General features: G+C 32.5%; 52 protein-coding genes and 1 tRNA gene (1 of these 53 running past the window's edge). 27 read left to right on the forward strand and 26 right to left on the reverse strand.

Annotated features, from left to right (window positions below; genetic code table 11):
• Positions 1-5: 5 nt before the first annotated feature.
• Both IRZ78_RS19660 and IRZ78_RS26255 read left to right on the forward strand, forming a co-directional pair.
• Positions 6-91: transfer RNA gene (locus IRZ78_RS19660), tRNA-Leu, on the forward strand.
• Positions 92-603: 512 nt separating this feature from the next.
• Positions 604-873 carry a hypothetical protein gene (locus IRZ78_RS26255; RefSeq protein ID WP_228520543.1) on the forward strand — a complete coding sequence of 90 codons (270 nt, stop codon included), beginning with the start codon at positions 604-606 and terminating at the stop codon, positions 871-873.
• A 56-nt stretch (positions 874-929) separates the two neighbouring features.
• On the opposite strand, the gene IRZ78_RS19670 is transcribed toward IRZ78_RS26255, so the two are convergent.
• Together IRZ78_RS19670 and IRZ78_RS19675 are read right to left on the reverse strand one after the other, a co-directional pair.
• A complete protein-coding gene (locus IRZ78_RS19670; RefSeq protein ID WP_194618142.1) occupies positions 930-1574 on the reverse strand; it encodes an endonuclease III in 645 nt (214 codons plus the stop codon).
• Between the two features lie 39 nt (positions 1575-1613).
• Positions 1614-2480: an alpha/beta hydrolase gene (locus IRZ78_RS19675; protein ID WP_194618143.1), complete on the reverse strand. Its 867-nt coding sequence runs from the start codon at positions 2478-2480 to the stop codon at positions 1614-1616.
• A gap of 124 nt (positions 2481-2604) precedes the next feature.
• Here IRZ78_RS19675 and IRZ78_RS19680 point away from each other — a divergent pair, with 124 nt between their 5' ends.
• The 6 genes from IRZ78_RS19680 (at position 2605) to IRZ78_RS19705 (ending at position 12278) form a co-directional block, all read left to right on the forward strand.
• On the forward strand, positions 2605-4032 hold the full coding sequence (locus tag IRZ78_RS19680; RefSeq protein ID WP_194618144.1) for a glycogen synthase: 1428 nt from the start codon (positions 2605-2607) through the stop codon (positions 4030-4032).
• Complete coding sequence (locus IRZ78_RS19685; protein WP_194618145.1) at positions 4022-5302, forward strand: glucose-1-phosphate adenylyltransferase; 1281 nt, start codon at positions 4022-4024, stop codon at positions 5300-5302. Before IRZ78_RS19680 ends, IRZ78_RS19685 begins: the two co-directional genes overlap by 11 nt.
• Positions 5303-5382: 80 nt before the next feature.
• Positions 5383-7287 carry a 1,4-alpha-glucan branching protein GlgB gene (gene glgB, locus IRZ78_RS19690; protein ID WP_194618146.1) on the forward strand — a complete coding sequence of 635 codons (1905 nt, stop codon included), beginning with the start codon at positions 5383-5385 and terminating at the stop codon, positions 7285-7287.
• Between the two features lie 202 nt (positions 7288-7489).
• Positions 7490-9889 carry a glycoside hydrolase family 31 protein gene (locus IRZ78_RS19695; RefSeq protein WP_194618147.1) on the forward strand — a complete coding sequence of 800 codons (2400 nt, stop codon included), beginning with the start codon at positions 7490-7492 and terminating at the stop codon, positions 9887-9889.
• Positions 9890-9975: 86 nt separating this feature from the next.
• Entirely contained in the window at positions 9976-10788 is an 813-nt protein-coding gene (locus tag IRZ78_RS19700) for a M48 family metallopeptidase (protein WP_194618148.1), read from the forward strand.
• Positions 10789-10955: 167 nt separating this feature from the next.
• Positions 10956-12278, forward strand: a complete 1323-nt coding sequence (locus tag IRZ78_RS19705; RefSeq protein WP_194618149.1) for an MFS transporter — start codon at positions 10956-10958, stop codon at positions 12276-12278.
• An 86-nt stretch (positions 12279-12364) separates the two neighbouring features.
• Here the strand turns inward: IRZ78_RS19705 and IRZ78_RS19710 are convergent, their stop codons facing one another.
• From IRZ78_RS19710 to IRZ78_RS19725, 4 genes are all read right to left on the reverse strand, one after another.
• Positions 12365-13099, reverse strand: a complete 735-nt coding sequence (locus IRZ78_RS19710) for a head GIN domain-containing protein (RefSeq protein WP_194618150.1) — start codon at positions 13097-13099, stop codon at positions 12365-12367.
• Positions 13100-13144: 45 nt separating this feature from the next.
• A complete protein-coding gene (locus IRZ78_RS19715; RefSeq protein ID WP_194618151.1) occupies positions 13145-14206 on the reverse strand; it encodes a hypothetical protein in 1062 nt (353 codons plus the stop codon).
• The gene (locus IRZ78_RS19720; protein WP_194618152.1) at positions 14190-14726 is read right to left on the reverse strand and encodes an anti-sigma factor; all 537 of its coding nucleotides are present in this window, start codon (positions 14724-14726) and stop codon (positions 14190-14192) included. Before IRZ78_RS19720 ends, IRZ78_RS19715 begins: the two co-directional genes overlap by 17 nt.
• 84 nt (positions 14727-14810) lie before the next feature.
• Entirely contained in the window at positions 14811-15365 is a 555-nt protein-coding gene (locus tag IRZ78_RS19725; RefSeq protein WP_194618153.1) for an RNA polymerase sigma factor, read from the reverse strand.
• Between the two features lie 196 nt (positions 15366-15561).
• On the opposite strand from IRZ78_RS19725, the gene IRZ78_RS19730 reads away from it, so the two are divergent.
• The 7 genes from IRZ78_RS19730 to IRZ78_RS19760 all read left to right on the forward strand — a co-directional run bounded on the left by IRZ78_RS19730 (position 15562) and on the right by IRZ78_RS19760 (position 24407).
• Positions 15562-16575, forward strand: a complete 1014-nt coding sequence (locus IRZ78_RS19730; protein WP_194618154.1) for a DUF6252 family protein — start codon at positions 15562-15564, stop codon at positions 16573-16575.
• A 248-nt stretch (positions 16576-16823) separates the two neighbouring features.
• Entirely contained in the window at positions 16824-19277 is a 2454-nt protein-coding gene (gene lon, locus IRZ78_RS19735; RefSeq protein WP_194618155.1) for an endopeptidase La, read from the forward strand.
• A gap of 270 nt (positions 19278-19547) precedes the next feature.
• Positions 19548-20567 carry a type IX secretion system protein PorQ gene (gene porQ, locus IRZ78_RS19740; protein WP_194618156.1) on the forward strand — a complete coding sequence of 340 codons (1020 nt, stop codon included), beginning with the start codon at positions 19548-19550 and terminating at the stop codon, positions 20565-20567.
• A 4-nt stretch (positions 20568-20571) separates the two neighbouring features.
• Positions 20572-21171, forward strand: a complete 600-nt coding sequence (locus tag IRZ78_RS19745; RefSeq protein ID WP_194618157.1) for a murein L,D-transpeptidase catalytic domain-containing protein — start codon at positions 20572-20574, stop codon at positions 21169-21171.
• Between the two features lie 272 nt (positions 21172-21443).
• Positions 21444-22136, forward strand: a complete 693-nt coding sequence (gene cmk, locus IRZ78_RS19750; protein WP_194618158.1) for a (d)CMP kinase — start codon at positions 21444-21446, stop codon at positions 22134-22136.
• A 70-nt stretch (positions 22137-22206) separates the two neighbouring features.
• Positions 22207-23583 carry a nucleoside permease gene (locus IRZ78_RS19755; RefSeq protein ID WP_194618247.1) on the forward strand — a complete coding sequence of 459 codons (1377 nt, stop codon included), beginning with the start codon at positions 22207-22209 and terminating at the stop codon, positions 23581-23583.
• Between the two features lie 257 nt (positions 23584-23840).
• Positions 23841-24407 carry a hypothetical protein gene (locus IRZ78_RS19760; RefSeq protein WP_194618159.1) on the forward strand — a complete coding sequence of 189 codons (567 nt, stop codon included), beginning with the start codon at positions 23841-23843 and terminating at the stop codon, positions 24405-24407.
• A gap of 9 nt (positions 24408-24416) precedes the next feature.
• On the opposite strand, the gene IRZ78_RS19765 is transcribed toward IRZ78_RS19760, so the two are convergent.
• Positions 24417-24932, reverse strand: a complete 516-nt coding sequence (locus IRZ78_RS19765) for a hypothetical protein (protein WP_194618160.1) — start codon at positions 24930-24932, stop codon at positions 24417-24419.
• A gap of 103 nt (positions 24933-25035) precedes the next feature.
• Between IRZ78_RS19765 and IRZ78_RS19770 the strand changes: the two genes are divergently transcribed.
• From IRZ78_RS19770 to IRZ78_RS19785, 4 genes are all read left to right on the forward strand, one after another.
• Complete coding sequence (locus IRZ78_RS19770; RefSeq protein ID WP_194618161.1) at positions 25036-25569, forward strand: hypothetical protein; 534 nt, start codon at positions 25036-25038, stop codon at positions 25567-25569.
• A 378-nt stretch (positions 25570-25947) separates the two neighbouring features.
• Positions 25948-27726 carry a 30S ribosomal protein S1 gene (rpsA, locus tag IRZ78_RS19775; protein ID WP_056253708.1) on the forward strand — a complete coding sequence of 593 codons (1779 nt, stop codon included), beginning with the start codon at positions 25948-25950 and terminating at the stop codon, positions 27724-27726.
• Positions 27727-27866: 140 nt separating this feature from the next.
• Entirely contained in the window at positions 27867-30497 is a 2631-nt protein-coding gene (locus IRZ78_RS19780) for a leucine-rich repeat domain-containing protein (RefSeq protein ID WP_194618162.1), read from the forward strand.
• Between the two features lie 130 nt (positions 30498-30627).
• Complete coding sequence (locus IRZ78_RS19785; protein WP_194618163.1) at positions 30628-34824, forward strand: T9SS type A sorting domain-containing protein; 4197 nt, start codon at positions 30628-30630, stop codon at positions 34822-34824.
• Positions 34825-35179: 355 nt separating this feature from the next.
• Here IRZ78_RS19785 and IRZ78_RS19790 read toward each other — a convergent pair whose 3' ends face one another.
• Complete coding sequence (locus IRZ78_RS19790; protein ID WP_194618164.1) at positions 35180-35710, reverse strand: biopolymer transporter ExbD; 531 nt, start codon at positions 35708-35710, stop codon at positions 35180-35182.
• A 22-nt stretch (positions 35711-35732) separates the two neighbouring features.
• Positions 35733-36266: a biopolymer transporter ExbD gene (locus tag IRZ78_RS19795; protein WP_194618165.1), complete on the reverse strand. Its 534-nt coding sequence runs from the start codon at positions 36264-36266 to the stop codon at positions 35733-35735.
• A gap of 211 nt (positions 36267-36477) precedes the next feature.
• Here IRZ78_RS19795 and IRZ78_RS19800 point away from each other — a divergent pair, with 211 nt between their 5' ends.
• Positions 36478-37032, forward strand: a complete 555-nt coding sequence (locus IRZ78_RS19800) for a fasciclin domain-containing protein (RefSeq protein ID WP_194618166.1) — start codon at positions 36478-36480, stop codon at positions 37030-37032.
• Between the two features lie 94 nt (positions 37033-37126).
• Here the strand turns inward: IRZ78_RS19800 and IRZ78_RS19805 are convergent, their stop codons facing one another.
• The 8 genes from IRZ78_RS19805 to IRZ78_RS19840 form a co-directional block, all read right to left on the reverse strand.
• Positions 37127-37972 (reverse strand): DMT family transporter, encoded by an 846-nt coding sequence (locus IRZ78_RS19805; RefSeq protein WP_194618167.1) that lies wholly within the window; start codon positions 37970-37972, stop codon positions 37127-37129.
• A gap of 111 nt (positions 37973-38083) precedes the next feature.
• Complete coding sequence (locus tag IRZ78_RS19810; protein WP_194618168.1) at positions 38084-38224, reverse strand: SsrA-binding protein; 141 nt, start codon at positions 38222-38224, stop codon at positions 38084-38086.
• 100 nt (positions 38225-38324) lie between these two features.
• Entirely contained in the window at positions 38325-39773 is a 1449-nt protein-coding gene (locus IRZ78_RS19815; protein ID WP_194618169.1) for a serine hydrolase domain-containing protein, read from the reverse strand.
• A 24-nt stretch (positions 39774-39797) separates the two neighbouring features.
• Complete coding sequence (locus IRZ78_RS19820; RefSeq protein ID WP_194618170.1) at positions 39798-41585, reverse strand: M56 family metallopeptidase; 1788 nt, start codon at positions 41583-41585, stop codon at positions 39798-39800.
• Positions 41586-41590: 5 nt separating this feature from the next.
• Positions 41591-41959 (reverse strand): BlaI/MecI/CopY family transcriptional regulator, encoded by a 369-nt coding sequence (locus IRZ78_RS19825; RefSeq protein ID WP_194618171.1) that lies wholly within the window; start codon positions 41957-41959, stop codon positions 41591-41593.
• Between the two features lie 26 nt (positions 41960-41985).
• On the reverse strand, positions 41986-43581 hold the full coding sequence (locus IRZ78_RS19830) for a M56 family metallopeptidase (RefSeq protein ID WP_194618172.1): 1596 nt from the start codon (positions 43579-43581) through the stop codon (positions 41986-41988).
• 5 nt (positions 43582-43586) lie between these two features.
• Entirely contained in the window at positions 43587-43955 is a 369-nt protein-coding gene (locus tag IRZ78_RS19835) for a BlaI/MecI/CopY family transcriptional regulator (RefSeq protein WP_194618173.1), read from the reverse strand.
• A gap of 147 nt (positions 43956-44102) precedes the next feature.
• Complete coding sequence (locus tag IRZ78_RS19840) at positions 44103-45320, reverse strand: MFS transporter (RefSeq protein WP_194618174.1); 1218 nt, start codon at positions 45318-45320, stop codon at positions 44103-44105.
• 97 nt (positions 45321-45417) lie between these two features.
• Here IRZ78_RS19840 and IRZ78_RS19845 point away from each other — a divergent pair, with 97 nt between their 5' ends.
• The 7 genes from IRZ78_RS19845 (at position 45418) to IRZ78_RS19875 (ending at position 50517) form a co-directional block, all read left to right on the forward strand.
• Positions 45418-46017: a DUF1684 domain-containing protein gene (locus tag IRZ78_RS19845; RefSeq protein WP_194618175.1), complete on the forward strand. Its 600-nt coding sequence runs from the start codon at positions 45418-45420 to the stop codon at positions 46015-46017.
• On the forward strand, positions 46017-46673 hold the full coding sequence (locus IRZ78_RS19850; protein WP_194618176.1) for a TatD family hydrolase: 657 nt from the start codon (positions 46017-46019) through the stop codon (positions 46671-46673). The genes IRZ78_RS19845 and IRZ78_RS19850 overlap by 1 nt, the downstream gene beginning before the upstream one ends.
• Positions 46674-46815: 142 nt before the next feature.
• Complete coding sequence (locus IRZ78_RS19855) at positions 46816-47532, forward strand: tRNA threonylcarbamoyladenosine dehydratase (RefSeq protein WP_194618177.1); 717 nt, start codon at positions 46816-46818, stop codon at positions 47530-47532.
• 159 nt (positions 47533-47691) lie between these two features.
• Positions 47692-48354, forward strand: coding sequence for an HAD family hydrolase (locus IRZ78_RS19860; protein WP_194618178.1), 663 nt, complete (start codon positions 47692-47694; stop codon positions 48352-48354).
• A 71-nt stretch (positions 48355-48425) separates the two neighbouring features.
• On the forward strand, positions 48426-49268 hold the full coding sequence (locus IRZ78_RS19865; RefSeq protein WP_194618179.1) for a DUF2911 domain-containing protein: 843 nt from the start codon (positions 48426-48428) through the stop codon (positions 49266-49268).
• Between the two features lie 308 nt (positions 49269-49576).
• Positions 49577-50101 carry a TetR/AcrR family transcriptional regulator gene (locus tag IRZ78_RS19870; RefSeq protein ID WP_194618180.1) on the forward strand — a complete coding sequence of 175 codons (525 nt, stop codon included), beginning with the start codon at positions 49577-49579 and terminating at the stop codon, positions 50099-50101.
• Positions 50102-50103: 2 nt separating this feature from the next.
• Positions 50104-50517, forward strand: a complete 414-nt coding sequence (locus tag IRZ78_RS19875; RefSeq protein WP_194618181.1) for a nuclear transport factor 2 family protein — start codon at positions 50104-50106, stop codon at positions 50515-50517.
• Between the two features lie 6 nt (positions 50518-50523).
• Here the strand turns inward: IRZ78_RS19875 and IRZ78_RS19880 are convergent, their stop codons facing one another.
• The 9 genes from IRZ78_RS19880 to IRZ78_RS19920 all read right to left on the reverse strand — a co-directional run.
• Positions 50524-51153 (reverse strand): MCP four helix bundle domain-containing protein, encoded by a 630-nt coding sequence (locus IRZ78_RS19880; protein WP_194618182.1) that lies wholly within the window; start codon positions 51151-51153, stop codon positions 50524-50526.
• Positions 51154-51228: 75 nt separating this feature from the next.
• Entirely contained in the window at positions 51229-51837 is a 609-nt protein-coding gene (locus tag IRZ78_RS19885; protein ID WP_194618183.1) for a hypothetical protein, read from the reverse strand.
• An 81-nt stretch (positions 51838-51918) separates the two neighbouring features.
• Complete coding sequence (locus IRZ78_RS19890) at positions 51919-52206, reverse strand: hypothetical protein (protein ID WP_194618184.1); 288 nt, start codon at positions 52204-52206, stop codon at positions 51919-51921.
• Positions 52196-52402, reverse strand: coding sequence for a hypothetical protein (locus tag IRZ78_RS19895; RefSeq protein ID WP_194618185.1), 207 nt, complete (start codon positions 52400-52402; stop codon positions 52196-52198). Before IRZ78_RS19895 ends, IRZ78_RS19890 begins: the two co-directional genes overlap by 11 nt.
• A 57-nt stretch (positions 52403-52459) precedes the next feature.
• Complete coding sequence (locus IRZ78_RS19900) at positions 52460-52777, reverse strand: hypothetical protein (protein WP_194618186.1); 318 nt, start codon at positions 52775-52777, stop codon at positions 52460-52462.
• The gene (locus IRZ78_RS19905) at positions 52762-53262 is read right to left on the reverse strand and encodes a hypothetical protein (protein ID WP_194618187.1); all 501 of its coding nucleotides are present in this window, start codon (positions 53260-53262) and stop codon (positions 52762-52764) included. Before IRZ78_RS19905 ends, IRZ78_RS19900 begins: the two co-directional genes overlap by 16 nt.
• A 70-nt stretch (positions 53263-53332) precedes the next feature.
• Positions 53333-53872, reverse strand: a complete 540-nt coding sequence (locus tag IRZ78_RS19910; RefSeq protein WP_194618188.1) for a hypothetical protein — start codon at positions 53870-53872, stop codon at positions 53333-53335.
• 10 nt (positions 53873-53882) lie between these two features.
• Positions 53883-55619, reverse strand: a complete 1737-nt coding sequence (locus IRZ78_RS19915; RefSeq protein WP_194618189.1) for a sodium:solute symporter — start codon at positions 55617-55619, stop codon at positions 53883-53885.
• A 122-nt stretch (positions 55620-55741) separates the two neighbouring features.
• On the reverse strand, positions 55742-57671 hold the 3' portion of the coding sequence (locus tag IRZ78_RS19920; RefSeq protein ID WP_194618190.1) for a PIG-L family deacetylase. 602 nt of this gene lie beyond the right edge of the window; 1930 of the gene's 2532 nt are visible here — the last part of the coding sequence; the start codon falls outside the window, past its right edge; it ends in the stop codon at positions 55742-55744.

The following is a 57671-nucleotide window of genomic DNA, read 5'->3' on the forward strand; positions in this document are numbered from 1 at the left end:
ATCATGCTCGGATGGTGAAATTGGTAGACACGCTGGACTTAAAATCCAGTGAACAGCAATGTTCGTGCGGGTTCAAGTCCCGCTCTGAGTACTAAAAACTTCAATTGGCTAATGCTAATTGAAGTTTTTTTTTGGGGGTAAAGTGAAAGATTTTTTGTTTAGGTATCTAAAGTGATCAAGGATCAAACGGATCAAACGCAAAGTTTAGGGATTAGGCAAAAAGATGGATAATCTGAATAAGAAGAAATCTACTTTACGCCCACCTGTAAATATCTTATCTAGCGTAAATTGCGTTAGGGAAGGGAGCGATATCCTTTTGCGAGAAATCTGAATTACTCTGGTTAATGACATAAATATCTCTCGCAAAAGATTTAGCGGACAGCCCGGTCCGCCGTGGCGGAAAAGCCCATAAAACTCATATTTGGAAAAAAAATATTTTAATTTTGAAATAAAGGCTTATTTTTAAATCTCAAAATATTTTAATCATGAAAAAGGTAATGCTATTTGTTTTTTTTATTTTCTGTATCGCTTTGTAATGCACAGAAACAAGATGTTCAGAGAGCTATAGAGATTTTTTTTGAAGGATTTCATCAAAAGGATACTGTGAAAATGCAATCTGTTTGTTCTTCTAAAATTATTTTACAATCAATTAGCGAGAGTGCAGTTAAGGGAAATAAATTATTTGATGAAACTGCCCAAGAATTGTATAAATCAATTGCCTCAATTCCGTCAACTATGAAGCTTCATGAAAAAATACCAAGTTACAATATTCAGATTGATGGAACAATGGCTCACGTATGGGCTCCATATGAGTTTTTTGTCAATGATAAATTGAGTCATACGGGCGGGCGTGAATACGTTTACTTTGTTTAAAGAAAAGGATATTTGGAAGATTATTTACTTAGCAGATACCAGAAGAAAATAATTTCTTAGATTACTTCTGTGAGATAATAATGGCAAATATCGGCTAATAAACATTCTTCGCATTTTGGTTTTGGTCTGCAAATTTCTCTTCCTAAAAAAGAAATTGCCATTCCGATCTCTGACCAAATAGATTTTGGTAAGGCTTGCATAAGGTCTTTTTCGACTTTATTACCATCTTTACTTTCTTTTATGATGCCAATTCGCGGGGCTACTCGTATTACGTGTAAATCTGCAATAATGCCTTCTGCAGGTTTGCCTGTTTCTCTTAAAATAACATTGGCTGATTTTCTGCCAATTCCTTTTAATGCTGTTAATCCTTGCATTGTAGTCGGAATGTCTTCGTCATTTTTAATGGTTTGAGCAATTTCTAACAGCCAGCCTGCTTTTGTGGGATAGTTTCGAACTTTATTGATGTAAGGTATAAAAGTTTCAGTATCAGTTTTTGATAAACTTTTAAGTGTTGGAAATTTTTCAAATAAAGCAGGGGCAATTTTATTGATATTAGCATCAGAATCCTGGGCAGATAAAACTACCATAACTAATAATTGGTAGGTGTTTTGATATTCGAGCGGATGTCTTTTTCCTTTATATTTTTTTAAAATGGGTTTTAGTTTAGTTTCCCAATTTGATGTTTCTCCAAATAAATCCATTTTCGTTTTCTTTTAAATTAAAATATAACTATCACAAAATTAACTAGTTTTGATGAAATCTATGATTTTTTTTACAACATTTTGATTTCCTAGTATTTTTCTGTGACCTAAACCTTCGGTAAGAAATAAACTGCCATTTTGTAAATGTTTATGAATATGAATTCCTGCTTTTGCCGGAACTTCAGGATCATCCTTATCATGAATTACCAAAACGGGAATTTGAATTTTTTGTGCTGCTTTGTAAGCTGAAAAATCATCCATCTTTACCTGATACTGCTCTTCAAAATGATCACGTAATCTATTACTAATTTCGGTTTTTAAACCTAATTTAGAAACAAATTCTTCCAGAATATTATGTACAATATCTCCACTACCAATAACAACAGCTTTTTTTACCTGTAAACCATCTTTAATTGCGTTTAAGACTGACATTCCACCTAATGAATGCCCGATTGCAATTTCGAAAGGACCGTATTGTTTTTCTATTTCCAGAATCGAAGCGATAAATTCAGACATTATCGTTCTTTTTCCTTCGGATTTTCCATGTGCCGGTGCATCGAAACTTATGGTTGAATAACCATTTTGCAAAAGTTCGTCGGCTATTTTAAATAGTTGCGTCCCACGACCGGACCAGCCATGAACTAATAATATTTTGCGTTCACTTTTTCCATATTCGTAAGTGGTTATATTTTTATGAATTGCAGGAACAAAAAAAGTGTTCTTAGTGCTTTTTTGATCCATTTCGAGCTCACGTTTTGGAACCTTATGTTTTATTGGTGTTGTAAAAAGCTTTGCTGCAAATGTGGTTACCAATTTAGGCGATATAAAAGCGAGTAATTTGCTGGATAGTATGATAACCTGTGGAATTTTTAAAGATTGAGTAGGATTTGTCGCCTTTTTTGCCATTTCAATAATTTTTTTCGGAAGCCTTAATTTTACTTATTTTTTCCTAAATTTAGGAAACATAAAAGTAGCATTTTAATAGATGCTTATTCAAAAAAATAATTCACAAATAGTTTAAAATTTCTATATGGAAATATTTCATATCAGTGCTGAGTGTTATCCTATGGCAAAAGTTGGTGGTTTGGCTGATGTTGTTGGTGCACTGCCGAAATATCAAACGAATGCCGGTCATGAGGTTCGTGTTGTTGTTCCTTGTTACGATACGAAGTTCAAAAATGAAAATAATTTTGAATGTGTTCATTGGGGAACTGTAAAATTAGGGAGTTTCGATTTTTCATTTAGCGTTTTAAAAGAAACAACAGATAAACTTGGTTACGAATTATATCTCATAGAAATTAAGGAATTATTTGACCGGCTAAATATTTACGGGTATGAGGATGATACAGAACGTTTTTTTTCTTTTCAGATGGCAACTCTTGATTGGATTGCTGCACGTAAAACTGTTCCTGATGTTATTAATTGCCATGATCATCATACAGGATTAATTCCATTTTTGGTGAAGTATGCCTATAAATATGAGAAGTTAAGGACTCTAAAAACAGTAATTACGATTCATAACGGTTTATACCAAGGCTGGTTTGGTTTTGATCAATTGCATTATTTACCTGAGTTTGATTTAATTCATGTTGGATTTTTAGAATGGAATAATTCTCTTAATTCTTTGGCGGTAGGAGTAAAGTGTGCTCATGCCGTTACGACTGTTTCGCCCAGTTATTTGAATGAGATTAATGTTTCTGCGAATGGTCTGGAATCTTTGTTTAACTCAGTTAGGGATAAATCAAAAGGTATTTTGAACGGGATTGATTTTGAAGTTTGGAATCCGGAAAAAGACCAAATGATTGCTGAAAATTATTCGATTGAAACTTTGGAAATAGGTAAGCAAAAAAATAAAGAAAAGTTATGTGAGCAATTTGATCTTGATTCTACGAAACCTTTATTTAGCTTTATTGGTCGTTTATTCGAAGAAAAAGGAGGGGATTTATTGCCTCATGCTTCAGCTTTGGCTTTGTCTGAAAATTTTGAAAATATCAATATCCTGATTTTAGGATCCGGAAATGCACAAATAGAAGAACAATTACTTCAGTTAAGAAATGATTACAATGGTAATTACAATGTATTTATTGGTTATAATGAAGAATTAGCACATTTAATATATGCAGGGTCAGATTATATTTTAATGCCGTCAAGAGTTGAACCTTGCGGATTAAATCAGATGTATTCTTTACGTTATGGAACTGTGCCAATTGTGAGAAGAACAGGCGGACTGCAAGATACTGTGATCGATTTTGGAGACAACGGAAATGGGATTTGTCACGATCAGGCTTCGGTTGGAGATATTTGTTATTCTATAAATCGTGCTGTGAAACTGTACGATGATAGAGTCAATTTTAATAAAATAAGAAAAAAAGGAATGGCTATTGACCATTCATGGGAAAGAGTTTGCCAAGAATATATTGAGATATACAACCTAATAATTGAGAAAAATGAAGTTTAAAAAGAAAAATGTAGTTGCTATTATTTTAGGAGGAGGACAAGGATCACGTTTGTTTCCGTTAACAGAAACCAGATCAAAACCAGCAGTTCCAATTGGTGGAAAATACAGATTAGTCGATATTCCTATTTCAAATTGTATTAATTCGGATATTTTTAAAATATTTGTTTTGACCCAGTTTAACTCAGCATCTCTAAATGCGCATATCAAAAACACTTTCAATTTTAGTATTTTCAGTCAGTCATTTGTAGATATTTTAGCGGCAGAGCAAACTCCTGATAATCCAACCTGGTTTCAGGGAACTGCAGATGCTGTTCGCCAATGTATGTCACATTTTTTAAAACACGATTTTGATCATGCTTTAATTTTGTCCGGTGATCAGTTGTATCAAATGGATTTTAATGAAATGCTGGAAGCTCATATTGCGGCAGACGCAGAAATTTCTATTGCCACTTTACCCGTAAATGCTAAAGATGCTCCTGAATTTGGAATCTTAAAAACATGTCATGAAAGTTATGTAGAGGCTTTTATTGAGAAGCCTGATGCATCACTTTTACCTGAATGGGAATCTGAAGTAAGTGACCACATGAAGGAAAAAGGCAAGAAGTATCTGGCCTCGATGGGAATTTATATTTTTAACCGTCAGTTATTAGAGGATTTAATGGCTGATCCGGAAACGAAAGATTTCGGAAAAGAAATTATCCCTCAAGCTGTTGGTAAACATAAGATTTTGAGTTACCAATATGAAGGGTATTGGACAGATATCGGAAATATTGAATCTTTTTTTGAAGCTAATATTGGCTTAACGGCAGATATTCCTGAGTTTAATTTATTTGATAACGATAATAAAATTTTTACCAGACCAAGATTATTGCCGCCATCAAAATTTAGAAATTCAGTGATCAATCAATCGTTGATTTCTGAAGGTTGTATTATTAACGCCAAAGAAATTAAAAGTTCTGTAATTGGAATTCGTTCCAGAATTGGGGTTGGTACTGTACTTGAGAATTGTTACGTAATGGGGAACGATTTTTATCAGGATCTTGACGAGATGAATCACGAAAGCAGTATCAATAAAATTCACGTAGGGATAGGAGAAAATTGTTTTATAAAGAATGCTCTTGTAGATAAAAACGTTCGTATAGGAAACAATGTTCATATTAACGGAGGTAAACATTTAGACAATTTTACCAATGAATTGTACAGTATAAAAGATGGTATTGTAGTGATTAAAAAAGGAGTTGTACTGTCGGATAATTTTAGAATTGAATAAGGTTTTAAAGAAGATAAAATTCAATACAAAAGTTCCAAATTCCAATAAAAAAATCCGCATTCCAATTATAAAAAACAAATATGAATAAAGTTATCACGTATTCTCTGTTTACTGATTTTGATATTGATTTATTCAAAGCAGGGAAACACTTCAAATTATATGAAAAATTAGGAGCGCATTTAGTTGAAGTTAACGGAGTAAAGGGCGTTTACTTTGCAGTTTGGGCACCAACGGCTCAATCTGTTTCGGTTGTTGGTGATTTTAATTACTGGACACAAGGAGAGCATTTATTACAAGTGCGTTGGGATTCTTCTGGAATTTGGGAAGGTTTTATTCCGGGTATCGAGAAAGGAACGCTTTACAAATATAAAATTCAATCCAATATAAATGGAGTTGTAACTGAAAAAGCAGATCCTTTTTCTTTGTACTGCGAAAAGCCGCCTCACACAGCTTCGGTTGTCTGGGATTTAGATTACAATTGGAAGGATGAAAAATGGATGCAATCCCGTAAGGAAAAGAACGGATTAGACAAACCTTATTCGGTTTACGAAGTTCATTTAGGTTCGTGGAAACGAGGCGAAAATAATCGGTTTTTGACTTATTTAGAACTTGCTGATGATTTGGTCAATTATGTAAAGGAAACAGGTTTTACTCACGTAGAATTTATGCCGATAATGGAATATCCTTATGATCCATCGTGGGGATATCAATTGACAGGGTATTTTGCACCAACTTCCCGTTTTGGAAAACCACAGGATTTTATGGTTCTGGTTGATAAATTGCATCAGGCTGGTATTGGAGTAATTTTAGACTGGGTTCCGTCGCATTTTCCTGATGATGCGCATGGTTTGGGCTTTTTTGATGGTTCGCATTTATACGAACATCCGGATCGCAGAAAAGGCTATCATCCGGATTGGAAAAGTTTGGTTTTTAATTACGGTCGCAATGAAGTCCGCGCTTTTTTAATTAGTAATGCCGTTTTTTGGCTGCAGCATTATCATGCTGATGCTTTACGCGTTGATGCTGTTGCTTCGATGTTGTATCTTGATTATTCAAGAAATGAAGGTGAGTGGGAACCTAATATTTATGGTGGAAGGGAAAATCTGGACACGATTAGTTTTCTTAAAGAGTTTAATGAGGTAATCTATGCTAATTTTGATGGAGTTCAAACTATTGCAGAAGAAAGTACTTCTTTCCCAATGGTATCACGACCAACTTTTTCAGGAGGTCTAGGATTTGGTATGAAGTGGATGATGGGATGGATGCATGATACTTTAAAATACTTTCAGAAAGAAACGGTTTATAGAAAATACCATCAAAATGATTTAACTTTTTCGATGACTTATGCTTTTACAGAAAATTTTATGCTTCCGTTTTCGCACGATGAAGTAGTGTACGGAAAAAAATCTATTGCCAATAAAATGCCTGGTGATGAATGGCAGAAATTTGCCAATTTACGATTGCTATACGGCTATATGTTTACGCATCCCGGAACCAAATTACTTTTTATGGGTTCGGAGTTTGGGCAAAGTGATGAATGGAATTTTGAAAAAAGCCTCGATTGGCATTTACTACTATACGATTATCATTCTGGTATTAAAAAAGTGATTACAGATTTGAATAATTTATATAAATCGCATCCGGCTTTATATGAAAAGCAATTTACAGGAGAAGGTTTTGAATGGATTAATTATTCTGATCATCAAAATGCGGTGTTATCTTATATTAGAAAGGGAAATAATCCTGATGAAAATCTAATTGTGGTTTGTAATTTCACGCAAGTGGTTCGGGAGAAGTACAGAATCGGAATTCCGAAAAAAGGTAAATTAGAAGCCGTTTTTAATAGCGACGATGTTACTTATGGAGGAAGCGGAGTAACTAATTCCAGTGTTTTAAAAATTGAACCTTTAGCATATGATGGCAGAGAGTTTTCTGTAGAATTACTTTTACCTCCTTTAAGTGTAACAGTATATTCTTTTGTATAAAAAAGAGCAATTATTTTTATCAATATTAATTTATCAATTTAACGTTTTAAAATTATTGAATTACTTGTTTTCGCAGCTATAATTTAGCACTCATTCAGAAAAAACGTTTTCGTGAATAAACCTTATATTGATAGCCGTTTATATGCTTTTTTTGTATGTTTGAAAGAGCCATTTAGCATTTTATAATTAACTCACTAGCATTATGATTACAAATACATCATTAGAATATAAAGGCGATTTATATCCATCAAAAATCGTTTCGTTTGAACATGAAGGTGATTCGATTTTTTTTAATACCGATAATAAAGTAATCTTAAAAGTCACTATTCTTAGAGATAGTTTAATTCGGTTTCGCTTTACAACAAAAGGCTATTTTAGTAATGATTTCTCTTATGCAATTGATAAAACCCAGCTGCACGGTTATAATTTTTTAGAACTTACAGAAGAGGAGACTTATTTCCAGATTAGAACCAGTAAGGTAAAATGTAAAATTCAGAAAGCAGATCTTCGTTTATCTATTTATGATTTAAACGATCTTTTGATTCTTGAAGATGAACTTGGTTTTCACTGGGAAGAAAGTTATGAATACGGTGGCAATATCGTGAAAATGAGTAAATCATCGAAAGATGGAGAATGTTTTTACGGACTAGGGGACAAAGCGACTCAAATGAATTTAAAAGGCAAAAGATTAGAAAATTTTGCTACCGATCAATATGCTTACCAGAAAGATCAGGAACCATTATATAAAGTAGTTCCGTTTTACATAGGTTTGCACAACAAACAATCTTACGGTATTTTTTTCGATAATACTTTTAGAACTTTCTTTGATTTTTGTCAGGAAAGAAGAAACGTTTCGAGCTTTTGGGCAGAAGGCGGTGAAATGAATTATTACTTCATTTATGGCCCGCAAATGCAGGATGTGGTAACAACATATACTGATTTAACAGGTAAGCCGGAATTACCGCCACTTTGGGTTTTAGGATATCATCAATGTAAATGGAGTTATTATCCTGAGAGTAAAGTAAAAGAAATCACATCAAAATTCAGAGAACTCAAAATTCCTTGCGATGCTATTTATCTGGACATTGATTATATGGAAGGATTTCGATGTTTTACCTGGAATAAAAATTACTTTCCAGATCCAAAGCGTATGGTTGCAGAACTGGCAGAAGATGGTTTTAAAACAATTGTAATTATTGATCCAGGAATTAAAATAGATAAGGATTACTGGGTTTATCAGGAAGCTTTAGAAAAAGATTATTTCTGTAAAAGAGCCGATGGACCTTATATGAAAGGGAAAGTCTGGCCAGGAGAATGTAATTTTCCAGATTACACAAATCCCGTAGTTAGAGAATGGTGGGCCGGATTATTTAAAGAATTAATTTCAGATATAGGTGTAAAAGGTGTTTGGAATGATATGAATGAACCCGCTGTTATGGAGGTTCCTAATAAAACATTCCCAATGGATGTTCGTCATGTTTATGACGGAAACCCTTGCAGCCATAGAAAAGCGCATAATATTTACGGCACACAAATGGCCAGAGCGACTTATCATGGTGTAAAACGATTTACATATCCTAAACGTCCGTTTGTAATTACGAGATCTGCTTACTCAGGAGCGCAACGTTATACATCATCCTGGACAGGAGATAATGTAGCCACCTGGGAGCATTTATGGATTGCCAATATTCAGGTACAAAGAATGAGTATTTCCGGAATGGGCTTTACAGGTTCAGACATTGGTGGTTTTGCAGAACAGCCAACAGGTGAATTATACGCCCGTTGGATACAATTAGGTGTATTTCATCCGTTTTGCAGAACGCATTCATCTGGAGATCACGGCAATCAGGAGCCTTGGGCTTTTGATGAAGAAGTGATTAACATTACCCGCAAATTTGTGAGTTTACGTTATCAATTATTGCCTTATTTGTACACGATGTTTTGGCAGTATATTGAGGAGGGAATTCCGATGTTAAAACCATTAGTATATTACGATCAGGAAGATACCCAAACACACTACAGAAACGATGAATTCATTTTTGGAAATCAAATATTGGTATGTCCAATACTTGAACCTAATGCTGTAGGTAGGCGTATGTATATTCCAAGAGGTGAGTGGTATAACTATTGGACAAATGAATTTGCAACAGGCGGCAGAGAAGTTTGGGTAGATACCAAATTTGATGAAATTCCACTTTTTGTAAAAGCAGGTGCGGTAATTCCAAAATATCCGGTTCAGCAATATGTGGGAGAACTTGAATTTGATGAATTAACACTTGATTTGTACTTTAAAAACGGCAAGGAAAAATCTGTAGTTTATGAAGATGCTCAGGACGGTTACGATTATAAAAAAGGACGGTACAGTTTTTTATCTTTTAGCACCATTGGCAAAGAGAAAGAATTAATTGTTCAGCTTCATAAAGAAGGAAAGTATGATACCCCTTATTCAAACTATAAAATTAACTTAATTGGACTCCCTTTTAAAGTAACAGAAATTGAAATTGATAATGAAATAATAGCTTTTGATAAAATTGCTTTTGAAGAAAATCACTTCTTAATTGTTGATAAAGAGTTCAGTGAACTTCATATTAGTGGTGAATAAGTAAATTCTGATAAATTTTTTATGTAATTATATAAAATAAAAAATAATTATAGTTGTATTTTTGTGTGTGTTAAAAATTAAATATCATGAAAAAACATTTATTATCAGGGATTTTTGCAGCTGTTTTAGTTGTGGGATGTGCAACCAATCCTGTTACAGGCAAGAAAAATTTAAACTTCGTTTCGAACAGTGAATTATTTCCCTCTTCATTTCAGCAGTATAGCCAGTTTATATCTGAAAACAAGGTAATAACTGGAACAGCAGATGCTAAATTAGTAGAGGCTGTTGGACTTAAAATTAAAAAAGCAGCAGAAAAATATTTAACTTATTTAGGACAAGCTCAATATTTAACTGACTACCGTTGGGAATATAAACTGGTAGACAATAAAGAAGTGAATGCCTGGTGTATGCCCGGAGGTAAAATTGTAGTTTACTCGGGAATCTTGCCGGTAACACAAAATGAATCTGGTCTTGCTACCGTTATGGGACATGAAGTTTCTCACGCATTGGCGAATCACGGTGCACAAAGAATGAGTGCGGCACAATTACAGCAAATTGGTGGAGCAGCTTTAGGAGCAGCAACAAGCGGAAAATCGGAATCGACTCAGCAAATTTTTGCTCAGGCTTACGGGCTTGGTTCTGAAGTAGGAGTAATGCTTCCGTTTAGCAGAAGTAATGAAACCGAAGCAGATAAAATAGGACTGACACTTATGGCCATTGCTGGTTATAATCCGGATGATGCAATTGCATTCTGGTCAAGAATGTCAGCAAAATCCGGAGCATCTGGAACTCCGGAATTTATGAGTACTCACCCTGCTGATGCTACCAGGATTGCGAACTTGAAGTCATTGATTCCTGAAGCAAAAGCCACAGCATTAAAAGTTGGCGTTATAAGATAACAAACAAGTTACATTAGATAATTCAAAAGCTATTCTTTTCAGGGTAGCTTTTTTTTATGTAGAAGAATTTAAATTGTTTATAATTTATTAATACACGATTTATCAAATTTCTATTTGATTATGATAAAAAAAAGATAAATTCGTAGCTTGTTAACAAAACCATTTCTATGAAAGATTTACAAAAAGGAGATAAAAAATTATTAAACGCATGGGCTTTTTATGATTGGGCAAATTCTGTTTATACGCTTACAATCGCATCGGCAGTATTTCCAAATTTTTATGAAGCTTTATTTGCAGACCGTGATCATTATATAGATGTTTTTGGGTTGCATTTGAAAAATACCGCTTTAATAAGTTTTATTACGGCTATGGCATTTTTAGTAGTTTCATTTATATCGCCGTTGTTATCTGGAATTGCTGATTATGTAGGCAATAAAAAATCATTCCTTAAATTTTTCTGCTATACTGGTGCTTTATCTTGTATGGGTTTGTATTGGTTCAGTTTAGATAATATTTATGTAGGTTTGGCATTTTACTTTTTTGGACTTATAGGGTTTTGGGGTAGCTTGGTTTTTTATAACTCATATCTGCCGGATATTGCCTTTGAGGAACAACAAGATAGTATTAGCGCTAAAGGTTATTCGCTAGGATATTTTGGAAGCGTTATCTTATTGCTTATTAACCTGGCAATGATCATGAAGCCTGATTGGTTTGGAATTGTTGGAACAGCGAATCAAAAAGCTTCAGAAATAGCAATGCGATATTCATTTATAATGGTCGGTGTCTGGTGGATTTTATTCAGTCAATATACCTACTATTACTTACCAAAAGGAAGAAAAAGTAGTAGTGAAAAACTAACAAAATCTGTGTTATTTAATGGATTTAAGGAATTGAAGAAAGTTTGGGCATTATTGCAGCAAAATATTCCTTTAAAACGTTACTTAGGTGGTTTTTTTGTTTCTAGTATGGCGGTACAAACTGTTGTGTTGGTCGCTACTTACTTTGGCGCTCAGGAAATTAAATGGGAATCAAAAGAACAAGGAACTTTTGGATTAATTATTTGTATTCTACTGATACAAATAGTTGGAATTATCGGAGCATTTATAACATCAAGAGCATCAAAGAAATACGGTAATATCCCAACCTTGATTGTAATTAACTTTATTTGGGTAGTATTTTGTGTAATTGTCTACTTTATTTATTTGCCTGTGCATTTTTATATTGCGGCCACTATTGCCGGATTTGTAATGGGAGGAATTCAGGCATTGTCACGCTCTACATATTCAAAATTACTACCAGAAACAAAAGATACGGCTTCATTCTTTAGTTTTTATGATGTAGCAGAAAAAATAGGAATTGTAATAGGAATGTGTGTTTACGGTATTATTGACCAGATTACAGGAAGTCCTCGTCCAGCTATTGCAGTTTTAGGAGTTTTCTTTATTACAGCAATTTTTCTATTGAGAAGAGTACCAAAAAAGGCACTTTAAATTAATAAAGTGCCTTTCGGGGATTTAATTTATCTTAATGAGACAAATTGATTTGATTGATGATCGTAATTATTATGTCTTAGTATTTATGCTTTTGATATACTTCCAGAACCAGAAACTTTTACATCTCGTTTTTCTGGATTTCCGCTGTATTTGATATCACCAGAACCTGCAATTCTTGCGGTTAAACTTTCTACACAATTAACACGGCTGTTGCCAGATCCTGAAACGTTTACATCAACATTTTTCGCTTTTAAATTTGAAGCTTCAATATTTCCTGATCCTGCAAGTTTGCTAGTTAAGCTATCTGAGTTTCCTTTTAGACGTATATTTCCCGAACCACTTAAATTTAATTCTAAATCACTTGAGTTTACGTCTAGATCAAAGTTTCCTGAACCTGCAAGTTTTGCTACAAACTTATCAGTTTTGATTGCATTTTTAGACTGAACATTACCTGAACCTGACAAACTTACTTCTGATATTTTTTCGAAAGGAACAGTAACTTCAATTTTTTTACCAATGCTTGGTCGGATATTACTGCCTTTTTCAACATAGATTTTTAAAACATTACCTTCGACTTCAACTTTTATAGCCGAAACTAGATTTTCCTCTCCTTTAATGATGATTTTGCCTTCTTTTCCTGCTACCAGATCGACATCAAATGAGCCTGCAACTTTTATAGCATCATAATCTGATGTGGTTCTGGTATCCGAAATTACCTTACCGTTTCCTTTAATTTTATTATTTGATGACCACTGTGCATTTCCAACAGAGCTTATTAATAATGCGCTAAATACGAATAGTTCAAAAGTTTTTTTCATTGTCTTGATTGTTAAATTGTTGTTTTTGATTGATTTATGATCTTATTATTGTTTTCTGGTAAGGATTACATTACCATAATTAGAATTAACGATTACTTTACTTTGTCCTTTTTTCTTATTGTAACCACTTATTTTTTTAGAATTGTTTTTGACTTCACTTACAGAAATATCTAAAGAATTGTCATTTTTGATGCTTCCGTATTTTGTATTAATATCAAAATCAAAAGAAAAGTTTGTATTAAAACCCAAAGCTACATTGGTGTATCCGGTATTGATATTAACATTCTTAGCCCTTTCGTTTAGTAATTCTACATTTATTTTTGAGTACGTTGCATCAATAGTCAGGTTGTTAGAGATTTCGCCAATAGAAACGGTTAGGTAATTTCCTAAACCAACAAGCGAATTTATTTCCTGAAATTTAAAACTGCCATAGTTACCTTCGTATTTTATGTTTTGCCCTTGCTGCAGCGAAATATCGGTATAGTTGGCATCAAGATTTAAGTTTCCTGATTCATTAATTTTTAAACCAGAATAACGCGCTTCAATGTTACCGTTTTTAATATAATCGATAGTTGAGTTTTGGCTGTAACCAATAGCAATTCTATTGTTGGTTCCATTTAGTTTTGCAATGTTAATCTTACCATATTTACAAGCAATATCAGTGGTAGATTCTAAGTTTAGGGTGGTAATATTCCCGTATTTATTATTGAGTTTTACGGTTCCGTTTTTCGGAATTTTTATCACATAGTTAATTTCAAAACTATTGCTGCTTCCTCTGCTTTTTAGTGAAGAGTTTCCAATGTTGGTAATGGCTGTAACCATAGATTTCAGGGCATTAATATCGACATCGATACTTTTTAATCTTTCGTTTACCCAGTTTTCATTTCCTCCGGAAACTTTAATGGTAATATCCAGATCAATTTTGTTTTCGTCCCAGGTACTTATAGTAATGTTACCGTATTTGTTCTCAATATCAATTCCTGCATTAGAATTAACAATAAAGGTTTTCTTGATGTTTTTTTCTTTAGAAATAAAAGTATCATCATTTGAGAATCCTAAAAAGGGAATCAAAATGAATAAAATAAGTATGTTATAATGTTTTTTCATCAGTTGTGTTTTTAAATTTTTCGTTTTCTTCAATTCTCTGTAAAACCGTTTGCAAAAAAGAAATTCGGGTTTGCAGATTGCTGATCATAGCGTAAATGATTTGTTTGTTTTCACCATTTTTTTGAACTTCCTTTAGAATCTTTGCATAATCTGCATCAAAAACTTTCATCTGTTTTAAGGCATCATTAATGATTTGCTCATTTTCCGGTGAGCTTTTTTCTTTTAATTTAACTAGCTCATTATCAATTAAAATACTAAAGATAGAATCAGTACGCTGGGTTTCCTTAGAGGCAAATTTGAATTCCTTAGGCTTTTCGTTATTATTATAAAATAGAGATACCCCTAGCAGCACTACAATTGATGCAGCGATGGCCCAAACAGCGTAATTCTTTTTCTTAGGTTGCTTGTTGTTTAATTTATTTAAGAAATCAACCTGATGGTCAGCATTCATTCTTTTTACATCCCACTGATTCTCAAATTTTTCAAATAATTGATCTAAATCGTCATTTTCCTTTTTCATATATGTAATATTTATTTTTTAGTGGTGAATCTGTTATCGCTTTTTTCATGATTTGTGCGCACAAATTTTTCGGTATTGGCAATTTCATATCTCCTCTAATTTTTTGCGCAAACTTTCCTTTGCTCTGCTTAAGGTCGTTCTGCAATTGGCATAACTGATGTTTAAAATTTCGCAAATTTCTTCCTGATCATACCCTTCAATATAAAAAAGCGTTAAAACCATGCGGTAATTGTCTTTTAAACTTAAAATGGCATCTAAAACCTGTTTCACTTTAAGTGAATTCAAATCTATATTTTCAGAAAAAAAGCTGTCATTTTCTTCTATTTTATATAATGTCTTGCTCAAATCTTCGACCTGAAAAGCATTATTTTTTTTATAAAAGTCAATACTATAATTGACAATTATTTTCTTTAACCATGCCCCAAAAGCTACTTCTTGTTTATAGTCATTTATTTTTGTAAAAGCTTTAAGGAAACCTTCCTGCATGACGTCTTGTGCAAAATGTTCATCTTTTACAATACGGTAGGCCACATTATACATGGCTTTACTGTAGCGATTGTAAACTTCGAATTGTGCTTTTTGATTGTTTTCTTTACAAAGCGCGATTAATTCTTCGATATTTTGGTTAGTTATACTCAAGTAATGATTGCTAGTTTTTTATAAGGACGGTGCTTTTTTTGGTTTGTTACAGTTTTGCTAAAAATAATTTTATTTTTTTTAATAATAATTGTGATGATCAGAAATTGAAAATATTAAAAAGATGCCAATAATATCTATAGTAGGATTTTTATTTCATTTTTTTAAATCTATATTTGTAGCCGAAAAATAACTATATATGAAAAAAAATACTCTTTTATTTCTTTTACTTTTTGCTTTAGGAATATCTTTTACATCTTGTACTAAAGACTTTGAGGATGGACTCAATTATAATAATGGCAATCAGGAGACTGGTAATGGAAACGGAAATAATCCGAACGGAACAGGAGTTTTTAAGGCAACTGTAGGAGGAAATGCTTTTGTTGCTAATAGTTCGAGTGCCATTGTAACAGATAATTTTGTACTTATTGCAGGAATTAGAACAGCTAATAAAGATTTAATTCAAATAACTTTGCCAAGTAATAAAGTGGGAACTTATACATGGGCCAATAGTGAAGATGATGGAGAAAAATTTGTACTGTCTTATGGTTCAGTGACAGCGACTACCGAAAATCCATTTATAAGTGCATCAAACGAAGTTGCAGAATTTTTTGGAGTAAAAAATTATACAGATACTGCACTTGTTACCATTACAGCTGTAGATAAAACTAAAAAAACAATTTCAGGAACATTTCAATTTACAGGTTTTAGAGATATAGGTGATGATAAAACCGAAACAAAAATAATTACGAATGGTTCCTTTACTAATATACCCTATACAGAAAATGCACCTGTAGTGGAATCTGACGGTTTTTTAAACGCTAAAATAGACGGGGTTGGGTTTGCTGAAAATGATATTGATGTTGCAAGTGTAAACTCAAGTGGTGTTCATCCTTATTATAGCATAGTAGGGGTGAAAAACGGAGGTAGTGATGATAGTGTGCGTATAGGTATTAGTCAATCATATGGCGTTGGCACATATCAGGCCTCGAGTGCTATATTGAATGGAGGGGGAGAGGAACTTGTAAATGTTGCGAGTGCATCTTGTATTTTAGATGATCTTTTGTACAATACTGAATCAGGTTCGCTAACCATTACTTTAAAAACAGCAACAAAGATAGAAGGTACTTTCAATTTTGTGGTTAGTAATTTTACTACCGGTAAGAAAAAAACAATTACAGGCTCTTTTGGTATAAATACTGATGATCTGTAGTAATAAAAATAGTAAAGACATCAAATCCACCTTTGTGTGGATTTTTTTTTGGTAGTACAATTTGATTTTACTAGATTGGCTATCTAAAATAGATCAATCATGCCTCATTTTGGCATAGTGATTGTCTATTTTAACGATCTATCTTGTAAATGAAGTGCTTAGAATATTTTTATTACAAATTAATGAATCTAAGACTACATTTGCAGTTAGTATTAAAATTTTAATGACAAAACGACTTATATACTATTATGTCAAACCATAAAATACTCACAATTGACAATCTGTCACTTCAAGAATTTGATTCAGAAGCAGAATTGATTCCATTATTAACTCCAGAAGACGAAGAGGAAATGAACAATGAGGAGCTTCCTCTTTCATTACCTATTTTGCCTTTACGTAATACTGTTTTATTTCCGGGAGTTGTTATTCCTATTTCTGCAGGAAGAGACAAATCGATTAAATTAATAAACGATGCGAATGCCGGCGGAAAGATCATTGGAGTAGTTTCTCAAATTAATGAGGAAGACGAAGATCCATCAAAAGATGATATTCATAAAATAGGAACTGTAGCAAGAATTCTGCGCGTTTTAAAAATGCCTGACGGAAATGTTACGGTTATCTTGCAAGGAAAAAAACGTTTTGAGATAGACGAAGTTGTTTCAGAAGAGCCTTATATTACTGCAACAATAAAAGAAGTTTCGGAAGATCGTCCTGAAGAAAACGATACTGAGTTTACAGCTATTTTAGATTCTGTAAAAGAATTGGCCATTCAAATCATAAAGGAAAGTCCAAACATTCCTTCAGAAGCTACTTTTGCGATTAAAAATATTGAAAGCCAGTCGTTTTTGATCAATTTTGTTTCTTCGAATATGAATTTGTCGGTAAAAGAAAAACAAGGTCTATTATCGATAAACGGATTAAAAGACAGAGCGCTTGAAACTTTGCGTTATATGAACGTTGAGCTGCAAAAGTTAGAATTGAAAAATGACATTCAGTCAAAAGTTCGTTTTGATTTAGATCAGCAACAACGTGAATATTTCCTTCATCAGCAAATGAAAACCATTCAGGAAGAATTGGGTGGCGTTTCGCAAGAGGAGGAAATGGACGAAATGGGACTGAAAGCGAAAACCAAAAAATGGGACGAAAAAACGCAGAAACATTTCGAAAAAGAATTGTCTAAAATGCGCCGTATGAATCCGCAATCACCTGATTTTGGAATTCAGCGTAATTACTTAGAATTGTTTTTAGAATTGCCTTGGGGCGAATATTCGAAAGATAAATTCGATTTGAAACATGCTCAGAAAATATTAGATAAAGATCATTTTGGACTTGAAGAGGTTAAGAAAAGAATGATCGAACATTTGGCTGTGTTGAAACTTCGTAACGATATGAAATCGCCAATTATATGTTTAACAGGACCTCCGGGAGTTGGTAAAACATCTATTGGACGCTCAGTTGCAGAAGCCTTAGGTCGTGAATATGTTCGAATTTCATTAGGTGGATTACGTGACGAAGCAGAGATTCGCGGACACAGAAAGACGTATATTGGTGCAATGCCGGGAAGGATTATTCAGAGTTTAAAGAAAGCCGGAACATCAAATCCTGTTTTTATTTTAGATGAAATAGATAAACTTTCTAGCGGAAACAGCGGTGATCCGTCTTCGGCTTTATTAGAAGTTCTAGATCCGGAACAAAACAATGCTTTTTATGATAATTTCCTTGAAATGGGGTATGATTTATCGAAAGTAATGTTTATTGCGACATCTAACAATATGGCAACTATTCAGCCGGCTTTACGTGACAGAATGGAAGTAATTAAGATGTCAGGTTATACAATTGAAGAAAAAGTAGAAATCGCAAAAAGACACCTTTTTCCAAAACAACTAGAAGCACACGGACTAACTGCTAAAGATTTAACGATTGGTAAAAAACAATTAGAGAAAATCGTAGAAGGTTATACACGCGAATCTGGTGTTCGTAACTTAGAAACTAAAATTGCGCAGGTGATTCGTAACGCAGCAAAATCAGTTGCAATGGAAGAGGAGTACAATAAAAAAGTTAGTGATGAAGATATCGTAAAAGTTTTGGGTGTACCAAGATTAGAGCGCGATAAATACGAAAATAATGATGTTGCAGGAGTTGTTACGGGTTTGGCCTGGACAAGTGTTGGCGGAGATATTTTGTTTATCGAATCTTTAATATCAGAAGGAAAAGGTTCGCTGACAATTACCGGTAATTTGGGTAATGTCATGAAAGAATCGGCTACGATTGCTTTAGAATATATTAAGGCCAATGCTAAGAAATTAGGATTGGATGTAGCACTGTTTCAAAAATATAACATTCACTTACACGTTCCGGAAGGTGCAACGCCAAAAGACGGTCCAAGTGCGGGTATTGCGATGTTAACTTCTTTGGTTTCTTTACTAACGCAAAAGAAAATAAAGAAAAGTCTGGCTATGACAGGTGAAATCACGCTTCGTGGAAAAGTTTTACCAGTGGGCGGAATCAAAGAAAAAATCCTGGCAGCAAAAAGAGCCAATATCAAAGAAATCATTTTATGTCATGAAAACAAAAGTGACATCGATGAAATCAAAGCAGAATATCTTGAAGGTCTGACTTTTCATTACGTAAAAGAAATGAGCGAAGTTCTGGCTTTGGCTATAACAGATCAAAGTGTTAAGAACGCAAAAATTTTAAAATAAAATTTTAAAGTTAAATTTTAATATTTTAAAATTCCAAATTCCAATCTGATAACTCAGTTTTGGAGTTTGGAATTTTTTATTTTTGAACCTATTTCAGTTTTAGAATTTTTATTTAATTTGGTCTCACTTACAATTGGAATTTGGAATTTCAAAAGATTGGAATTTAGTTATAATTAGGAATTTTAAATTTGGAGTTTTTTTATTTTTTATAAGTTATATAATTTTATCTTCGCAGTTGCGTTATTCCCATATAGGATTCGCCCCAAAAGCATGTTGAAACGATTCGTTTTACTTTTATTTATGTTAATTTGTTCCGTTTCTTTCGGGCAAATAGGAGGGCGTTACACTTATCAGTTTCTTAATTTAACGACGTCACCAAGGCAGGCAGCGTTAGGAGGGAAAAATATAACGATTTATGATGAAGATGTCAATCAGGCGATGTCTAATCCGGCAGCTTTAAACGAAGATATGGACAATCACCTTGCAATGAATTATGGTAATTACTACGGAGAAGCCTCTTACGGAACAGCTTCTTATGCTTATACTTACGATCGACATGTGCAAACATTTTACGCAGGAATAAGTTATGTAAACTATGGTTCGTTTGAAGGTTATGACGAAAATGGTCAGGTAACATCAGATTTTACAGGGAGTGAAGGCGCTCTTTCCCTGGGTTACGCTTATAATATTCCTTTTACAGACCTGCATATTGGAGCTAATGCTAAGTTAATAACTTCAACTCTAGAAAGTTATAATTCGATTGGTGGTGCAATTGATGTGGGAATTATGTATGAAATTCAAAAAAATAATGTAAATTTGGCCCTAGTATTTCGAAATATAGGAACACAGTTTACTACTTATTCAGGAATACAAGAGAATTTGCCCTTTGAAATCATTGCTGGTGTTTCGCAAGAATTAGAACATGTACCTATTCGTTGGCATCTTACTTTAGAGAATTTGCAACAATGGAACATCTCTTTTTCGAATCCCGTTCGTGGCGAAACCAATATTGATGGATCAACAAGTAACGAGAAAGTTTCGTTTGTAAATAATGCTTTGCGACATGTTGTTTTTGGATTGGAACTTTTCCCCAAGAAGGCATTTAATTTGCGTTTAGGATATAATTTTAGAAGAGGAGAAGAATTAAGGATTGACGAACAACGTAATTTTTCAGGAATCTCACTAGGGTTTGGTTTAAAAATGAATAAGTTTAAGTTTAATTATTCGTATTCAAGATATACATTGGCAGCTAATACAAGTCTTTTTGGTCTAATTTTAAATTTTCAATAATTATATGAAAATATTCAGTTTGTTTTTGTTCATGACTGTAGGGTTTTTTACGGGTACAAAGCACTACTATAAAAAAGAAGTCATGTCTACTCTTGAACTAGAGAGAATGAATACCAGAATAAGCGAAATAAAAAACATGATTAGTATTGATCCTAAGTACAATACTAAAATTGCATTTTTTGTAGACATGAGAATACCGTCAGGTAAAAATCGTTTTTTTGTTTATGATCTTGTAAACAATAAAATTTTAGATCAGGGATTAGTGGCTCATGGTTCAGGATCTGAAACCGGAGTAAAGGGAAGTTTAAGATTTAGCAATACGCCAAATTCAAACTGCACCGCATTAGGAAGATATGTTATCGAAAACTGCTATAAAGGCGGATTCGGAAAATCTTATAAACTAAACGGCCTTGACGAGACAAATAATAATGCATTAAAAAGAGCTATTGTTTTGCATTATTACTCTGCTGTCCCTTATGAAGAGCAGGATTATTATATCAGTAATAGTCATGGATGTCCAATGGTTAACGAGCAATTTTTTAAAAGAATTGAAAAGATAATCGACAACTCAAAGTCGAAAATTATTTTGGATGTTTACTATTAAAAACGGGGCTTAATACCAAAAGAAAAAAAAAACAAACTTCACATTGAAATGATACTATTATCAGTAAATATTTTTTTTTACTGATAATTTTTTTTGTGCTTGTTTTAAATCTTCTCTCACTAAAATTTCATGAAATACTATATTTTATTTTTACTTCTATTCAATAGTGTTTTATATTCGCAGAATGTTTTAGAAAGTGCGATGACGAAGTATGCAGAGAAGAATTGAATTTGTACAGCAAAAGCATAACTGAATTAAATTAAAAAACAAAAATGAAAAAAATTACCATTGCTATTGATGGATTCTCATCAACAGGAAAAAGCACTTTGGCAAAACAATTAGCAAAAGAGCTTGAATATGTTTATGTCGATACCGGAGCGATGTACCGTGCAGTTGCCTATTTTGCAATGCAAAAGCAGTTTATTGGAGCTGATTTTTTTGACAAAAATGCTTTAAAAGAATCGTTACCTAAAATTCAGCTGGAATTTAAGTTTAATGTTGATTTAGGTTTTGGGGAAATATACCTGAATGGTGAGAACGTCGAAAAACAAATCAGAACTATTGAAGTTTCTAATTTTGTAAGTAAAGTAGCAGAAGTTTCTGAAGTACGTTCTAAATTGGTAGAACAACAACAAGAAATGGGAAAAAACGCAGCAATTGTAATGGACGGTAGGGATATAGGAACAGTTGTTTTTCCGAATGCAGAACTTAAAATTTTCATGACAGCCAGCGCTGAGACCCGTGCACAAAGACGTTTTGATGAATTACAGCAAAAAGGTGATAACGTATCTTATGAAGATGTTTTGAAAAATGTAGTAGAAAGAGATCATATCGATACACACCGTGAAGATTCTCCTTTAGTGATTGCAGATGACGCCATAGAAATAGATAATTCTTACTTAAGCAGAGAAGAACAGTTCGCTGCTGTTTTAGAATTAGTAAATGATGTTGTAAAAACGAATTAAATTTTTGTAGATATTTATTTTAATGGTAGTTTTACCGCTTCATTTATTATTCAAAAGACAATTTCATCATATGGGAATTAAAAACAGGTTGATTATAATGAGCTTTCTTCAATTTTTTGTTTGGGGAGCCTGGCTTATAACAATTGGAAATTATTGGTTTGGAACTAAAAATTGGGAAGGAACCCAATTTGGTCTTGTCTTCGGAACCATGGGAATTGCTTCTTTATTCATGCCTACTCTTACCGGAATCATTGCCGACAGATGGGTAAATGCTGAAAAATTATATGGTTTCCTGCATATAATTTATGCCTTAGTTTTATTTGGTATCGCACAAGTTACTACACCGGATAATTTTATATATGTAATGTTTGCTGCAATGTGTTGCTATATGCCTACAATTGCATTGAGTAATTCGATATCGTATACTTCGCTAAAATTAAATAATAAAAACATAGTAAAAGATTTTCCCCCAATTCGTGTTTGGGGAACTATTGGCTTTATTGCTGCAATGTGGATCACTAATTTAAGTGGAAGCAAGGCAACAGAGTATCAGTTTTATATTGCCGGAGTTGGTGCGTTGATTCTTGGATTTTACGCTTTTACATTGCCAAAATGTAAACCACAACGTCTAACAAAAGAAGATGCTACATTAACAGAAACTTTAGGCTTAGAAGCTTTTAAGTTATTTGGAAATTATAAAATGGCTTTGTTCTTTGTGTTTTCTATGTTTTTAGGAGGTGCTTTGCAATTAACAAATGCTTACGGAGATGTATTTTTAGATGAATTCAAACATTTTCCTAAATATGCAGATTCTTTTGTAATTCAGTATTCGACTATTATTATGTCGATCTCTCAGGTATCTGAAACGTTATTTATTTTGGCGATTCCGTTTTTCTTAAGACGTTTTGGAATCAAACAAGTCATGTTGATTAGTATGCTGGCTTGGGTGTTGCGTTTCGGGTTATTTGCATTTGGAGATCCTGTAGGAGGTTTATGGATGATTATCATGTCATGTATTGTATACGGTATGGCATTTGATTTCTTTAATATCTCAGGTTCATTATTCGTAGAAAGCAATACCGATTCTAAAATACGTTCATCGGCTCAGGGATTATTCATGATGATGACCAATGGAGTAGGAGCTGTCTTAGGAAGTTTAACCTCTGGTTGGGCGATTGATCGCTTCTTTACCAAATCATTTGGCAATACAACTGAATTAGCTGGATTTTTACAAACAGAAACTACAAATTCTAAAATGCTTGATTTTGTAAAAGGACAAGGGAATTCAATTACTAGAGATGGAATTTTTGCAGAGCCAATTTTAATGAAAGACTGGCACACGATCTGGTTGTCGTTTGCAGCTTATGCGTTGGTTATCGCAATTGCTTTTGCGATTTTGTTTAAACACAAACATGACCCTAAGGAAATAGAAAATTTGAGTCATTAAAAGCTTATAAATTATATTTAAAAACCCGCTTTCTATTTATCGAAAGCGGGCTTTTCTTTTTTTTGTTTATATGTATATTTGATTATTTATCTTTAGAGTATAATATGCACAGTTAAGAAAAAACAATTCCACCTTTTAGGGCTATAAGCTCAAAACCAATAGTATTACTGAATTTTATCTTTGGTTTATTCTGGGTCTGTTTTGTTCTTTTTTTCGTTGCAGGAATTGTCTTTTTACTTTTTAGCTCCCAAGAAGAAATGGGGTTAGATGTAATTGCTTCCGTTTTTTTGTTTTTGATCTTTTTTATTGCTTTAGCAGGTATAGTAGTATTGCTGATTTATTCCAGAAAAAAAATGTCTACCACTACTATAATCGACCAAAAAGGAATTCGGTATTTGAATACATTTAATAACAGAATTGTCAAAGATTTACCCTTGAGCAGTTTTGCTAAAAGAGAAAAGCTGGAGCATGTTTTTGAACCTCCCAAATATGATATTACATCGACAAGACCAATGAAATCATTATACGATCAGTTTTATTGGCCGGTTTTGATTGATAATAAGGTAATAGTTCATAATGACGCTTTTTTAGGAAGACTTTTTTTTGCCATGTTTTATGCAAATCGATTAGAGTTGATAAGAACATATTTATTAGGAGTTGCACATAATCGTCCTGATATTACTGTTGACCCTGTTATTTTTCCGAATCACTATATTGATCCGGAAAACTATAGTATTGATTATAGGCAACAAAAACGTACCAGAATTATGTCTGCCTTGTTTTTTATTTTGGTTTTGGGACTTATTTATTATTTTGTTGATTAATAAATAAAGTTATTTTAAAGAAGCGATCAAATCTTCGACTTGCTTTTTTTGATGAGCATATTTTTGCTGCAGATCAGAACCTTCTCCCATTCGGTTGTAGTATTCGAGGGCTTTGTTGGCGAAGAATTTTTTATGAAAGTTGGATATTTGGGGAATTTGTGGAAACTGAGTATGAAAATTCATTTCGTAATAGGCCTGCCATTCTCTTTCATTTTTATCTAATACATATGGCTTTTGAGTTTTTTGATTCACGTGCACCATTTCGTGAGCAATTAAAACAAGCATTAATTCTAAAGGAAATTCGAAAGTATTTTTAGGAATTCGGATGATTTGTGGTTGTCCAAAATCGCCTTCAGTGGTCATTAAGATAAAATCAGGCTTGGCGCTTTCTCTAAATTCGAATCCTTTTAAGTTTTTGTTGTTGAGATTGTATTTTTTCAAAAGCCAGTAAACAGCATTGATGACTTGTCCGTTTTTATGGAACGCATCTATTTGTAGTTTTATTTCGTCGAGAGTTCTAAGCATTATATAAAAGTAAGAATTTTGAAATTTTCCATTATCATTTAAACTATTAAAACTTATTATTTAAATTCGCTTTTTCAGTTTTGAATTAAGGAAACAAATAAATATGAAGTACGAATTAGTTTTTGATGAAGTTGTTTATAATAATCAAATGGATTTATTGTTTGATATTACCTGGAAACGAAAGATTTCATATTATAAAAACTCCCAATATTTAGGTATCCTTTTAATTGTAACGGGAGTTGCTTTAATTTATAATCGACCAAATATATTTGGAATTGGTTATTTTTTATTAATTTTTGGATTGTCTAATTTTATTCCATTTGTTTATTATTATTTGAAAATCAAATCACAATACAAGAAATTTGAGAGTGCTAAAATAAAATATAATGATAGTTTTAAAGATGTAGAGATTGCTACATTAGAACTGACGGAGAAATCCTGGATAATGAATTTTGAAAATCATACAATAGTTACTGATTGGGAAAATTTTGGTGTTCACTTTGTTAAAGAAGATAACCTTATTTTAATTACTAAAGATTATCGGCCTTATATATTAGGAGAGATTGAAGTAGGAACAGAGAACTTTCGACAAATAATTTCTTTTGTAGAGAAAAAAATAAAAGTGGAAAATAAATAATTATCTAAGGATAGTTACGCGTAGTAAACCTGTCGGGTTTGTTACAGAACTAATTTAAGAATCTAAAGTTCTTAAAAACAATAAAAACTCTAATATACCCCCGATAGAGCGGTTATCCTTTTATGGTGGGGTTCACCATAAAAGATAAGAGTGAAAGCGGGACTTCAGGTCTTGAAAACCCTTAAAATTGCTGCTGCTGAACAATAGACTGATTATCATATCGAATTGTTTTGCTATTACAAATAAATGTATTAATTTTGCAAACCTTTTGGCAGAGAAGAGTTTCCATTAGGTATCAACTATTTATGTAAAACAACTTCTGTTTTTTCTATCGCTTTATGAAACTCAAGAAAAGCAGAATACAAATTTTTTATCAGCATGTCTGAACAATTAAAATCACAAGAAGAGTTTTTAGCAAATTTTAACTGGCATAACTTCGAAGAAGGTATCGATGCAGTAGATGAGAAAAACTTACAAGAATTCGAAGACTTAGTATCAAAAACTTTCATCGCTACAGATCAAGAAGAAGTAGTTGAAGGTGTAGTTGTTAGAATTACAGATAGAGACGTTATCGTTGATATCAATGCAAAATCGGAAGGTGTTATTTCTTTAAACGAATTCCGTTACAACCCAAACTTAAAAGTTGGTGACAAAGTAGAAGTATTAATCGACATCCGTGAGGACAAAACAGGTCAATTAGTATTATCTCACAGAAAAGCACGTACTATTAAATCATGGGATAGAGTTATTTCTGCAAACGAAACAGGAGAAATCGTTAATGGTTTTGTAAAATGCAGAACTAAAGGTGGTATGATCGTTGACGTTTTTGGAATTGAAGCTTTCTTACCAGGATCTCAAATTGACGTTAAGCCAATTAGAGACTACGATGTATATGTAAACAAAATGATGGAATTCAAAGTGGTAAAAATTAACCACGAATTCAAAAACGTTGTTGTATCTCATAAAGCGCTTATCGAGGCTGATATCGAAGTACAGAAAAAAGAAATCATCGGTCAATTACAAAAAGGACAAGTATTAGAAGGTGTTGTTAAAAACATTACTTCTTATGGTGTGTTCATTGACTTAGGTGGTGTTGACGGATTAATTCACATTACTGACCTTTCTTGGAGTAGAATCAACCACCCAAGTGAAGTTCTTGAATTAGACCAAAAATTAAACGTTGTAATCCTTGATTTCGATGATGAGAAAACAAGAATTCAATTAGGATTGAAACAATTAAACGCTCACCCATGGGATGCTTTAGATGCTAATTTAACTATTGGTGATAAAGTAAAAGGTAAAGTAGTTGTAATCGCTGATTACGGTGCATTTATCGAAGTTGCTGAAGGTGTTGAAGGTTTAATTCACGTTTCTGAAATGTCATGGTCTACTCATTTACGTTCTGCTCAGGATTTCGTAAAAGTTGGAGATGTTGTTGAGGCTGTTATCTTAACTTTAGATAGAGATGACCGTAAAATGTCATTAGGTATCAAACAATTGACTCAAGATCCATGGACTGATATTACTTCTAAATACCCAGTAGGTTCTAAACATACAGGTATCGTTAGAAACTTTACAAACTTTGGTATTTTCGTAGAATTAGAAGAAGGAATTGATGGATTAATCTACATTTCTGACCTTTCTTGGACTAAGAAAATCAAACACCCATCTGAATTTGTAAATGTTGGTGAGAAACTTGATGTAGTTGTATTAGAATTAGATGTTGAAGGACGTAAATTATCTTTAGGTCACAAACAAACTACTGCTAATCCTTGGGATCAATACGAAGATTCTTTCGCTGTAGGAACTATCCACAATGGTGAAATTTCTGAAATCGTTGACAAAGGAGCTACTGTAGAATTCGGAGATGATATCGTTGCTTTCATTCCTACTCGTCACCTTGAAAAAGAAGACGGAAAGAAATTGAAAAAAGGTGATACTGCTGATTTCAAAGTAATCGAATTTAATAAAGAATTCAAAAGAGTAGTTGCTTCTCACACTGCTATCTTCCGTGAAGAAGAAGAGAAAAACGTGAAAGCTGCAACTGAAAATACTTCATCTAACTCTTCTACAAATGCACCAGCTGCAACTTTAGGAGATAATAATGATGTATTAGCTGCATTGAAAGCTAAAATGGAAAAAACTGAGAAAAAATAATTCTTAAGTTTATCTAAATACAGAGAGTCCCACAGCAATGTGGGACTTTTTTTGCTTTATACTTTTGCTTTTAATATGTTTTAACAAAAAAAGTTGTGTTATAATCATAAAAAGTTATTTTTGTTCGAAAATACCCCTTTATGAAAAAAATCTACTCTTTGGTTTTGTTTTTATATTTTTTTAATGGTTTGAATGCGCAGGTTATTAATTTTCCTGACGCTAATTTTAAAGCTAAGTTGCTGGCTGCAAATTCTAATAATACAATTGCATCGACACAAACACCGCTTTATATTACTGTTAATGGTATTTGGTCAGTTTCATCTTATCAGCCAATAGACACCAATAATAATGGTGAAATCGAAGTTAGCGAAGCACTAGCTATAAAAAGATTAGATGTAAGCGGTACATCAATTAGTGATTTAAGTGGTATTGAGAATTTTACAAATCTTATTTATTTGAGTTGTGGCGTTAGCAAATTAACAGACTTAAATGTTTCGGCTTTAGTTAATTTAAAGGGTTTAAATTGCAGATCTAGTCAATTATTAAGTATTAACATTTCGGGTTTAACTAATTTGCAAGAATTACACTGTAATGATAATCAGTTGACAAGTTTGAATGTTTTGAATTTGACTAATTTAAGAACTTTATATTGTCCAAATAATAAATTATCTAGTTTAGATACTTCAGGCTTAAATAATTTAAGAGAAATCTATTGTAACAATAATCTACTGTCAAGTTTGAATGTTTTGAATTTAGTTAAATTAGAACGTTTGGATTGTTATTCTAATTTACTATCAAATTTAGATGTGACTGGTTGTGTCAATTTACTTAAATTAAGCTGCTTTTTTAATAAATTATCTAATTTAAGTGTCTTAGAATGTAACAATTTGCAAGAAATTAAATGTGATTATAATAAACTATCAAGTTTAAATGTTTCCAATTTAATTAGGTTGCAAGGTTTGTTTTGTACAAATAATGAATTAATAAATTTAAATACCACACGTTGCACAAATTTGACAAACTTACATTGTTATCAAAATCAACTGGCTGAATTGGATCTTTCAGGTTTAACTGCTTTGACAGATTTAAGGTGTTTTAATAATAATTTATCGAGTTTAAATATTTCGAATTTAACTAATTTAGAATTTTTATCTTGTGAATACAATAAATTAACAAGTTTGAACCTTTCAGCTTTATCTAAGATGCAGGGTTTAAGTTGTCAAAATAATGAACTAAAAAGTTTATTCATTAAAAGTAATAATTTAAGATGGCCTACTTTAGATTTTCAAAACAATGATAATTTAGTATACGTTTGCGCAGACGAAGAAGATCTGGCCTTAGTGCAGAGTAAAATTGATCAATATGGTTATTCAGCTACTTGTAACGTAAATTCTTATTGTACTTTTGTTCCAGGAGGTACCTTTTATGTTATTCAGGGTAATACTCGTTTGGATATGAACAAAAATGGTTGTGACGCTTTGGACATTGTTTATCCATATCTAAACTTTAAAATTGCAAACGGTATAACAAATGGAAATTTTATTGCAAATGCCTCAGGAAATTATTCTATTCCGGTTCAGGCAGGAAATCATAATATAACTCCAATTTTAGAAAAACCTACCTATTTTAATATTTCTCCCACAGCGGCTACACTAACTTTTCCAGCTAAAACAAGTTCAGTTGCTCAAAATTTTTGCATAACAGCAAATGGTAATCATCCGGATCTAGAAATTGTTTTACTTCCCTTAGAACCGGCAAGACCTGGTTTTGATGCAATGTATAAAATTGTTTATAAAAACAAAGGAAATATTGAACTATCAGGTTCTATTAATCTGAAATTTGATGATAATATTTTAGATTACATTTCTTCAAACACATCATTAGCAAGTAAAAAAGCTGATAATATAGAATGGAATTTTAGTAATTTAAAACCTTTCGAAAGTAAAGAAATTTTATTTACTATAAGTGTAAACAAACCAACAGAAACTCCTGCGGTAAATGCAGGGGACATTTTAAAATTCACAACAACGGTTACATCTCAGGATAGAGATGAAACTCCTTTAGATAATACTTTTGCTTTAAATCAAATTGTAGTAGCTTCTCACGATCCAAACGATAAAACGTGTCTTGAAGGTGATGTAATTACCCCCAATTTAATTGGCGAATATGTTCATTATATGATTCGTTTTGAAAACACAGGAACCTATAAGGCTCAGAATATAGTAGTAAAAGATATGATCGATTTATCTAAATTTGATCTATCAACATTAATTCCAACAAGTTCAAGCCATTCATTTGCAACTAAAATTTCAGAAGAAAACAAAGTAGAATTCATTTTTGAAAACATCAATCTTCCTTTCGATGACGATAGTAATGACGGTTATGTCGCTTTTAAAATTAAAACAAAACCAACCTTAAAAGTAGGTGATTCATTTACTAATGATGCTAATATTTATTTTGATTATAATTTCCCAATCTTAACCAATAAAGCAACTTCTACATTTAAAACATTAGGAACTCAAGATTTTGAATTTTCAAATTATTTTACTTTTTATCCAAACCCTGCACATGATATTTTGAATATTGGGACTAAGCAGGATATAGAAATACAATCCTTTGCAATTTATGATATTTTGGGGCAACTGGTAATTGCGGTTCCAAATGCAAGAACAGTTTCTAATATTGATGTTTCAAAGCTTAGAACCGGCAGTTACTTTATAAAAGTAAAGTCGGATAAAGGAAGTTCAGATATGAAATTTATTAAGAACTAACAATTTAATTCTAAACAGAAAGTCCCAAATAGCGGGGCTTTTTTGATTTATATTTTTAGTTTTAAGATATTTTAACAAATAAAGTTGTGTTATTATCTTAAAAAGTTATTTTTGTGTAAAATTTCCTTATATGAAAAAAATCTACTTTTTAGCTTTGGCGTTATGTTTCTTTACTGGTTTGAATGCGCAGGTTATTACTTTTAACGACATTCGCTTTCAAGATCTGTTGCTTAGCTCATCTGAAAGCGGAGGCCCTGCAAAAGATATCAACGGAAATTATATTAGGGTGGATACAAACAATAATAATTTGATTGAAGAATCTGAAGTACTGCCAATTGCTTACTTAAAAATGGATTCGCGCTATCTTACTAATCTTACTCAGATCTCAAAATTTATAAATCTAGTTGAGCTTGACGTGACTTCAAACGGATTGACCGCTTTGAATTTGACCGGTTTAAATAATCTTAAAATAGTTAAATGTGCCCGTAACCAAATAAAAACCTTGAATGTGACCGGACTAACCAAAATTGAGGTTTTAGATTGTAGTTATAATGCAATTCCAACTTTGGACTTTAAGGATTTCACGGCTCTGAAAAATTTAGATTGCAGCAACAGTTCAGTGGTAGCGTTAGACCTGACAAATTGTACTGCTATAAAAAATCTTATAATTAATAATAACAGTATCAGTGTTTTAAATGTTTCCGGTTTTAAAAATCTTGAAGTACTGAATTTAGGTAGTAATTCCGTTAAAACTTTAGATACATCAAATTTAACAGCTTTAAACACCCTAACTTTTTACGGTAATCCGCTAACAAGTTTAAATACCGCAAATTGTACTGCTTTAAAATTTATCAGTGTAGCGGACCACAAAATTAGTGACGCAAATATATCGGGCTGTACCGCCCTAGAGACGCTAGATGTGAGATATTGCAGTATTGATAAACTGACCGTCGAAAATTGTACAGCTCTTACTGCTATAAGCGGGTTTGATTCTATGGGCTATGTAACAAATTTGAATCTTACAAATTGTAAAAACCTTACGGCAATTATCATGGTTAATTTTGGAGTTAAAAATCTTAATCTATTGAATTGTAGTGCTCTTACAACTTTAGAATGTACTAAAATTAACGTAGAAACAATTAATTTATCAGGCTGTTCAAGTTTAAAAACTTTAGTAGCCGATAACAATATGTTGCAACAATTAGATTTGTCTGACTGTGTTAATCTTGAAAAATTAGTCGCCAAATCTAATAAGCTTACGGTTTTAAAAGTTGCAGGAAGCAAGCTTAAAGAGCTTTCCTGTTCTAATAATTTATTAACCGATTTAAATCTATCAGGCCAAAGTCAACTTGTAAGCTTAAGTTGTTACGAAAATAAACTGGCAAATATTAATATTACAGGATTAACCAGTTTAAAAACGTTTATTTGCTATAGGAATCTTTTAACCAACTTAAATGTGTCGCAACTTTCAGAACTACAAGAGTTTGACTGTAGCTTTAATAACCTTGTCAGCTTAAATACAAGCAAATTGGTTAAATTAAATAAGTTTTCATTTACAAATGGAAACTATGTCTTAGCAGATTTAAACGTTTCGGGTTGTATTTTATTAGAACAATTGATAATCGCAAATCCAATTGTAGTAGGTGATTTTAGTGGTTGTACAGGATTGAAATCCTTCACACTTACAAATATTACCAATACAGGTTTTGGTAAACTTTCTAACTTAAATTTATCCGATTGTACCAGCTTGGTAATTGCCGAGATTAAATCAAGAGTTATTGGAAATTTGGATGTTTCAAATTGTAGTGCCTTAAATGATTTAAATGTAAGCTGGGGCGCTGTTGACAAGCTTAGTTATACTAATACAACGAAGGCAACCAATCTCTATTTTTATTATATTACTTTTCCAATTGATTTGGATTTAAGAGGATTTGACACCGTATCTTCTATTGTTTTTGATAATTGTACCGCTCCAAATATTAATATTTCTAACCTTGCCAATTTATCTAAAGTTTACGGACTTAGCAGATTAGAAAATGTTAACGCTTCAGGATGTCCAAAATTAGCCTTTTATACTATAGACACTAAAAATTTAAATTTGAGTGGTTGTAAAAGTTTGAAAACTTTATACTTTGATAATAATTCTCATATCGAAACATTAGATATCACAGGCTGCAGCAGTATCAATGATATACAAGTAAGTTATAAAGGATTTAAGTCTTTCCAATTTGCAGGCTGTGATATGTTGACCAAAATTGCATTGTACAATACTTTGCTAACCAATTTACCTATTACAAACTTGCCAAGTCTTGAGAACCTGGGAGTTTCAGATTCTAAAACATTAACTACTGTTACATTTTCTAATGTACCTAAACTTAAATCAGTTAGCATATATGACACAGGGGTTACTTCACTGGACCTTAAAGAAGTAAAAAGTTTGGAAACATTTTATGGAGCACGAAATCAATTGACAAATTTAGACATACAAGGACTTAGCAATATAATTGATTTAAGTTGCGAAGGAAACAAGTTAACCACTTTGGACACTAAAACATTAAAAAACATCAAAAAATTAAATTTTCAAGAAAATCAGATAAGTGAAATTAATTTAATTGATTTTAAGAATTTAACCACACTTACCTGCAGTGATAATAAATTGACAGAATTGAATTTAACAGGTTGCGGCAACATTAATTATCTAGTTTGCTTAAGAAATGAATTCACTACTTTAGATTTAAGATCCTTAACAAAACTGACAACTTTTAGTTGTGTTGAGAATAGTAAGTTAACTTCTATTTTTTTAAACAATCTGGATCGCGATGTACATATTGATTTTTCGTTACATTACAATCCAAATTTACAGTATATCTGTGTTGATGAGTCTAGAATTGCAGCTTTTCAAAAAGAAGTATATAGATTAGGATATTACACCTGTAATGTAAATTCATATTGCAGTTTTACTCCCAACGGAGCTTTTACTATGCTGCAAGGAAACACACGATTAGATGCAAACAATAATGGTTGCGAGGTGTCTGATATACCGGTTTCAAGTATAAAGTTCAAAATAAAAAGTAATTTGACCGAAGGTACGGTTATTTCAGACGCAACAGGATCGTATTCTTTTCCAATTCAAACAGGAAATTATGAAGTAAGCCCGATATTAGAAAATCCGGAATATTTTAATATTTCGCCTACAACTTTAATCGTAGCAACACCTGCAGAAACAACACCTTTGTTTCAGGATTTTTGTCTTACTGCTACAAATACGGAGAAAAAAGATTTAGAAGTTCAATTACTTCCTTTAAATAATGCCAGACCAGGATTTGATTCAAAATACAAACTAATTTATAAAAATAAAGGAAATGTAACGCAATCAGGCACTGTTAGCTTTAAATTCGACGATTCTATTTTAGATTATATATCTTCAAATATTGCTTTTTCAAAGCAATCTGTTGGTAATATTGAATGGAATTTTACCAACTTAAAGCCTTTTGAAAGTAGAGAAATAACCATTGTTTTAAACACAAATACTCCAACAGAGACTCCTGCTGTAAACAATGGTGATATTTTAAAATTTAGCGCTGCTGTCGCATCGCAGAATGTAGATGAAATGCCTTTAGATAATGCACTCAATTTAAATCAGACTGTTGTAGGTTCTTACGATCCAAACGATAAAACTTGTTTAGAGGGTTCAGTTATAACGCCAGTTTTAATAGGCGAGTATGTTCATTATATGATTCGTTTTGAAAATACCGGAAGCTACAAAGCACAAAATATTGTAGTAAAAGATATGATTGATTTAACAAAGTTTGATATTTCTACTTTAATACCAACAAGTTCTAGCCATTCTTTTGTGACTAAAATTTCAGAAGGAAATAAAGTAGAATTTATTTTCGAAAACATCAATCTTCCTTTTGATGATGCTAGTAATGACGGTTATGTTGCTTTTAAAATTAAAACAAAACCAACATTAAAAGTTGGAGATTCTTTTACAAATGATGCCAATATTTATTTTGATTATAATTTCCCTATTTTAACCAATAAAGCAACCTCTACTTTTAAAACATTAGCGACTCAGGATTTTGAATTCTCTAATTATTTTACTTTATATCCAAATCCTGCAAATGATATTTTAAATATTAACGCTAAGCAGGATATAGAAATACAATCGTTTGCAATTTATGATACTTTAGGGCAATTGGTAATCGCGATTCCAAATGCAAAAACAGTCTCTAATATCGATGTTTCGCAGCTTAGAACAGGTAATTATTTTATAAAAGTAAAGTCGGATAAAGGAAGTTCAAATATGAAATTTATCAAGAAATAACAGTTCATTTAGAACAAAAAGTCCCACAGCAATGCGGGACTTTTTTTTATGCATTTTTGTTTTTGATTTTCTTTATGAAATAGTACGCGGATGACACAGATCCGCAAGCGAAAATGCGAATAAAAACGGATTTTTGATTTTGTAGGTACAAGAAAAAGAGCCACTTTATGTTACAATGCAAAGTTATAAATTCAAGCAAATTTGAAATCTTTGACGAGTTGGAGTTTGGAGTTTTAATATTGAAGTTTTTTTAGGAGCTATATCCTGCTTTCCGGTCCAATCTTTTTATTTTTTAAAGGAAAAAATAAAAAGGATTTCCACTTCAATAAGGGCTAGGGCAGTCGTGTTCAAAAGATTATCTTGTAGCTAATAATTTTTCCTCTTCAGAAGTAAATTCATTTAGAATACTGTAATTATGAATGTTTAGTATCTTCATTTCATTTAAAATATTAACTAGATTCCCATAATTAGATTTTTGGCTTGGTTTAATAATTACAATTAATCCATTTTTAGGCTTCCCTAAGTTTTTAGAATATTCAAGCACAATTTTACTTTTACTAATTAATTCTTTACGAATTCCGTTTTTGCTATAATTGACTTTTTTTGGGGTTTCAATTGGGAAATTTATTAGTCCTGAATAAGTTACTATTTCGTCATTTTCGTCTAGTAATATTGTCAATATACGGTTTTCGTCTATATGTCTACAGCCAAAATATTCGCCGCAATCATCACAACCCGACATTCCATATTCTAAAACTTTAGGTTTTGCCAATTCAATTGTCACCATAAAAAAGATGATCAATAAAAAAGAAACACTCACCATTGCAGTTAAATCGACTCTTGTGCTTAACTTTTTACTTCTTACTTTTTTAGGTAGAGTTTGCATAGATTTTATAGAATTAAGTAAATTATTTAGCCGCTAATAAATTTGATTCTTCAGGTGTAAAATCATTTACAATAGTGTAAGTGTCAATTTTTGCAATTGCCATTTCATCAAGAATATCGACTAAATTTTTATAATTAGATTCTTTGCTTGGTTTGATAATAACAGTAATTCCTCTTCCGGGTTTTCCTAATTGAGCCGAATATTCAAGCATGTTTTTATTTCTTAATAAAAGTTCTTTTCTAATACCATCTTTACCATAGCTAATTTCTTTGACCGGAGCCATCGGATTTTCCATAAATCCCATGTAGGATATTAATTTATTATTACTTCCTAATAATAAAATAACAGTTCTTTCGCCACCACCACAACTGATCCATCTACCGTTACCGCAAGTCCAATCATTATCAGGCAAACTTAAATCAACCGCTTTTGGTTTAGATAACTCAATTGTCACCATAAAAAAGATGATCAATAAAAAAGAAACACTCACCATTGGGGTTAAATCGACTCTTGTACTTAACTTTTTACTTCTGATTTTTTTAGGTAGATTTTCCATAAATGATAAATTGATTTACTAAAGTTAACAATAAAATTAACATATTGATAAACCTGAATTTAAAAATAATCAAAAATAATTTTAGGTATTAAAAGCTTGTTTTACAGCCTTTTTTGAAGATGTTTCAATGTTTTTAAAACTTTTTTGAAGATTTAATAAAACCAAAACAATTATTACCGCGTAAATGAGCTTATAACTTAAAATATTAATTATGAAAACTAGAAAATTTTTAGCCGTAGCAATCTTAGCATTAGGATTTGGATTTACATCATTTGCGCAAAAAACTGTAATGGTTGGTGGAGCTGCAATGTACCCAAACAAAAATATTATTGAAAATGCCGTAAACTCAAAAGACCACACTACACTTGTAGCTGCTGTAAAAGCTGCTGATTTAGTAGAAACATTACAAAGTAAAGGACCATTCACCGTTTTTGCCCCAACAAATGCTGCGTTTGACAAATTGCCAGCAGGAACTGTAGCAACATTATTGAAACCTGAAAACAAAAAAATGCTGCAAACGATCTTGACCTATCATGTTGTTGCAGGAAAAATGAATGCTTCTGATATTGCTAAAGCAATAAAAGCAGGAAAAGGAAAAGCAACTCTTAAAACGGTTAGCGGTGGAATTCTTACTGCATGGATGAAAGGAAAAGATTTATACATCACTGACCAAAGCGGAAACAATTCTAAAGTTACCATTGCAGATGTGAATCAATCTAATGGTGTAATTCATGTTGTAGATACTGTATTATTGCCTAAAAAATAATAGCTGTTTTATAAAAAAAAAGCAATAATTAAAAATTCCAAATCCCAACTTTTAAATTGGAATTTGGAATTTTAATTATTAGAAGTTTTGTAGCTTATCTTTTAGCGGTTAATGTTGATCCGGCCGAAGCAATAACAACGCAAAATACAGCCACAATTTCATAAATATTAAGCTTTTCCTGCAAGAATATAAAAGCGCAGATAGAAGCTGCCGCTGGTTCTAAGCTCATTAAAATACTAAAAGTTCGTGGTGGAAGCTGTCCTAAAGCTTTCATCTCAAGTGTAAACGGAATTGCGCTTGACAAAAGCGCCAACGCTATACCCATGCCAAAAAGCTTTGGAGTAAGATGCGACAGTCCGTTTTCGTAAATACCAAAAGGGAGGATTAAAATTGCCGCAAATAACATTCCGGTTGATACAGCCTGGCCACCATTCATAATTTGAGAAATCTTTCCACCCAAAACTATATAGGTAGCCCATAATGCACCAGCCAAAAGCGCAAAGAAAACTCCTAAAAGATCGATACCTTCATTTGTCCAGGGAGCGATTAAAGCGATTCCGATAGCTGCTAATATCACCCAGCAATAATCTACCAGTCGTTTTGAGCCAATTATAGCCAACAGTAAAGGTCCTACAAATTCTAGCGTAACGGCCAGTCCTATAGAGATTCTTTCTATTGCTAAATAAAAAATTAAATTCATTGCACCCAAACATAAACCATAGGGAACGACTATTTTCCATTGTTTTGGCGTGATTGCTTTTAGATTGGGTCTGTAAGCCAATAGTAAAATTACAGCCGATAACCCAATTCGGATAGAGGCGGTTCCGGCAGCTCCAATTGTGGGAAATAAACTTTTGGCAATTGCAGCTCCGCATTGTACGCTTACAATCGCTAAAAGCACAGCGTAAATAGGAGGGATATTAAAATCTTTGTTTTTCATTAGAAATAATTGATGCGATAAGAAATGTATTTACGAAGTAATAATTTCTATCTCAAGAGGTATTGTTGAAATTAACCTCAACTCTTTAATATAAGGATGGGGATATTTTGATTATTGCAATGCGCGTTTTGTAACAAAAGCACGATAACCAATAATAGCCATTTGCCATTTTTTTGCTTTCGAAATGTCTAAACCTTGTTTGGTAAAGCTAGGTAAAAGAACTTTATTGATTTTGGCTAAAATTTTATACATGGCATTTTAATTTTTGCAAAGATATAAAAAAAGACTTTGCGGTTGGGCAAAGTCTTTTTTATGAATATTTTACGCAATAAAAGATGATTATTTCCAGCTTTTATGATTTCTTCTGTAAAAGTTTGTCAATCTTCTCCAGCATTAGTTTTGCATTAGCATTATCAGGTCTTAGTTCTAATGCCTTTTTATAATTTTCTTTTGAAATTTCGAACTGATTGTTTCTAAAATAACCATCAGCCAGACTATCATATGCATTTCCGGATTTTGGATTTTCTATTGTATTTAATTCTAAAACTTTAATGCCGTCATTTATTCTTCCGTGATCGATTAAGGTATAACCAATAAGATTTAATCGGTACTGAAAATCCCAATCAGGATGGCTTTTTTTTGTATCTAAATAATTTTTCTTTGCTTCTTCGATATTTAATTTTAGAAAGTTCTGATTGATTTTTTCACCGGTAAGGTAGTAGTCATCTGTTAATTTTTTATCTACAATTGCCGCGACATGGTTTATTACCTGACTCTGCACATACAACGAAGAATATCTATGTCCGTTTGCTAAAAATATAATTGTTAATTTATTATCAGGAAATTTTCTAAATGCCGTTTCATTTCCTCCCGTAAAGCCATAAGAAAGAATTTTATTTACAGGAACAATTTCCCAGCCGTAAGCAAAGCGATCTGTATTGTTGGCAAATGCAAAAGGCTTCCACATCGAATATTTAGTTTCTTTATTAAGGTAAACATCTTTATCCAGATTTTCGTTCCAGCGTATAAAGTTCTGTAAAGTAATGTTTAAGCCATTGGCAGAATGTGCATCAAACCCAAAATTTGAAATGCTTTTTGTATAATTCTTTGTTTTAATATCATAATTATAGCGAGGAGCACTATTAGGAAAATTTTCTCCAAAATTAGATGAAAAATAAACCCCTGATTGTATTGCAGGAAACTGATTTTGCAAAATATAATCTTCAAGAGTTAAACAGGTAATTTTCTCTATAATTTTGGTTAGAAATAAATAATTGGTCTGATTATAACTGTATTCATTTCCAGTAACAAATTCCATTGGTTTTTTAGATAAAATCGCCAATTTTTCTTCAAAAGGCAATGTAATCTTTATGTCCTCAAACATGATAATATTAGGTAATCCGGAAGAATGGGACAACAAATTCTTGACCTGTATCTTTTGCCATTCATTGGGCAGATTGTCTAGGTATTTAGAAATAGGATCTTCTAATGATAATTTTCCCTTTTCGATAAGCTGAAACACGCCAACATTAGTAATAAGTTTAGTTGTAGAGAAGAGTTTAAAAGCAGTGTTTTTATCCACTGCTTTATTTTCTTCCAGAGAGGCTTTCCCAAAATATTTCTCATAAATAACTTTGCCGTCTTTTATAACGCCCAATGCTACTCCGGGGATTTTATTTATTTGTATTACTTCTTTAATGTAATTGTCAATTTTTTGTTCGATTAATTGATCTTCATTTTTTTGACTAAATGACCAATTAAAAACCAATAGGAGAGAGGCTAGTAAAAATGAGTTTTTCATGTATGATTTGGGATATTTCCTGAATTAAGATTTTTTGCTTTGTGTTTCAATTCTTTTGAAATCTTTTTCATGTTCTTTCATACTTTTCTCATACACTTTCATGTCTTTTTCAAATTGCTCCATCTTTTTTTCAAATTCGGCTCCAAATTGCTTTTCGATAATGGCGCTATATTTATCCATTTCTACTTCAAATTTTCCCATTGCAACTTCGAACTTTTCCATTTCTTTATCATACCCAAGTTCGCGTTTTGCTATAATTTGGTCTACTTGCTTTTCATAAGCAGCCATTTGTGGCTCAATAAGGCTCATTTTTTTATCAAATTCCTCCATCTTTTTTTCGAAATTTTTCATTGCAACTTTATCCTCAGGATTTTTTGGCGCTACCGGAGGTTTTGGCATTTTTGACATATTAGGCGGCGGAGGAAGATATAATTCCTTTGGCAATACAGGTGCTACCGGAGCTATAGGTGCTGGTGGTAATGATGCTGTTGACGGAGGTGTAGGCGGAACTGGTGGAGCAATGATACCCTGGCTATTATATTCTCTTACTTCTGCAACGTAATTTTCATCAGTCATTGCGCTGTCACTATCCCCATCCGCAAATAAATTGATTTTTTTAGAACCATTATCTTCCGTAATAATTACAATACCACAATTTTTAATCGCTTTATCTCCTTCAACCTGAAAAGTTTGTACTTCTCCTGTTCCTTTTTTAATATCGACTTTAATAGCTGTCAATTCGTTAGCCGAATTTCTTTTCACATCAGATATTACAACATCAACATTATGGTTTTGTTTTACTTTTTGAACTATTTCTTTTAATTCCTGATCTGTTGTTGATTTTTTAATATTGTAAACATCTGTTTGACTTTCTTTCCCGGCAACTTCTTTTAGTTCTTTTCGTTCTTTTTCCTGTGCTATTATATTAATTTGAAATAAAAACACAAAAGCTACAAGCGCAGGAATTATAGCATAATACTTCCAGTAATTTCGCTTTTTTGATTGATTTTTGTTTAACATGACAATTCGTTTTTTGATTAATGATTGATAAAAATGATTGGTAATGGCAACACAACTTTCGTGTGTTGTAATTTTTAAAAGCGTGTATTGGTACGCTTTCTTGTCGGATATTTTTTTGGCAGCTTCGCTATCTGCAATAAATTCAAGATTTTGCAGAATAGCTTTTTTGTACAGCCAAATTATTGGATTGAACCAAAACAGCACACAAAATACGCGCGAAATCAAGACGTCTATAGTATGATTCTGATCACTATGTACTTTTTCGTGTTCAATAATATTTTCTAATTCTGATGCTGTATACATTGATGAGTTGTATACGATATAATCAAAATAAGAAAACGGAGCAATGTTTTCGTTAATATCTACAAATTTAAAATCAGCTTGTTGTTGTACTTTTTTACCTTTTAGAACAGAATTTAAGCTGTAAAAATCAAGGACAAACTTTATGACCAGGGCAAGAAAACCAAGTATGTAAATAGCTAGCAGAACATAATTCCAATTAATTTCAAAAGACTCATTTTCAATAGTATGAATTGGAATCTGAGAAAAATTTAAATTTGAAACGCCATAAGTTTTTTGATCTAAAGCCAAAACTTCAACAGCAGCAGGTTCAACCCAAACAATCTTGTTGTATACTGCAAACGGTAAAATTATCGAGGTGATCAAACCTGCCAGTAAAAACCATCTGCTGCTGGTAAAAAAGGTTTCTTTGCGCAATAAAAAATAATAAGCGCAATAAAACAGTACTAGTAATCCGCTGGATTTTGCGATAAAGGTGAAAAGTGCTTCCATAACGATTATTTTACTTCTTGTGGAGTTTCAATCATAGCTAAGATCTCACGTAATTCTGCAGCCGAAATTTTCTCTTCTTTAGCAAAAAATGAAACCATATTTTTATATGAACTATTAAAATAGTTGTCAATGGCAGTATTCATATACTTTTTGCTATAAGCTTCCAGTGTAATTACTGGATGATACTGATGCGTGTTTCCAAAAGCATTGTGCCCTACAAAACCTTTTTCTTCAAGATTGCGTACAATTGTCGAAAGCGTGTTGTAATGCGGCTGGTCTTCCGTAATCTCTGCCTGTATCTCTTTTACGAATGCTTTTTTAAGCTTCCATAAAATGTGCATGATTTCTTCTTCTTTATTGGTTAACTTTTGCATGATTATTAGATTTTACGCAACAGAAACTATTCTTTTTTAGTTTCTATTACAATTACTCCGTTTTTACCTTCTTCACCATATTTTTTTGAAGCTTCAGGACCTTTAAAAACACTCATAGATTTAATATTAAGCTCCTGAAGTTCTTCTGTACTTTTATTTGTAGTAATTACAACGCCATCTACAATTACTAAAGGCTCTCCTTTTTGTGTATTATCTCCACCTGAAGATACTGTTATAACAGTTCCGTTTTTAACGTTACTATCTATATTATAGCTATAAGAAGTAGCTGCATCTGTACTTACAGTATTTGTACTAGCACCTGAACTAGTATTTTTATCATTAATATGATTAGTTTTAGCATTTTTATCAGAATTAGTATTGCCGTTGGTATTTTGTTTTATTGTTATTGTTTTACTGGTTCTTTGATCTTTATTTGTTTCATCACCAGTTTGAAAACCTACCTGTTTCTTTCCGTCTTTATCGGTTGTAACAATTATTCCGAAATCTTTAATAGGTTTAGTTCCTCCCGTTTGGATAGATTGTGATATCTGGTCGCCATTTTTGATATCAATTTTAAGCGAAGTCAGATCACTTTCGGCATTTCTTTTTATGTCAGAGACTTCAAAAACAATATTGTGATTTGATTTTAATTTCTCTTTTATATCTTTTAATTCTGCGTCTGTACTATTCTTTTTAATTTTATACACATCCACAGACTTAATTTCTCCCGAAAGATCTTTTATAATCTGTTGTTTTTCTTTTGCAATTACTTCAACCTGAAATAAAAGTACAAAAGCCACAAGTGCCGGAAGTATCACATAGAACTTCCAGGAATTTCTCTTTTTTGATTGTTTTTTGTTTAACATAATGATTCGTTTTTTGATTAATGATTGATAAAAATGATTGGTAATGGCAACACAATTTTCGTGTGTTGTTATTTTTAAAAGCGTGTATTGATACGCTTTTTTGTCGGATATTTTTTGTGCGGCTTCATTATCTGCAATAAATTCAAGATTTTGCAGAATGGCTTTTTTGTACAGCCACATAATAGGGTTGAACCAAAACAAGACACAAAATATTCTTGATGCTAAAACATCTATGGTATGATTTTGCTCGCTGTGTACTTTTTCATGTTCCAAAATGCTTTCTAACTCTGAGGCGCTGTACAGTGATGAGTTATACACGATATAATCAAAGTAAGAGAAAGGGGCAATATTTTCGTTGATATCTACAAATTTAAAGTCAGCTTGTTGTTTTATCTTTTTGCCTTTTAGTACAGAATTTAAACTATAAAAATCAAACGCAAACTTTATTACTAAGGCCAGAAATCCTATAGTATAAACAGCTAATAAAGTTAAATTCCAATCGACCGTTAGAGATGTAGCCGCATTGACTTGTGGTGTATTAATTTGAAAATTATCAGACAAAAGCGGAGTAGGATCGACCCAAACAGTTTTTGTATAAACCAAAAAAGGCAGAACAATAGAAGTGACTAACCCAGCCAATAAAAACCATCTGTTACTGCTAAAAAAAGTTTCTTTGCGCAGTAAAAAATAGTAAGCACAATAAAACAATACAAGCAATCCGCTTGATTTTGCGATAAATATGAAAATTGCCTCCATAATAATTATTTTTCTTCTTTTGGATTTTCAATCATGGCTAAGATTTCACGTAATTCGGCTGCTGAAATTTTCTCTTCTTTAGCAAAAAATGAAACCATATTTTTATACGAACTATTAAAATAGTTGTCGATCGCAGTCTTCATATACTTTTTGCTATACGCTTCTAAAGTAACTATTGGATAATACTGGTGCGTATTTCCAAATGCATTATGACCCGCAAAACCTTTTTCTTCAAGATTGCGCACAATTGTAGAAAGTGTGTTGTAATGTGGTTGATCTTCAGTTATCTCTGCCTGTATTTCTTTTACGAATGCTTTTTTAAGTTTCCATAAAATTTGCATGATTTCCTCTTCCTTGTTGGTTAACTTTTGCATGTTTTCTAATTTTAATTCAAACCTACAACTATTTTTTTAGTTACACAACTATAAAAATAGTTATTTAACTAAAAAATACGTTTGGATAGAGTTGAGAGCATGAAAACGGGGGTAAAATCGCCAGATGAGTACCTGCAGAGAAAATATTCAGAGAACTTTCTCTTTGTGCAATGCCTTCTTAATCCATAAACAACAAAGCGTTGCAATAACTCCAATACAAGCCATGAAGAACCAATTGATTTGATAACCTAATCGGGAGATGATTTCAAATCCAACTTTAGAGCTAATAATATGCGCCAAACTAAAACTCATAGTATATAATGCCATATAACGGCCTTCCTGACCACGTGGAGCACGACTCAGTGCGAAAGCATTCGAAAACGGAAAAGTCAAAATTTCTCCAATCGAAATACAAATCATACTAATAACAAGAATTCCTGCCCAAACATTTATCAATAATAAAAAGAAACTCAGCGACATTATAAATGATCCAAGAATAATAATCCTGATTTTAGGAAATCCTTTTCTTTCCATAAAACCAACCGTTGGCATTTCAAGAGCAAAGATCAGCAATCCGTTTAAGGTCATTAATAATCCGGTTTGAAATTCGCTTAAACCAAATTTCTCATTATGGTATAAAGGTAAAGTGGTAAAAAGCTGGAAGAAAATCATAGCCGTTACAAAACTCACAAACAAGAAGACCCAAAAGATTTTATCATGAAAAACCGATTTTATTTCGGCAGCACTTTCGGTTTTATCTTCATGAACCACTTTTTTCTTTTCCTTAACCAATAAAGCAAAAATAGAAATCGAAATAATACATGAAGCCCCATCAACCCAGAACAAACCTGAATATCCAATTCCCATAATAATCAAACCACCTAAAGCAGGACCGGCAGCAAAACCTAAATTTACCGCAAGACGCACTAAAGTCAAAGCTCTTGTTCTGTTTTCAGGTTTGGCATAAGCACCAAGCGAAACAAACATTGCCGGACGAAACATATCTGCAATGGTCATTAAGACAAACATGGCAATGCACAATGTCCAGAAAGTTGTAACATATTGTATAAAGAAAAGTGAAACCCCACTGGTAAATAAACTAAAAATCATGATGCGGTAAAAACCAATTTTATCAGATAATTTTCCGCCCAACCACGATCCTAACATCGATCCTAAACCAAAAGCCACCATAATCCAACCCACTTGATTATAAGTAAATTGAAGATCTTCTTTTAAATATTTGGATAAAAAGGGAAGAACCATCGTTCCGGCACGATTGATAAAAGTGACAATTGTAAGTATCCAAATTTCTCTTGAGAATCCTTTAAAATTATTGATGTAGTGACTAAAAGCGGTCTTGAGCATTATAAATAAGTTATTTGCAACAAAGTTACAAAACTTTGTAGGGATCACAGGTTGCTGCTTTGTTACTTTTAAACTATTTTTGCTCAAAATTTCAAAGATGAAAAATGTTATTGCTTTCTTAGTATTACTGATGATGAATTTTTGTTTTGGACAAAATAAATTCGATCAAAAAGAAGCTGAAAAATTTCACAAGACCATTAATAGTGAATATGCTGATCCTAAAACAAGTCCGTTGATGGAAGAAGATTTAAAGACTTTTAAAACTTTAGATTTTTATCCTATAAACAGTAAATATTTTGTGAACGCGAAATTCGAAAAAGCACAAAATGAAAAAGTTTTCGAAATGAAAACTACAGGAACCAGAACACCAAAGTACATTAAATATGGAACTTTATATTTTACTATAGATGGCGTTGCACTTAAGCTGAATGTATATAGAAATATAGAACTTTCGAAAACTAAAGAATATAAAGATCATTTGTTTCTGCCTTTTTCAGATTTAACTTCCGGAAAAGAAAGTTATATAGGAGGAAGATATATCGACCTGAAAATCCCGAAAGGAAATACAATTGCTGTTGATTTTAATCAGGCTTATAATCCGTATTGTGCTTATAATCATAAATATTCTTGTCCGCTTGTTCCTCTAGAAAATGATTTGAATGTCGAAATAAAAGCTGGCGTTAAAACATTTCATTAATGGAATTCTTTAATTTTCATACTCATCAGTTTACGAATCAACCGAATATATTGGAGTTGGTCAATCAATATCCAAATGAATTTGATGACTCGATTCCGTTTTATTCTATAGGCATTCACCCGTGGTATATTAAGGAAGATCAAATTGATGGAGACCTCAGAATTATTGAGGAAAAACTACAGACACAAAATTGCCTGGCCATTGGCGAATGTGGTTTAGACAAACGAATTGAAATTCCGTTGGAACAGCAAATTATAGTTTTTGAAAAACAACTGGCTTTGGCCGAACAATATAAAAAGCCGGTGGTAATACATTGTGTTGCCGCTTTTCAGGAAGTGATTGGCATTAAAAAGAAAATGAAAATTTCAGTGCCAATGATTATTCATGGTTTTTCTAAAAATAGTCAAATCGCCAATCAGTTAATTACGGCAGGGTTTTATCTTTCATTTGGGAAATATTTATTAAAAAATCCGGATTTAAAAACGGTATTTCAGAATACCCCAAACGATCGTTTTTTTCTTGAAACAGATACAGTTGAAGAAAGTATTAAGCAAGTTTATGATCTGGCATCAGAATATAAAAATATAACAATTAATGAATTACAAGAGGTTATCTCAAGTAATTTTGCAGCTGTGTTTGTGAAGGGGAAAGTATAGGAAAGAGAATGGAATATAGAGAATAGAATATAGAGAAAGATAATAGAGAAAGAAGCAAGATTAATGATTGGGCTTTTAAAAGCCGGGGAATTAAACTTGGAACAAATTATTAAAACAAATAAAAAATAACAAAAGAAGATATATGGCAGAGTGGACAGAAAGAGCCGAGCTTTTATTTACAAAAGAGGGATTACAAAATTTACAAAACTCCAATGTTTTGGTAGTGGGTTTAGGCGGAGTTGGATCATTTGCGGCTGAGTTTTTGGCAAGAGCGGGAGTAGGAAGTATGACAATTGTAGACGGAGATGTAGTCGATATTACAAACATCAACAGACAATTACCAGCTTTGCATTCAACTGTTGGTCAGCCTAAAATTACAATCGTAGGAGATCGTTTAATGGATATTAATCCTGAATTGAAACTTACCCGCGTGCAGGAGTTTTTATCTCCGGAAAGAGCGTTTGAGATCGTATCTCCAGAGTTTGATTATGTATTGGATTGTATAGACAGTATTACGCCAAAATTAAACCTTATTATTGCATCGAAACGCAAAAGGGTTAAAATCATTAGCAGTATGGGCGCCGGTGGAAAAATGTTAGCTTCTAAAGTAAAAGTTACTGATATTTCTAAAACCATTAACTGCTATTTTTCTAAAGCCATCAGAAAACGCCTGAAAGCAGAAAAAATAAACAAACTAAAAGTGGTTTTCTCCTCTGAAATTCAAGACGAAAAAAGCTTAAAATTAACCGACGGAAAAAACTTTAAAAAGTCATTCTACGGAACCAACAGCTATATGCCGGGTTTATTTGGTCTATATGTAGCCGAAACCGTGATCAGGCATTTGCTTAAGAAAGAGTAAAAATTTGTTTTAAAAATGCTTCAGGTTTCACGTTTCAAGTTCAGCAACGAAGTAAACTTTGTCAAAGTTTAAAACTTTGACAAAGTTATCGTAAGCAGAGAAACCTGAAACAACAAAACTTTGAACCTTTGTTGCTCACAACCTTTGAACCTAAAAAAAATGATAAAAACAGTAATTTTTGATATGGATGGTGTAATTGTAGACACTGAACCCGTTCATCGTTATGCCTACTACAAACAATTCTCAGAATTAAATATTACAGTAACCGAGGAAATGTACACTTCGTTTACCGGATTTTCGACTAGAAATACGTTTCAGACGCTAAAAGGATTTTTTCCAACTATTGAGCACGAAGTTGAAGATTTAATCCAAAGAAAAAGAAGTATATTTAATGATGCTTTTGATACCAAAGAAGATTTGTATCTTTTAGAAGGTGTAGAAGATCTTATTAAAGATTTATATACCAGCGGAAAACAGTTGATTCTGGCTTCATCGGCTTCAAAAGTTACGATTGATCGTGTTTTTACGAGATTCAATCTGCATCAGTATTTTACGGATATTGTTAGCGGGGAAGATTTTCCTCAATCAAAACCAAATCCGGCAATATTTATTCATGCGGCTTCGTTGTCAAAAGCACCAAAAGAAGAATGTATTATTATTGAAGACAGCACAAATGGTGTAAAAGCAGCAAAAGCGGCCGGAATCTACTGTGTGGGATACAACAGCCATCATTCTAAACTGCAGGATTTATCAGATGCAGATAGTATTATCAATGATTTCAGCGAATTAAATGCTCAAAAAATATCACAGTTAAAATGCTGAATTATAGAAAATTTAACATTTGTTCGGTAATTGAATTTGTAAATTTGAACAAAACAAAATAAACTCAAACAATGAAAAAAATACTTATTGCATTAGCCATAATTTTGGCTCCTTTTGCTACAGAGGCGCAAATAAAAACACCACAAGCGAGCCCTAAAGGGTATATCAAACAAACAGTTGGATTAACTGATGTTGAAGTTACCTACTCAAGGCCGGGCGCGAGAGGCAGAGCGGTTTTCGGGAATTTAGTTCCGTTTGGTAAATTATGGAGAACCGGAGCTAACGAAAATACAATCATTAATTTTAGTGATGATGTAGTGATCGATGGTAAAACATTGAAAAAAGGAAAATATGCAATTTATACCATTCCTAAAATCGAAAGCTGGGAAGTGATTTTTTATCTTTCTACAGACAACTGGGGATTACCTGAAAACTGGAACGATGCTTATGTGGCTTTAAGAACTACTGTAAAAGAAGATGCTTTACCAACTCCACTTGAGACATTTACGATTGGTATTAATGGTTTAGATCCAAACTTCGGATATCTTGATATGGCTTGGGAAAACTCTCATGTAGCTTTAAAATTCGAAGTTCCAACAGCTAAAATCGCTACAGCAAGTATCGAAAAAGCGCTAAACGGACCATCAGCTAATGATTATTTTGCTGCTGCAACTTATTTGTTTCAATCAAACGGAAACATCGAGACAGCAAGAACTTATATCGATAAATCATTAGATATGAGTGCTGAAAAACCATATTTTATCTTAAGATTAAAATCACAAATCCAGGCAAAACAAGGAGACAAAAAAGGTGCGGTTGAAACTGCAAAAGCTTCTCTTGCCGCTGCTGAAGCTGCAAACAACCAGGATTACGTAAAATTAAATAAAGATAGTATCACAGAGTGGAGCAGATAATATTTTTTTTGAATTATTAAATTCCAACTGGTAGATTTTAAATAAAATTCCAAATTCCAATTAAATATTGGAATTTGGAATTTTTGTTTTTATTGAATTTCATTTTTTTGTCATCTCGACGTAAGTAGAGATCAAACTCGAAACTCGACAAAGATTTGCGATTTACTATGCAGAATTCATAGTGTGATTTCTCCTTACGTCGAGATGACAAGTTTGTGTTATGAAATATAAAAAAAAAATAAACAGACAGACTTGTCTGTTTGTAGAAAATAATTATTTACATTTGCATATCTTAGAACGATTATCAAATGTTACCAAAAGAAAGAATTTTAGATACAGTCTCAGTTTTATTCCACAAGCAGGGATATAATGCTACGGGTATTAATCAGATTATAGAAGCAGCCAAAGTAGCGAAAGCGAGTTTTTATCAGCACTTTAAATCAAAAGAAGATTTGTGCGTGGCTTTTTTAAATGAGCGTCATTCTTTTTGGTTCAATGCATTAGAAAACTTCACTTTGACCCAAAAAGATACGAAATCAAAAGTTCTGGCTTCTTTTGACTTTTTGATAGATATGAATCAGAAAGAGAATTTTAGAGGCTGTAGTTTTCTTAATATTCTATCTGAAATCCCTTCAGATAATGTAAAGATTCTCAACGTAATTCAAAGCCATAAAACAGATTTACGTCACTATTTTAAAGCTATTTTAGGAGATAATCTTATCGCAGATCATACTTATTTACTTTTTGAAAGCTGTATTATCGAAAGCCAGTTATTCAAATCGAATCAATTGATAGAACAATCAAAAAAAATCATTCAAACCCTAATTTCATAAAAATGGAACAAAAACTACCGTTGCCACCTTTCACATATGAAACAGCAATACAAAAAATCCAGTTGGCCGAAGACGCCTGGAACAGTCAGGATCCCGAAAGAGTTTCGAAAGCGTATACAATAGACAGCGAATGGAGAAACAGAGACCAATTTGTAAACGGGAGGGAAGAAATAGTAGTTTTTCTAACTAAAAAATGGCAAAAAGAACAAAACTATAAACTAAAAAAAGAATATTGGGCACATAGTGAAAACCGAATAGCTGTTCGATTTGAATATGAATATCAAAATCTTCAGGGAGACTGGTTCAGAGCGTACGGAAATGAAAATTGGGAATTTGATGCAAATGGTCTTATGCAAAAAAGGTTCGCCAGTATAAACGATCTTGCGATTAAGGAAGAAGACAGAAAGCTGAAATAAAATTAGTTAGTTCATACTTGGCGGTTCAGGAATTTTAATGCTGCGCTTGATTTTCTTTACAATTAAAAGATAAAAAGTGATGCCGCCTAAAATAATTAGCAAAGCAATTTGCAGCTGCCCAAGGCTATTGTTTTTACTATACATAGCATTCGCACTGGCCAATTTAGCCTTTCCTTCCTGAATCTGAATATTCGATAATGATTCTAAAGTCAATAATGCATCATGGCTCAGACTTGCAATTTTACTCCAATTTTTGCTTGCAACCTGCTTGTTTATTTCTTTACATGAAATCAAGAAGGTATCAAAATACTGTTTTTCTTTATTCGTCAAAACGGTTTTCGCATACAAATCATCAATATTATGAATCACGTCTAAGGTATGAATGATCTCATTTTTTTTAGTATTATCGCTTAAATCAAGCTTTTCCGCCTCGGCTTTTATAAAATGAAGTTCTTTAGAATACTGAAAAATATAATGCGCCACCACCAATCGGTCGTTATAAATCGCATTAATATTCTCGTTTACATTTTTTGAATTTTGCAGTGTATTAAAATTTCCCAACAAAATGATCAGCATCACAATAAGTAAAATAAAAGCAGCCTTTGTTTTATTGCTATATTTTTTTAAATCCTTCATGATGATGCGTTTTAAATTGATTTTATAAACTGATTATCAGTTTTTTAAGGAAATATAATCTTTAGATTTAAACCTTTATTTCGAAAGAATTTCAATGTTTAAGCCTTTCTCTATATTTTTTATGGCACCAATTGGCGCAATTTTGATAGATTTATTTCCTTTTTGAACATAAAAATAATAAATACTATTGGAGTTAATGAGGAAAATTTGTTCAGATTCGCCGCTATTGTAGTTTAGTATATTATTGTATTTTAATTTATTCTCTTTTATACTGTGCATAGTCATGTAACCACCCGCAACTCCTGTTCCAACAAAAAATGATAATAATATCAAAGCAAACATTTTAAAAGAAGCAAAAATGTGATATTTATTAATTTCCTCTTCTGATAATTCTTCTGTAGTTTTCAATTCAAATATTTTCTGAAGCGTCTTATTGTCTTTGTTCCTGAGGTATATTTTTGGCAAATAATAATGAAATACAAAAAGCGAAACTATAAAAACCAATGTTATTGGGTTTGAAGTGAACTCTGCAATTGGACTAATTAAGATATCCATAATAGTTGAGTATTTCAGAATGTTTATTCCTAGTTGGTAGTTAAAAATACTCTCCTTAAGTATTCCTAATATTACAAGGTAAAGGTAACCTAGCGGAAGTAATTTTTGTATTTCCTCTGAATATTTCATTTATATAGTTTTGTTTTGGCGAATACTAAAATAGTACTTTTTTATTATAAATATCCAATAGATGAATTGCAAAGAAAATTATTATCTGTTTTGATAGACTAATGTTCTGGTTTGCTTGTTTACAATTTCAGCGGCTTTACTTAGAAATACCGGATTTGTGCATTCTCCATAGCTGATATAAACGATGTGATCGTCATCATCGAGGTTTTGGTTTCTCTTTTGGGCTTCGATAGAACTGTCCATTCCCATAATTAATATAACTGGAGTTTTTTCGTGATAGAGTTGTGTCGCAATTCCTATCAAGCGGTTTTTGCCCATTTGTTGAATTTCTTTATCCTGGTATGCCAAAAGCATCATATCAATATGCAAGAGAACAAAGTTTCACATTTTTAAAAGCAGTATATTTTTCTAAAACCTTAGAACCTTGATTCAGATTCTCAAAACATTTTGTGTAAAGCTGAGCCGAAATCGAATTATCTTCAATTTTTATACTCTCATCCTCATTTTGACTTTTGGCCTGAAAGCTTAAAATTAATAATAGCAAGGATAGAAATTTTGCAATCATGGTCTTAAAATTTAATTCTAAAAAGGAGAAGCTTCAACTCTTGATTTATATTATATTTTAATACTTTTTCTGGTTTCTTTTTCGAATTAAAAAAAGAATCAAAGTAATAATTAAAGCAGTCAGAAAAACATAAAACCTAAGATTGGTACTTATTGTTCCGCCTTCATTATCCCAGGGAGGACCTAATGTAATTGTAGTTAGAATCGCTTCAACGAAACCAATAAGTATTCTGCCGAATATTCCGCCTATTCCTTCTCCACAATCTTTGCAGATAGAAAATCCATAAATAAATCCGGTTAAAGGAAAAGAAAGTAAAACTCCAATAATGGCAGAAGTAAATAAAATCCTTCTGTCTGTTGTTATCTTTTTTTCCATGAATTTAATTTTGCTTTAATTCTTGTAAAATCTATAATTGAAGTAAATTGCCTTTTTTTAAGCCAAAATTTTTCGCCCTCCCTATAACCAATAGGAAACGTTGGACTTTTAATTCCAAATGGCGGAAATCCATCATCATAATAATAGTATTCTTCTTTATTTTCAGAATATCTTCCAGCGCATAGAAGATTAAAAGTTGTACTTTTTCTACTTGATTTAACAACACTTATATTGATCCAAACGGGAATTTTGTTCTTTCGATAAAGTAAATCTACAACTTCATTATCGGTTAAATTTAACTTTATAATTCCCTCATCTTCAGGATAAAAATCAAATTGATCAACATTTCCGTAAATATTGGGTGGAGTAAAAATTATATTGTATTTGAAATCAGTAGTTAATTTATCCTTGACATAACGCTCTGCAAATTTCAGGGAAACCAAACTGGCTCCTTGCAAATGAAATAAAAATTCTTGTTGTGTCATGAATATATTTAAATCAGAATTAACTATTTATTTTTATCTAACCACTTTCAAAAAAAGATGAGCGCTAACTTTATTTTGCCTTAGATTGTTCAATTTTATTACCCAAATAAATACATAAACAACCAAAAATGAGTAAAATAAATAATAATTCTTGAGCTCTTGATCGGTTAGTTTCAAAATTGAACTCTGTTCTTCCGTCGATATCGATTCTAAAAACTTCGGGCTCAACTTGATTCTTGTCCCATCTTTTTATCCATACAACAACTTTATCTGAACCTTTTAAATAGGATTCTATTTTATCATTTTCAGTATATCCATTATATAAGGGATTGGCAGAACCTCCAGATAGAATAAAGGATTTGTTAAATTCATTAAGAGAGAAAACTAAAGTTGAAAATCTACCATAAGTTTCATGTCCATATTTATCTTTACTTGTACTGATACCCTCTGAGTAGTTTGTTGCCTTAATAGTTCCTTCAAGAGGAATTAGCATACTTATATGTGTTATTGCAATTGGAGCGAAAATATATATACCTATCAAAATTGTTCCTAGACCCAAAAAGGATAATTTATTTTGATAAAATATTCTACGTTTAAAAAGTGCTGTCATTATTCTCTAATTACTCCAAAACCACACTATCAGATTCTTTTTCTCCTCTAAAAAAAGCAATCTGCATAAACAGTGCTAATATTATAGTCAAAATAGCTCCAATAAAATTCAGCCATAAATAGCCTAATTTTTCCTGACCGCTTGGATGTATGGCAATCATAAAATAATAGATAACAAAGATGGTTATCTGGCTAATGATAGCACTAATAAACATCGCTTTTGCCTTTACACGACGCAGATAGAATCCAACTAAAAAGATTCCTAAAACGGTTCCGTAGAAAATAGAACCAATGATATTAACCAACTGAATTAAATTCTCGAACAAAGTTCCCACACAGGCAAATAATATGGCAACAACACCCCAGAATAAGGTGAAAAATTTGGTTGCGTTTAGATAATGCTTTTCAGATTTTACGCTTCTTAAATTTCGTTTATAAATATCAATTGCTGTTGTAGAAGCCAAAGCATTTAATCCCGAAGCCGTTGATGACATTGCCGCCGAAAGAATTACGGCCAATAATAAACCAATAAGTCCTTTAGGTAAATAATTGAGGATAAAATGGAAAAACACATAATCCTTGTCGTTGGTTTCACTGGCAGGATCGGCTCTTGAAATTATTTCTTTGGCACGATCACGCAAATCTTTTTCCTTGTTAGATAAAGTTACCAGTTCTTTTCGTAAAATAGGGTTATCAAAATCCTGGTTCAACTGGTCGATGTACAATAAATTAATTACCTTTTTATCTTCTGAAAGGGTGACTAATTTTTTCTCTAAAGCATGATACTCTTCTTTATAAGCTGATTTTTCAATGACAATTTTATTATTCGGATTAAAATTCAATGGAACAGGATTGAACTGAAAAAACACAAAAACCATAACTCCGGTCAACAGAATAAAAAATTGCATCGGCACTTTAAGAAGTCCGTTCATGATTAATCCCATCTGGCTTTCGCGAACTGATTTTCCGGATAAATAACGTCCAACCTGAGACTGATCAGTTCCAAAATAGGCGAGGGCAAGGAAAAAACCACCCGTGATTCCGCTCCAGAAAGTATATTTTTCTTCCGGATTAAAAGAAAAATCAACAATATTCATTTTGTCATTAGCACCCGCAATATGCAATGCGCTTGTAAAAGTCATATCGTTTGGCAGGTAATGTAAAATCAGGAAAAATGTAATAAACATTCCCGACATAATCACAAACATTTGCTGTTTCTGTGTTACGTTTACCGCTTTTGTTCCGCCTGAGAATGTATAAATGATTACCAGAACACCTATAATAATATTCATTAAAGTCAAATTCCAACCCAAAAGTGCCGACAAAATAATGGCAGGAGCATAGATAGTCAGTCCGGTTCCTAAACCTCTCTGAACCAAAAATAAAATAGCAGCTAATGATCGTGTTTTAAGGTCAAATCGTTTCTCAAGAAATTCATAAGCCGTAAAGACTTTATTTTTATGATATAACGGAATAAAAGTGACGCAAATTACGATCATGGCAATTGGCAATCCAAAATAGAATTGCACAAAACCCATTCCGTCATGATATGCCTGTCCCGGAGTCGATAAAAAGGTAATAGCGCTGGCCTGTGTTGCCATAACTGATAATCCAACGGTATACCAGGGAGTTTCGTTGTTGCCCAGAATAAAATCCTCGACGGTTTTACTTCCTCTGGTTTTCCAGGAGCCGTACCCAACAATAAATAAAAGCGTGACGATAAGTACGATCCAATCAAATAGTTGCATAGGTTATGAGTATAATTGCATGATTAAGAAAAAAATCACAATGTAAATAGCATTGGCCACCAAAACATAGGTGTAGCTTTTTTTCCATTTTTTAGTTTTTTTAGCTTCCATATTTTGAATGTTTATTTCTTTATTTCTTGTTTAGGAGCTTCTACAGGCTGTTTTAGCGAAATCATGTTCGATAGCAATCTATACGCTCCGGCAACACCTTCGGGTAATTCTCTAAAAAAGCTCAGACCGGTGTAAATATAGTATCCTTTTCCGTAAGGCGCTACCAGTAACGCGCCGTTTTTAGGAGATTCGCCTTTGTCATGCGATGATATAATAGGAGTGAAGGCAGGATCATATTGATCCGGATAATACAAACCTTGTTCTTGTGTCCAACCTTCGAAATCCTTTGAATTGATTTTGTTGGGTGTATTCAAAATAGGGTGATTAGGCGCCAGAAAAGTCACTTTAGCATTTTCTTCGGTCACACGATCGTTTGAAATTTTTAACGGATACGGTGCAATCTGATCGGTTACGGTTTTGCCATACGTATTGTATTGTACGATCATGTTTTTACCGCTTTTTACAAAATTGAAAAGTATGTTTTGTTTGTTGGCCAAAGCATTGACAGTATTATATGCACGAACTCCGGTAATAACGACATTAAACGAATCCAGCTTTTCGGGTGTGATTTCTTCGGGTTTAATAATCGTAACCTTATACCCCATTTGAGCCAGACTTTCAGGAACTTCGTCACCTGCACCCATAATATAGGCAATAGCATCACCGTTTGTTTTTAAGTCAATTCGAATGCATTTTGATTCAGCTGGTTTCAAAACCATTTGCTTGGTAATGTGGCTGTAATCAATAATAGTCAGATCTTTGTCAAAACGTTTATTATCAACAGTAGCAATGCTTTTTGCAACAGCTTGCTCCGGGTTTACAGGTGGTGTTACTTCAAAATAAAATATCTGTTCGTTTCCTTTTTTATCCAGACTAAAAGCAATTTCTTTTGGAGAAACATTCCAGCTTTTAGGCAATTCCAGTTGTAGTTTTCCTTTAATTCCGTCTTTTCCTGCACGTACTTTTACAGGAATCATTTTGCTTTTTACAGATCCAAAAATTAGAACTTTTTCTAAAACTGAAGTAGTAACTTCAGGAACGATATCAAGGAAATTATACATTTCGCCTTTTACACCATCGTTATATTTGTAAACAACAGTACGTTCAAACGGAATTTCAATACCAGTTATTTTAACATTAAAAACTACTTTCACCTGTCTGATAATATCCGGAATACCAATATTTTCCTGATTCGAAACCGTGTACATTCCTACAGTTGCTTTTTCTTTTAACCAGTAGGGCTGAGTGTATTCGATATTGTTAGGAAGCTGAATTTGTAAATTTAATTTTTGATCGTTATTGTTATTTAATACTATATTTTGAGCAGTGCTTTTATTATCCGGTAAAGAAATTACGCTAACCAATTGCATATCTACAGGAGATCTGTTAATAGCTTCAAGGCTTAATCTAATGGTACTTCCCGGAGTTGCTTCCTGCTCGCTGGCAACAGCCTCAAGATATAATCCTGAACAAGATGCAATTATATTTTTTATGGCTGCAGATTTTAAAGATTTCCAATGATCATCTTCTAAAGCTTCGATCATTTTGTAGGCTTTAACCAAATCCGGAATACTGGCTGACGGATTACTGAAATCATATTTTGCAATAATACTGGTAATCAAATCACCAACTGGTTTTCCGTTTTTAACACGATTCCATGAAGTGTCGATCCCATCAAATAAATTGTCACGATCTTTTGGATTATCACCGTTTATAAGTTCTAAATATTCCATTTCCTGACCTCTTGCACCAGTGCTTCCAAAACCTTGCGATTGGTGTCGGCTTCGGCTCAAAGCAGCAATTTCCTGATTCGATTTCCCTATTCCGTTATAATAAACTCCTGTTTCTAATTTGGTAAATTTTGATTTATTAGCGGCGTCAAATTTTTCCTGACTGCCATAAAACCACCAAGACGGATTAAAAAACTGACGTTTTACCTGC

The organism is Flavobacterium sp. CSZ (assembly GCF_015350725.1).
GTDB lineage: Bacteria > Bacteroidota > Bacteroidia > Flavobacteriales > Flavobacteriaceae > Flavobacterium.

What these genes read in the sequence shown, in the direction of transcription:
- IRZ78_RS19785 (WP_194618163.1), top strand. Translation starts at nt 30,628, where the DNA reads ATGAAAAAAATCTACTTTTTAGCTTTGGCGTTATGTTTCTTTACTGGT.
- IRZ78_RS19815 (WP_194618169.1), bottom strand. Translation starts at nt 39,773, where the DNA reads ATGAAAAACTCATTTTTACTAGCCTCTCTCCTATTGGTTTTTAATTGG.
- glgB (WP_194618146.1), top strand. Translation starts at nt 5,383, where the DNA reads ATGAATAAAGTTATCACGTATTCTCTGTTTACTGATTTTGATATTGAT.
- IRZ78_RS19800 (WP_194618166.1), top strand. Translation starts at nt 36,478, where the DNA reads ATGAAAACTAGAAAATTTTTAGCCGTAGCAATCTTAGCATTAGGATTT.
- IRZ78_RS19730 (WP_194618154.1), top strand. Translation starts at nt 15,562, where the DNA reads ATGAAAAAAAATACTCTTTTATTTCTTTTACTTTTTGCTTTAGGAATA.
- IRZ78_RS19685 (WP_194618145.1), top strand. Translation starts at nt 4,022, where the DNA reads ATGAAGTTTAAAAAGAAAAATGTAGTTGCTATTATTTTAGGAGGAGGA.
- IRZ78_RS19900 (WP_194618186.1), bottom strand. Translation starts at nt 52,777, where the DNA reads ATGGAAAAAAAGATAACAACAGACAGAAGGATTTTATTTACTTCTGCC.
- IRZ78_RS19710 (WP_194618150.1), bottom strand. Translation starts at nt 13,099, where the DNA reads ATGAAAAAAACTTTTGAACTATTCGTATTTAGCGCATTATTAATAAGC.
- IRZ78_RS19810 (WP_194618168.1), bottom strand. Translation starts at nt 38,224, where the DNA reads ATGTATAAAATTTTAGCCAAAATCAATAAAGTTCTTTTACCTAGCTTT.
- IRZ78_RS19850 (WP_194618176.1), top strand. Translation starts at nt 46,017, where the DNA reads ATGGAATTCTTTAATTTTCATACTCATCAGTTTACGAATCAACCGAAT.
- IRZ78_RS19895 (WP_194618185.1), bottom strand. Translation starts at nt 52,402, where the DNA reads ATGATTGCAAAATTTCTATCCTTGCTATTATTAATTTTAAGCTTTCAG.
- IRZ78_RS19870 (WP_194618180.1), top strand. Translation starts at nt 49,577, where the DNA reads ATGTTACCAAAAGAAAGAATTTTAGATACAGTCTCAGTTTTATTCCAC.
- IRZ78_RS19745 (WP_194618157.1), top strand. Translation starts at nt 20,572, where the DNA reads ATGAAAATATTCAGTTTGTTTTTGTTCATGACTGTAGGGTTTTTTACG.
- IRZ78_RS19755 (WP_194618247.1), top strand. Translation starts at nt 22,207, where the DNA reads ATGGGAATTAAAAACAGGTTGATTATAATGAGCTTTCTTCAATTTTTT.
- IRZ78_RS19875 (WP_194618181.1), top strand. Translation starts at nt 50,104, where the DNA reads ATGGAACAAAAACTACCGTTGCCACCTTTCACATATGAAACAGCAATA.
- IRZ78_RS19760 (WP_194618159.1), top strand. Translation starts at nt 23,841, where the DNA reads ATGGGGTTAGATGTAATTGCTTCCGTTTTTTTGTTTTTGATCTTTTTT.
- IRZ78_RS19905 (WP_194618187.1), bottom strand. Translation starts at nt 53,262, where the DNA reads ATGACACAACAAGAATTTTTATTTCATTTGCAAGGAGCCAGTTTGGTT.
- IRZ78_RS19805 (WP_194618167.1), bottom strand. Translation starts at nt 37,972, where the DNA reads ATGAAAAACAAAGATTTTAATATCCCTCCTATTTACGCTGTGCTTTTA.
- IRZ78_RS19695 (WP_194618147.1), top strand. Translation starts at nt 7,490, where the DNA reads ATGATTACAAATACATCATTAGAATATAAAGGCGATTTATATCCATCA.
- IRZ78_RS19830 (WP_194618172.1), bottom strand. Translation starts at nt 43,581, where the DNA reads ATGGAGGCAATTTTCATATTTATCGCAAAATCAAGCGGATTGCTTGTA.
- IRZ78_RS19680 (WP_194618144.1), top strand. Translation starts at nt 2,605, where the DNA reads ATGGAAATATTTCATATCAGTGCTGAGTGTTATCCTATGGCAAAAGTT.
- cmk (WP_194618158.1), top strand. Translation starts at nt 21,444, where the DNA reads ATGAAAAAAATTACCATTGCTATTGATGGATTCTCATCAACAGGAAAA.
- IRZ78_RS19700 (WP_194618148.1), top strand. Translation starts at nt 9,976, where the DNA reads ATGAAAAAACATTTATTATCAGGGATTTTTGCAGCTGTTTTAGTTGTG.
- IRZ78_RS19915 (WP_194618189.1), bottom strand. Translation starts at nt 55,619, where the DNA reads ATGCAACTATTTGATTGGATCGTACTTATCGTCACGCTTTTATTTATT.
- IRZ78_RS19705 (WP_194618149.1), top strand. Translation starts at nt 10,956, where the DNA reads ATGAAAGATTTACAAAAAGGAGATAAAAAATTATTAAACGCATGGGCT.
- IRZ78_RS19820 (WP_194618170.1), bottom strand. Translation starts at nt 41,585, where the DNA reads ATGGAAGCACTTTTCACCTTTATCGCAAAATCCAGCGGATTACTAGTA.
- IRZ78_RS19825 (WP_194618171.1), bottom strand. Translation starts at nt 41,959, where the DNA reads ATGCAAAAGTTAACCAATAAAGAAGAAGAAATCATGCACATTTTATGG.
- IRZ78_RS19670 (WP_194618142.1), bottom strand. Translation starts at nt 1,574, where the DNA reads ATGGATTTATTTGGAGAAACATCAAATTGGGAAACTAAACTAAAACCC.
- porQ (WP_194618156.1), top strand. Translation starts at nt 19,548, where the DNA reads ATGTTGAAACGATTCGTTTTACTTTTATTTATGTTAATTTGTTCCGTT.
- IRZ78_RS19720 (WP_194618152.1), bottom strand. Translation starts at nt 14,726, where the DNA reads ATGAAAAAGGAAAATGACGATTTAGATCAATTATTTGAAAAATTTGAG.
- IRZ78_RS19880 (WP_194618182.1), bottom strand. Translation starts at nt 51,153, where the DNA reads ATGAAGGATTTAAAAAAATATAGCAATAAAACAAAGGCTGCTTTTATT.
- IRZ78_RS19675 (WP_194618143.1), bottom strand. Translation starts at nt 2,480, where the DNA reads ATGGCAAAAAAGGCGACAAATCCTACTCAATCTTTAAAAATTCCACAG.
- IRZ78_RS19765 (WP_194618160.1), bottom strand. Translation starts at nt 24,932, where the DNA reads ATGCTTAGAACTCTCGACGAAATAAAACTACAAATAGATGCGTTCCAT.
- IRZ78_RS19865 (WP_194618179.1), top strand. Translation starts at nt 48,426, where the DNA reads ATGAAAAAAATACTTATTGCATTAGCCATAATTTTGGCTCCTTTTGCT.
- rpsA (WP_056253708.1), top strand. Translation starts at nt 25,948, where the DNA reads ATGTCTGAACAATTAAAATCACAAGAAGAGTTTTTAGCAAATTTTAAC.
- IRZ78_RS19840 (WP_194618174.1), bottom strand. Translation starts at nt 45,320, where the DNA reads ATGCTCAAGACCGCTTTTAGTCACTACATCAATAATTTTAAAGGATTC.
- IRZ78_RS19855 (WP_194618177.1), top strand. Translation starts at nt 46,816, where the DNA reads ATGGCAGAGTGGACAGAAAGAGCCGAGCTTTTATTTACAAAAGAGGGA.
- IRZ78_RS19885 (WP_194618183.1), bottom strand. Translation starts at nt 51,837, where the DNA reads ATGAAATATTCAGAGGAAATACAAAAATTACTTCCGCTAGGTTACCTT.
- lon (WP_194618155.1), top strand. Translation starts at nt 16,824, where the DNA reads ATGTCAAACCATAAAATACTCACAATTGACAATCTGTCACTTCAAGAA.
- IRZ78_RS19845 (WP_194618175.1), top strand. Translation starts at nt 45,418, where the DNA reads ATGAAAAATGTTATTGCTTTCTTAGTATTACTGATGATGAATTTTTGT.
- IRZ78_RS19910 (WP_194618188.1), bottom strand. Translation starts at nt 53,872, where the DNA reads ATGACAGCACTTTTTAAACGTAGAATATTTTATCAAAATAAATTATCC.
- IRZ78_RS19860 (WP_194618178.1), top strand. Translation starts at nt 47,692, where the DNA reads ATGATAAAAACAGTAATTTTTGATATGGATGGTGTAATTGTAGACACT.
- IRZ78_RS19770 (WP_194618161.1), top strand. Translation starts at nt 25,036, where the DNA reads ATGAAGTACGAATTAGTTTTTGATGAAGTTGTTTATAATAATCAAATG.
- IRZ78_RS19795 (WP_194618165.1), bottom strand. Translation starts at nt 36,266, where the DNA reads ATGGAAAATCTACCTAAAAAAATCAGAAGTAAAAAGTTAAGTACAAGA.
- IRZ78_RS19715 (WP_194618151.1), bottom strand. Translation starts at nt 14,206, where the DNA reads ATGAAAAAACATTATAACATACTTATTTTATTCATTTTGATTCCCTTT.
- IRZ78_RS19780 (WP_194618162.1), top strand. Translation starts at nt 27,867, where the DNA reads ATGAAAAAAATCTACTCTTTGGTTTTGTTTTTATATTTTTTTAATGGT.
- IRZ78_RS19835 (WP_194618173.1), bottom strand. Translation starts at nt 43,955, where the DNA reads ATGCAAAAGTTAACCAACAAGGAAGAGGAAATCATGCAAATTTTATGG.
- IRZ78_RS19790 (WP_194618164.1), bottom strand. Translation starts at nt 35,710, where the DNA reads ATGCAAACTCTACCTAAAAAAGTAAGAAGTAAAAAGTTAAGCACAAGA.